This window comes from Pseudoxanthomonas sp. J35, assembly GCF_000513995.1.
Lineage (GTDB): Bacteria > Pseudomonadota > Gammaproteobacteria > Xanthomonadales > Xanthomonadaceae > Pseudoxanthomonas.
In genome coordinates this window covers 112,301-154,821 of record NZ_AZVB01000009.1, presented here as the reverse complement: position 1 = coordinate 154,821, position 42,521 = coordinate 112,301, and the positions used below count along the sequence as shown (strand labels likewise).

The 42,521-nt window shown below is 71.8% G+C and carries 43 protein-coding genes, 4 tRNA genes and 2 pseudogenes (1 of these 49 cut by a window edge); 22 read left to right on the top strand and 27 right to left on the bottom strand.

All coding sequences use genetic code 11. The features are described from left to right. The 12 genes and pseudogenes from tuf to PSEJ35_RS15735 all read right to left on the bottom strand — a co-directional run. The coding region (gene tuf, locus PSEJ35_RS0107730) for an elongation factor Tu (protein WP_028917284.1) at positions 1-1,083 on the bottom strand (1,083 nt) is incomplete at its 3' end. A gap of 102 nt (positions 1,084-1,185) precedes the next feature. Continuing rightward, positions 1,186-1,261, bottom strand: a tRNA-Thr gene (locus tag PSEJ35_RS0107725). Positions 1,262-1,302: 41 nt separating this feature from the next. Then, positions 1,303-1,376: transfer RNA gene (locus tag PSEJ35_RS0107720), tRNA-Gly, on the bottom strand. A gap of 75 nt (positions 1,377-1,451) precedes the next feature. Further along, a tRNA-Tyr gene (locus PSEJ35_RS0107715) sits at positions 1,452-1,537 on the bottom strand. A 106-nt stretch (positions 1,538-1,643) separates the two neighbouring features. Further along, on the bottom strand, positions 1,644-2,735 hold the full coding sequence (gene ychF / locus PSEJ35_RS0107710) for a redox-regulated ATPase YchF (protein WP_028917283.1): 1,092 nt from the start codon (positions 2,733-2,735) through the stop codon (positions 1,644-1,646). An 84-nt stretch (positions 2,736-2,819) separates the two neighbouring features. Then, a complete protein-coding gene (gene pth, locus PSEJ35_RS0107705; RefSeq protein WP_028917282.1) occupies positions 2,820-3,401 on the bottom strand; it encodes an aminoacyl-tRNA hydrolase in 582 nt (193 codons plus the stop codon). Between the two features lie 54 nt (positions 3,402-3,455). Continuing rightward, positions 3,456-4,073 (bottom strand): 50S ribosomal protein L25/general stress protein Ctc, encoded by a 618-nt coding sequence (locus PSEJ35_RS0107700; RefSeq protein WP_028917281.1) that lies wholly within the window; start codon positions 4,071-4,073, stop codon positions 3,456-3,458. A 155-nt stretch (positions 4,074-4,228) separates the two neighbouring features. After that, the gene (locus PSEJ35_RS0107695) at positions 4,229-5,188 is read right to left on the bottom strand and encodes a ribose-phosphate diphosphokinase (RefSeq protein ID WP_028917280.1); all 960 of its coding nucleotides are present in this window, start codon (positions 5,186-5,188) and stop codon (positions 4,229-4,231) included. 99 nt (positions 5,189-5,287) lie between these two features. Next, positions 5,288-5,364, bottom strand: a tRNA-Gln gene (locus PSEJ35_RS0107690). Positions 5,365-5,367: 3 nt separating this feature from the next. Further along, positions 5,368-6,243 (bottom strand): 4-(cytidine 5'-diphospho)-2-C-methyl-D-erythritol kinase, encoded by an 876-nt coding sequence (gene ispE / locus PSEJ35_RS0107685; RefSeq protein WP_028917279.1) that lies wholly within the window; start codon positions 6,241-6,243, stop codon positions 5,368-5,370. Beyond that, the gene (gene lolB, locus PSEJ35_RS0107680; RefSeq protein ID WP_028917278.1) at positions 6,228-6,848 is read right to left on the bottom strand and encodes a lipoprotein insertase outer membrane protein LolB; all 621 of its coding nucleotides are present in this window, start codon (positions 6,846-6,848) and stop codon (positions 6,228-6,230) included. The genes ispE and lolB overlap by 16 nt, the downstream gene beginning before the upstream one ends. A 152-nt stretch (positions 6,849-7,000) precedes the next feature. Further along, positions 7,001-8,713 (bottom strand): annotated as a pseudogene (locus PSEJ35_RS15735) (tetratricopeptide repeat protein); the annotation flags it as partial. A gap of 63 nt (positions 8,714-8,776) precedes the next feature. Between PSEJ35_RS15735 and hemA the strand changes: the two are divergent. The 3 genes from hemA (at position 8,777) to moaB (ending at position 12,161) form a co-directional block, all read left to right on the top strand. Beyond that, the gene (gene hemA, locus PSEJ35_RS0107670) at positions 8,777-10,084 is read left to right on the top strand and encodes a glutamyl-tRNA reductase (RefSeq protein ID WP_028917277.1); all 1,308 of its coding nucleotides are present in this window, start codon (positions 8,777-8,779) and stop codon (positions 10,082-10,084) included. Then, positions 10,056-11,138, top strand: a complete 1,083-nt coding sequence (gene prfA / locus PSEJ35_RS0107665; protein WP_028917276.1) for a peptide chain release factor 1 — start codon at positions 10,056-10,058, stop codon at positions 11,136-11,138. Before hemA ends, prfA begins: the two co-directional genes overlap by 29 nt. A gap of 504 nt (positions 11,139-11,642) precedes the next feature. Beyond that, positions 11,643-12,161, top strand: coding sequence for a molybdenum cofactor biosynthesis protein B (moaB, locus tag PSEJ35_RS0107660; protein WP_028917275.1), 519 nt, complete (start codon positions 11,643-11,645; stop codon positions 12,159-12,161). 22 nt (positions 12,162-12,183) lie between these two features. On the opposite strand, the gene PSEJ35_RS0107655 is transcribed toward moaB, so the two are convergent. The 3 genes from PSEJ35_RS0107655 to PSEJ35_RS0107645 are packed head-to-tail and all read right to left on the bottom strand — an operon-like array spanning position 12,184 to position 14,353. After that, the gene (locus PSEJ35_RS0107655; protein WP_028917274.1) at positions 12,184-12,468 is read right to left on the bottom strand and encodes an acylphosphatase; all 285 of its coding nucleotides are present in this window, start codon (positions 12,466-12,468) and stop codon (positions 12,184-12,186) included. Then, positions 12,465-13,058 (bottom strand): TlpA disulfide reductase family protein, encoded by a 594-nt coding sequence (locus PSEJ35_RS0107650; protein ID WP_156924761.1) that lies wholly within the window; start codon positions 13,056-13,058, stop codon positions 12,465-12,467. Before PSEJ35_RS0107650 ends, PSEJ35_RS0107655 begins: the two co-directional genes overlap by 4 nt. 2 nt (positions 13,059-13,060) lie before the next feature. Further along, positions 13,061-14,353 carry a YihY family inner membrane protein gene (locus PSEJ35_RS0107645; RefSeq protein WP_051412578.1) on the bottom strand — a complete coding sequence of 431 codons (1,293 nt, stop codon included), beginning with the start codon at positions 14,351-14,353 and terminating at the stop codon, positions 13,061-13,063. Between the two features lie 85 nt (positions 14,354-14,438). Between PSEJ35_RS0107645 and wrbA the strand changes: the two genes are divergently transcribed. From wrbA to ybaK, 4 genes are all read left to right on the top strand, one after another. Next, a complete protein-coding gene (gene wrbA, locus PSEJ35_RS0107640) occupies positions 14,439-15,032 on the top strand; it encodes an NAD(P)H:quinone oxidoreductase (RefSeq protein ID WP_028917271.1) in 594 nt (197 codons plus the stop codon). Further along, positions 15,032-15,373, top strand: coding sequence for a DUF2069 domain-containing protein (locus PSEJ35_RS0107635; RefSeq protein ID WP_028917270.1), 342 nt, complete (start codon positions 15,032-15,034; stop codon positions 15,371-15,373). The genes wrbA and PSEJ35_RS0107635 overlap by 1 nt, the downstream gene beginning before the upstream one ends. A gap of 157 nt (positions 15,374-15,530) precedes the next feature. After that, positions 15,531-16,016: an asparaginase domain-containing protein gene (locus PSEJ35_RS0107630; RefSeq protein WP_028917269.1), complete on the top strand. Its 486-nt coding sequence runs from the start codon at positions 15,531-15,533 to the stop codon at positions 16,014-16,016. Positions 16,017-16,026: 10 nt separating this feature from the next. Continuing rightward, positions 16,027-16,515 (top strand): Cys-tRNA(Pro) deacylase, encoded by a 489-nt coding sequence (gene ybaK / locus PSEJ35_RS0107625; RefSeq protein ID WP_028917268.1) that lies wholly within the window; start codon positions 16,027-16,029, stop codon positions 16,513-16,515. 197 nt (positions 16,516-16,712) lie between these two features. Here the strand turns inward: ybaK and sufT are convergent, their stop codons facing one another. Continuing rightward, complete coding sequence (gene sufT, locus PSEJ35_RS0107620; protein ID WP_028917267.1) at positions 16,713-17,264, bottom strand: putative Fe-S cluster assembly protein SufT; 552 nt, start codon at positions 17,262-17,264, stop codon at positions 16,713-16,715. Positions 17,265-17,469: 205 nt separating this feature from the next. Between sufT and PSEJ35_RS0107615 the strand changes: the two genes are divergently transcribed. The 3 genes from PSEJ35_RS0107615 (at position 17,470) to PSEJ35_RS0107605 (ending at position 18,624) form a co-directional block, all read left to right on the top strand. Continuing rightward, complete coding sequence (locus PSEJ35_RS0107615) at positions 17,470-17,838, top strand: hypothetical protein (RefSeq protein WP_232207601.1); 369 nt, start codon at positions 17,470-17,472, stop codon at positions 17,836-17,838. A gap of 182 nt (positions 17,839-18,020) precedes the next feature. Continuing rightward, positions 18,021-18,380, top strand: coding sequence for a hypothetical protein (locus tag PSEJ35_RS0107610; RefSeq protein ID WP_028917265.1), 360 nt, complete (start codon positions 18,021-18,023; stop codon positions 18,378-18,380). A 10-nt stretch (positions 18,381-18,390) separates the two neighbouring features. Continuing rightward, a complete protein-coding gene (locus PSEJ35_RS0107605; RefSeq protein ID WP_028917264.1) occupies positions 18,391-18,624 on the top strand; it encodes a TonB-dependent receptor in 234 nt (77 codons plus the stop codon). Positions 18,625-18,888: 264 nt separating this feature from the next. Here PSEJ35_RS0107605 and PSEJ35_RS0107600 read toward each other — a convergent pair whose 3' ends face one another. Genes PSEJ35_RS0107600 through PSEJ35_RS0107590 form a run of 3 tightly spaced genes read right to left on the bottom strand, consistent with a single transcriptional unit; the run spans position 18,889 to position 21,106 of the window. Beyond that, positions 18,889-20,313: an NAD(P)(+) transhydrogenase (Re/Si-specific) subunit beta gene (locus PSEJ35_RS0107600; protein ID WP_028917263.1), complete on the bottom strand. Its 1,425-nt coding sequence runs from the start codon at positions 20,311-20,313 to the stop codon at positions 18,889-18,891. After that, on the bottom strand, positions 20,310-20,801 hold the full coding sequence (locus PSEJ35_RS15730) for a hypothetical protein (RefSeq protein ID WP_051412577.1): 492 nt from the start codon (positions 20,799-20,801) through the stop codon (positions 20,310-20,312). Before PSEJ35_RS15730 ends, PSEJ35_RS0107600 begins: the two co-directional genes overlap by 4 nt. Further along, on the bottom strand, positions 20,798-21,106 hold the full coding sequence (locus PSEJ35_RS0107590) for an NAD(P) transhydrogenase subunit alpha (RefSeq protein WP_028917262.1): 309 nt from the start codon (positions 21,104-21,106) through the stop codon (positions 20,798-20,800). The genes PSEJ35_RS15730 and PSEJ35_RS0107590 overlap by 4 nt, the downstream gene beginning before the upstream one ends. A 199-nt stretch (positions 21,107-21,305) precedes the next feature. Here PSEJ35_RS0107590 and PSEJ35_RS0107585 point away from each other — a divergent pair, with 199 nt between their 5' ends. Genes PSEJ35_RS0107585 through PSEJ35_RS0107575 form a run of 3 tightly spaced genes read left to right on the top strand, consistent with a single transcriptional unit; the run spans position 21,306 to position 22,721 of the window. Then, entirely contained in the window at positions 21,306-21,869 is a 564-nt protein-coding gene (locus tag PSEJ35_RS0107585; protein ID WP_232207600.1) for an RNA polymerase sigma factor, read from the top strand. Further along, on the top strand, positions 21,866-22,249 hold the full coding sequence (locus PSEJ35_RS0107580; RefSeq protein WP_037060712.1) for a hypothetical protein: 384 nt from the start codon (positions 21,866-21,868) through the stop codon (positions 22,247-22,249). The genes PSEJ35_RS0107585 and PSEJ35_RS0107580 overlap by 4 nt, the downstream gene beginning before the upstream one ends. Before the next feature lie 4 nt (positions 22,250-22,253). After that, entirely contained in the window at positions 22,254-22,721 is a 468-nt protein-coding gene (locus PSEJ35_RS0107575) for a DUF3106 domain-containing protein (protein WP_028917259.1), read from the top strand. A gap of 34 nt (positions 22,722-22,755) precedes the next feature. Here PSEJ35_RS0107575 and PSEJ35_RS0107570 read toward each other — a convergent pair whose 3' ends face one another. Both PSEJ35_RS0107570 and PSEJ35_RS0107565 read right to left on the bottom strand, forming a co-directional pair. After that, positions 22,756-23,886, bottom strand: coding sequence for an NAD(P) transhydrogenase subunit alpha (locus tag PSEJ35_RS0107570; RefSeq protein WP_028917258.1), 1,131 nt, complete (start codon positions 23,884-23,886; stop codon positions 22,756-22,758). Positions 23,887-24,090: 204 nt separating this feature from the next. Next, the gene (locus PSEJ35_RS0107565; RefSeq protein WP_028917257.1) at positions 24,091-26,445 is read right to left on the bottom strand and encodes a DUF1631 domain-containing protein; all 2,355 of its coding nucleotides are present in this window, start codon (positions 26,443-26,445) and stop codon (positions 24,091-24,093) included. A 323-nt stretch (positions 26,446-26,768) separates the two neighbouring features. Between PSEJ35_RS0107565 and PSEJ35_RS0107560 the strand changes: the two genes are divergently transcribed. The 5 genes from PSEJ35_RS0107560 to PSEJ35_RS15725 all read left to right on the top strand — a co-directional run bounded on the left by PSEJ35_RS0107560 (position 26,769) and on the right by PSEJ35_RS15725 (position 30,517). Further along, positions 26,769-27,344, top strand: a complete 576-nt coding sequence (locus tag PSEJ35_RS0107560) for a nitroreductase (protein ID WP_028917256.1) — start codon at positions 26,769-26,771, stop codon at positions 27,342-27,344. Continuing rightward, the gene (locus tag PSEJ35_RS0107555; protein ID WP_343122513.1) at positions 27,341-28,306 is read left to right on the top strand and encodes a 5'-3' exonuclease H3TH domain-containing protein; all 966 of its coding nucleotides are present in this window, start codon (positions 27,341-27,343) and stop codon (positions 28,304-28,306) included. Before PSEJ35_RS0107560 ends, PSEJ35_RS0107555 begins: the two co-directional genes overlap by 4 nt. Positions 28,307-28,315: 9 nt before the next feature. Further along, a complete protein-coding gene (locus PSEJ35_RS0107550) occupies positions 28,316-28,885 on the top strand; it encodes an NUDIX hydrolase (protein WP_037082720.1) in 570 nt (189 codons plus the stop codon). Beyond that, entirely contained in the window at positions 28,872-29,684 is an 813-nt protein-coding gene (locus PSEJ35_RS0107545) for an N-formylglutamate amidohydrolase (protein WP_037082718.1), read from the top strand. Before PSEJ35_RS0107550 ends, PSEJ35_RS0107545 begins: the two co-directional genes overlap by 14 nt. Positions 29,685-29,803: 119 nt before the next feature. Beyond that, positions 29,804-30,517, top strand: coding sequence for a DUF2242 domain-containing protein (locus tag PSEJ35_RS15725; protein WP_051412576.1), 714 nt, complete (start codon positions 29,804-29,806; stop codon positions 30,515-30,517). Positions 30,518-30,572: 55 nt separating this feature from the next. Here PSEJ35_RS15725 and pip read toward each other — a convergent pair whose 3' ends face one another. Together pip and prmC are read right to left on the bottom strand one after the other, a co-directional pair. Then, positions 30,573-31,514: a prolyl aminopeptidase gene (pip, locus tag PSEJ35_RS0107535; RefSeq protein ID WP_028917252.1), complete on the bottom strand. Its 942-nt coding sequence runs from the start codon at positions 31,512-31,514 to the stop codon at positions 30,573-30,575. 126 nt (positions 31,515-31,640) lie between these two features. Further along, the gene (prmC, locus tag PSEJ35_RS0107530) at positions 31,641-32,495 is read right to left on the bottom strand and encodes a peptide chain release factor N(5)-glutamine methyltransferase (RefSeq protein ID WP_156924759.1); all 855 of its coding nucleotides are present in this window, start codon (positions 32,493-32,495) and stop codon (positions 31,641-31,643) included. Between the two features lie 181 nt (positions 32,496-32,676). On the opposite strand from prmC, the gene ahpC reads away from it, so the two are divergent. The 4 genes from ahpC to rnk all read left to right on the top strand — a co-directional run bounded on the left by ahpC (position 32,677) and on the right by rnk (position 36,684). After that, complete coding sequence (gene ahpC, locus PSEJ35_RS0107525; RefSeq protein ID WP_028917250.1) at positions 32,677-33,240, top strand: alkyl hydroperoxide reductase subunit C; 564 nt, start codon at positions 32,677-32,679, stop codon at positions 33,238-33,240. 241 nt (positions 33,241-33,481) lie between these two features. Next, a complete protein-coding gene (gene ahpF / locus PSEJ35_RS0107520; RefSeq protein WP_028917249.1) occupies positions 33,482-35,080 on the top strand; it encodes an alkyl hydroperoxide reductase subunit F in 1,599 nt (532 codons plus the stop codon). A 62-nt stretch (positions 35,081-35,142) separates the two neighbouring features. Continuing rightward, on the top strand, positions 35,143-36,111 hold the full coding sequence (gene oxyR, locus PSEJ35_RS0107515) for a DNA-binding transcriptional regulator OxyR (protein WP_028917248.1): 969 nt from the start codon (positions 35,143-35,145) through the stop codon (positions 36,109-36,111). 141 nt (positions 36,112-36,252) lie between these two features. Further along, positions 36,253-36,684 (top strand): nucleoside diphosphate kinase regulator, encoded by a 432-nt coding sequence (rnk, locus tag PSEJ35_RS0107510; RefSeq protein WP_024869464.1) that lies wholly within the window; start codon positions 36,253-36,255, stop codon positions 36,682-36,684. A gap of 123 nt (positions 36,685-36,807) precedes the next feature. Here the strand turns inward: rnk and PSEJ35_RS0107505 are convergent, their stop codons facing one another. From PSEJ35_RS0107505 to gap, 4 genes and pseudogenes are all read right to left on the bottom strand, one after another. Next, positions 36,808-37,998 carry a phosphoglycerate kinase gene (locus PSEJ35_RS0107505; protein ID WP_028917247.1) on the bottom strand — a complete coding sequence of 397 codons (1,191 nt, stop codon included), beginning with the start codon at positions 37,996-37,998 and terminating at the stop codon, positions 36,808-36,810. Between the two features lie 132 nt (positions 37,999-38,130). Next, positions 38,131-39,516: pseudogene (locus PSEJ35_RS15720) on the bottom strand (DUF3999 domain-containing protein). Next, entirely contained in the window at positions 39,513-42,281 is a 2,769-nt protein-coding gene (locus PSEJ35_RS0107495) for a DUF2339 domain-containing protein (RefSeq protein WP_198014168.1), read from the bottom strand. Before PSEJ35_RS0107495 ends, PSEJ35_RS15720 begins: the two are co-directional and overlap by 4 nt. 156 nt (positions 42,282-42,437) lie before the next feature. Further along, positions 42,438-42,521, bottom strand: partial view of a type I glyceraldehyde-3-phosphate dehydrogenase gene (gap, locus tag PSEJ35_RS0107490; RefSeq protein WP_028917245.1) — the end only. The gene runs 921 nt beyond the window's last position; 84 of the gene's 1,005 nt are visible here — the last part of the coding sequence; its start codon lies beyond the right edge, outside the window; its stop codon occupies positions 42,438-42,440.

The following is a 42,521-nucleotide window of genomic DNA, read 5'->3' as shown; positions in this document are numbered from 1 at the left end:
CATCTTCACGTTGTCGCCCGGCATCACCATCTCCACGCCCTCCGGCAGCTGGACGGCGCCAGTGATGTCGGTGGTGCGGAAGTAGAACTGCGGACGGTANCCCTTGAAGAACGGGGTGTGNCGGCCGCCNTCGTCCTTCGACAGCACGTACACCTCGGCCTCGAAGTCGGTGTGCGGGGTGATCGTGCCCGGCTTGGCCAGCACCTGGCCACGCTCGACCTCGTCACGCTTGGTGCCGCGCAGCAGCAGGCCCGCGTTGTCGCCCGCCTGGCCCTGGTCCAGCAGCTTGCGGAACATCTCCACGCCGGTCACGGTGGTCTTCTGGGTCGGACGGATGCCGACGATCTCCACTTCGTCGCCCACCTTGATCACGCCGCGCTCGATACGGCCGGTCACCACGGTGCCGCGGCCCGAGATCGAGAACACGTCTTCCACCGGCATCAGGAACGGCTTGTCGACGTCACGCTCCGGGGTCGGGATGTAGCTGTCCAGCGCGTCCACCAGCCGGATGATCGCCGGCACGCCGATCTCCGACTGGTCGCCTTCCAGCGCCTTCAGCGCCGAACCCTTGATGATCGGGGTGTCGTCGCCCGGGAAATCGTACTTGCTCAGCAGCTCGCGGACTTCCATCTCCACCAGCTCCAGCAGCTCGGCGTCGTCCACCATGTCCGCCTTGTTCAGGAAGACCACGATGTACGGCACGCCCACCTGGCGGGCCAGCAGGATGTGCTCGCGGGTCTGCGGCATCGGGCCGTCAGCCGCCGACACCACCAGGATCGCGCCGTCCATCTGCGCGGCACCGGTGATCATGTTCTTNACGTAGTCGGCGTGNCCNGGGCAGTCCACGTGCGCGTAGTGNCGGGTCGGCGANTCGTACTCNACGTGCGCNGTCGAGATCGTGATGCCGCGAGCCTTCTCTTCCGGCGCCGCGTCGATCGCGTCGTACGCCTTGAACTCGCCACCGAAACGCTCCGCACCGATCTTCGTCAGCGCCGCCGTCAGCGTCGTCTTGCCGTGGTCAACGTGACCGATGGTGCCCACGTTCACGTGGGGCTTGGTGCGCTCGAACTTACCCTTGGCCATGGCTGCCTATCTCGCTGACGGTTGTAGGTGGAGTACTGCTTGTGGTGGTGGAAAACCCGGCCCATGAAGGGCCGGGTCCTGCGGGCCTGGACCCGCCGAATATGGTGCTCACGAATGGAATCGAACCATCGACCTCCTCCTTACCAAGGAGGTGCTCTACCGACTGAGCTACGTGAGCCTGGAAACCTGGTTTTGCGTGCGGCCGGACCTGCAGTGCAATGGAGCGGGAGACGGGAATCGAACCCGCACCATCAGCTTGGAAGGCTGAGGTTCTACCATTGAACTACTCCCGCGAGGGGGACCAGCTTCCCGGCTTGCCGCCCCGGGATTTTGCCTCGTTTTGTTCCTTGCCGCTACCCGAAAAAAACTGGTGGAGGGAGGTGGATTCGAACCACCGAAGGCGTAAGCCAGCAGATTTACAGTCTGCCCCCGTTGGCCGCTTGGGTATCCCTCCTGACCTTCCACCGCGGCCATTTACGACCGGGGTGAAACAGCCCGCTATTCTGGCGATGCCGGAGGTTTCTGTCAACGCATCCGGCATCTTTTTTTCACTTTTTTGCTCAGACGTTGAACCGGAAGTGCAGGATGTCGCCCTCCTGCACCCGGTACTCCTTGCCCTCCAGGCGCATGCGCCCGGCCTCGCGCGCCCCGGCCTCGCCCCGGTACCGGATGAAGTCGTCGAAGGCGATGGTCTCGGCGCGGATGAAGCCCTTCTCGAAGTCGGTATGGATCACCGCTGCCGCCTGCGGCGCGGTGGCCCCGGCCTTGACCGTCCAGGCGCGGACCTCCTTCACCCCGGCGGTGAAGTAGGTCTGCAGGCCCAGCAGCCTGTAGGCGGCGCGGATCACCCGGTTCAGGCCCGGCTCCTCCAGGCCGAGGTCGGCCAGGAAGGTGTCCCGGTCCTCGTCCTCCAGCTGGGCCAGCTCCTCCTCGATGGCGGCCGAGACCGGCACCACCTCGGCGCCCTCGGCGGCGGCGCGCGCACGCACGGCATCCAGCAGCGGGTTGTCGTGGAAGCCGTCCTCCAGGACGTTGGCCACGTACATGACCGGCTTGAGGGTCAGCAGGAACAGGTCGCGGACCAGGGCCCGCTCCTCCTCGTCCAGGCCCAGCGCCCGGCCAGGCTTGCCCTCGCTCAGGCCGGCGTGCAGCTTCTGCAGCACCGGCTTGCGCGCGATCGCGTCCTTTTCGCCGGCCTTGGCCGAGCGTTCGGCGCGGTTGAGCGCCTTTTCCACGCTGTCCAGGTCGGCCAGGGCCAGCTCGGTGTCGATCGTCTCGATGTCCGACACCGGGTCGACCTTGCCGGCCACGTGGACGATGTCCGGGTGCTCGAAGCAGCGGACCACGTGGGCGATGGCGTCGACCTCGCGGATGTGGGCCAGGAACTTGTTGCCCAGGCCCTCGCCGCTGGCGGCGCCGGCGACCAGGCCGGCGATGTCGACGAACTCGACCGCCGTCGGCACCACCCGCTCCGGCTTGACGATCTCGGCCAGCTGGCCCAGGCGCGGGTCCGGCACCGGCACCACGCCCACGTTCGGCTCGATCGTGCAGAACGGGAAGTTGGCCGCAGCGATGCCGGCCTTGGTCAGCGCGTTGAAGAGGGTCGACTTGCCGACGTTAGGCAGGCCGACGATGCCGCATTTGATGCCCATTGGAAATCCGGGATTCGTGATTCGTGATTGGTGATTCGGAACAGCCAAAGCGGCCTTTGCGAATCACCAATCACCAATGACCAATTACGGTTTACTGGTATGCAGCCGCTTCATCGCCTCGCTGAAGTCGCCGGCCACCGCCAGCGGCAGCACCTCGATGGCCTCGTCGATGGCGCGGTCGATCAGGACCTGGTCGTCCTTGCCGGCCCGCCCCAGCACCCAGCCGGTCACCCGGTCCTTGTGCCCGGGATGGCCGATGCCGATGCGCAGCCGGTGGAACTTCCCGTGGCCCAGGTGCTGGATGGTGTCGCGCAGGCCGTTCTGGCCGCCGTGGCCGCCGTCGAACTTCAGCCGCGCCGTGCCCGGCGGCAGGTCGAGCTCGTCGTGGACCAGCAGCGCCTCCTCCGGCGCGATCTTCCAGTAGCGCAGCGCCGCGGCCACCGACTTGCCGGACAGGTTCATGTAGGTCGCCGGCTTCAGCAGCCACACGTTGCGGCCACCGATGTCGACCTTGGCCGTCTCGCCGAACAGCTTCGATTCCAGGCCGAAACGCACGCCGGCCCGTTCGGCCAGCGCGTCGACCAAACGAAACCCGGCGTTGTGCCGGGTGTTCGCGTGTTCGGGACCGGGGTTGCCCAGCCCGACGATGAGTCGCAGTTCCGCCATCGTGATGACGCAGCCACGGTTCCCGCCCGGCATGCCGGGCGGGAACGCAGGGGCTTACTTCTGCTCTTCGCCTTCGGCCGGAGCCTCTTCCTCGCCACGGGCCTGCTTGGCGACGACCACGGCCACGTCGTGGTCCGCACCCAGCTTCAGCTCCGGCAGCTCGACGCCGGCCGGCAGCTTCAGGTCGGACAGATGGACGACGGCGCCGACGGCCAGCTCGGCCAGGTCGACCTCGATCGAGGCCGGCAGGTCCTTCGGCAGGCAGGCCACGGTGACTTCGGTCAGCTCGTGCATGATCACCACGCCGGCGGTCTTGCCGGCCGGGGACTTCTCCTGGTTGACGAAATGCAGCGGCACGGCGGCGCGCAGGATCTCGTTGTCGCTGATGCGCTGGAAGTCCAGGTGGATCAGCTGCTGCTTGTACGGGTGGCGCTGGATGTCGCGCAGCAGGACCTTCTGCACGTCGCCGTTGAGGCTCAGGTCCAGGATCGAGGAGTAGAACCACTCGTTCTGCTGGGCCAGCCACAGCTTCTCGTGGTCCAGCTGGATCTTGACCGGGGCCAGGTCGCCACCGTAGACGATCGCCGGGACCTTGCCGTCGCGACGCAGGCGGCGGCTCGCACCCTTGCCCTCGTCCTCGCGACGTTCGACGTTGATCACATGAGTTGCCATTGTTTTAACTACCTAGGTTGATGAACCGCCTCGCGGCGGCTTGGGTGGCTTCCCCGCGACCAGGGAGGCCAGTGAGAGCCGGGATTCGTGACTCGGGATTCGTGATTGGGAAAAGCTCTTGCGAATCCCCAATCCCGAACCCCCAATCCCGGCCTTTAATCCACGTACAGCGAACTGACCGACTCGCCGAAGGCGATGCGGCGGATGGTCTCCGCCAGCAGCTCGGCCACGCTGACCTGGCGGATGCGCGGGCAGCTGCGCGCCGCCGGCGACAGCGGGATGGTGTCGGTCACCACCAGCTCGTCCAGCTGCGAATTGTTGAGGTTGTCCACCGCCGGCCCGGACAGGACGGCGTGGGTGCAGTACGCGGCGACCTTGGTCGCGCCGCGCGCCTTGAGGGCGGCAGCGGCGGCGCACAGGGTGCCGGCGGTGTCGACGATGTCGTCCACCATCACGCAGGTCTTGCCCTCGACGTCGCCGATGATGTTCATCACCGTCGACACGTTGGCGCGCGGGCGGCGCTTGTCGATGATCGCCAGGTCGGCGTCGTCCAGGCGCTTGGCCACCGCACGGGCGCGGACCACGCCGCCCACGTCCGGCGAGACCACGATCAGGTTCTCGGTGCCGTAGGCGCGCCAGATGTCGGCCAGCAGCAGCGGCGAGGCGTAGACGTTGTCGACCGGGATGTCGAAGAAGCCCTGGATCTGGTCGGCGTGCAGGTCCACGGTCAGCACCCGGTCGGTACCCACCGCGGTGAACATCTTTGCCGCGACCTTGGCCGTGATCGGCACGCGCGAGGAACGCAGGCGGCGGTCCTGGCGCGAGTAGCCGAAGTACGGCACCACCGCGGTGACCGAGGCGGCGCTGGCGCGCTTGAGCGCGTCGATGATCACCAGCAGCTCCATCAGGTTCTCCGCCACCGGCGCGCAGGTCGGCTGGATCACGAAGACTTCCTGGCGGCGGACGTTCTCCTCGATCTCGACCTGGACCTCGCCGTCGGAGAAGGTGGAGACCAGCGCCTTGCCCGGGCGCACGCCCAGCTCGCGGCAGATGCTCTCGGCCAGCGGCTTGTTGGCGTTGCCGCTGAACACCAGCAGATTGCGTTCGTCTTGGATCTTCGACATGCCGGCGTCGGCCTGGATCAGGTTGTAGGGGCTGGAAAACCGCATGGCGGACTTCCGTGTTTCCTTCCGGCGCCGCGGGCGGCGCCTGTGTGGCAGGGGCGGCAGGATTCGAACCTGCGGATGCCGGGATCAAAACCCGGTGCCTTGGACCTCTTGGCGACGCCCCTGGATCAATCCCGCCGCGTCCGCGCGAGCGCGGTGCGCAGCGGCGAATCCGAAACGCCGGCCGCGACCCAGGCATGCAACCGTCGCGACAATCGCGCCAGTGCTTCCTGCGCCGCGTCACGGTGGGCGAATTCGACGAAGCAACCGCTTCCGGTTCCGGTCAGGCGCGGCCTGCCGATCCGCGCCAGCTCGGCGAACACGGCCTCGACGGCCGGTTCGCGGCGGCGCAGGACCGGCTCGAACGCGTTCTCGAGCGCGGATCCGTCAGCGAAGTCCGATATTTTCGCGGGCGGGGAATCCCGCGTCAAATCGGGGGACTGGAACAGGGCGGCGGTCGGCACGTGGACCCCGGGGTCGACCAGCACGTACCAGGCCGGGGCCAGGTCCAGCGGGACCAGCCGCTCCCCCACCCCCTCGGCCCAGGCGCTGCGGCCGCGGACGAAGACCGGGACGTCGGCACCCAGGCGCAGGCCCAGCGCGGCCAGCCTGTCCTCGCCCAGGTCCAGGCCCCACAGCCGGTCCAGGGCGCACAGGACGGTGGCCGCATCGGACGAGCCGCCGCCGAACCCCCCGCCTGCAGGAATGCGCTTTTCGACGTGGATGTCGGCACCTTGCGCGCAGTTCGCGGCTTCCTGCAGCAGGACCGCGGCGCGGACCGCGAGGTCGGCGGCGTCCTCCACGCCCGGCAGGCGGTCGCCATGGCGGACGATCCGGCCGTCCGCGCGCGGGCGCAGGCGCACCGTATCGCCCCAGTCGAGCATCCGGAACACGGTCTGCAGCTCATGGTAGCCGTCGGCGCGACGGCCGGTGATGCGCAGGAACAGGTTCAGCTTGGCCGGGGCCGGCCACTCGCTCCAGCCTTCCGTCACGGAGTCCCCCACTGGTCGACGACCAGGCGCACGCGGACGCCCTCGCGCTGCGCCTGCAGGCGCCGCGGCATGTCCGGCCAGCCGTCGGTGGCAGCCGACCATTCCTGGTAGTCCACGGTCCAGCCACCGGCCAGCAGGCGGCGCGGGCGGCCGTCGGCGCCGAATTCCAGTTCCGCGCCCGGCGAGGCCAGGCCGCGGACCCACCAAGACAGCTCCTCGACCGGGATCGGCCAGCCGGTGGCTTCAAGCAGCAGCGCGCCGGCATCCGGGCCGTAACGGGTCCCGCCTTCCAGGCCTTCCAAGGTCGCCCCCGCCGCCCCGCCGCTCAGCCGCCAGCTCTGCCGGGTGACCGGGGCGCTGAGCGCCACCCGCCACTGCCCGCCGTCCTGCTGCCAGTCGAGGCGGCCGCTGCCGCCCTTGTCGCCGACGCTGACCGCCAGCCGGCCCTGCAGCGACCAGGCCGGCATGGCCTCCAGCTGCACGCGCCGCGCCTCCTGGTGCGCCCGCGCCCGGGCCGGGTCCACGGCCGGCGCGGTGTCGCGCACCGGCGCGGCGGTACAGCCGGCAAGCAGGAGCAGGGCCAGCCCGAGGCCGGCCGCATGCCAGGCGCGGCTCACGGCGTGGGCTCCGGCGCGGTCGCGGGGGCCGGGCTATCGGGCTCCGTGCCCGTCGCCCTTGCCGGCGCAGACGGCTGGCCCACGGCGTCACCGGCCGGCCCGGCGGGTTCGGCGGCGCCCTCATCCGGCGTTTCCGCCGGCGCCGGCAGCGGCAGGCCCAGCTTCTCCAGCGCGCGCCGCAGCGAGCGGTTGGACGGATCCAGCCGGTGCGACTCGTCGAAGTAGCGCTGCGCTTCCTCGCGCCGGCCCATGACCCACAGCACCTCGCCCAGGTGGGCACCGATCTCCGGATCCTTCTGCAGGCCCCAGGCGCGGCGCAGCTCCACCAGCGCCTCCTCGGTGCGTCCGAGCCGGTACAGCACCCAGCCGTAGCTGTCGACGATGGCGCCGCTGTCCGGTTCGGCCACGCGGGCGCGGTCGATCAGCTCCAGGGCTTCCTGGTAGCGCTGGGTGCGGTCGGCCAAGGTGTAGCCCAGCGCGTTGAGCGCGGCCACGTTCTCCGGGTCGGCCACCAGCACCTTGCGCAGGTCGGCCTCGGCGCGGTCGATGCGGTCCATCCGCTCCCAGGCCAGGGCGCGGGCGTAAAGCAGCGCCGGCTCGTCCGGATAGGCGGCCAGGCCGCGGCCGAGCGCGTCGATCTCGCCGTCGGCGTCGCCGGCGCGCTGGCGCAGCTCGGCCTCCAGCAGGTAGGCGTTGCGGCGGGCGTCGTCGTTGCTGGATGCGTCGTTCTGCAGGCTGCGGGCCTCTGCGTAGGCCTCCTCCGCGCGGCCCAGTTCGTACAGGGCCACGGCGATGCGGATCCGTGCCTCGGCCCGTTCCGGCCCGCCGGCGACGCCGCGGTACCAGTCCACGGCCTCGGCCGGACGCTTGAGGAATTCGGCGATCCGGCCCAGCAGCATGCGCCGCGACGGGTTCGGCTGGCCGCGGTCGGACTCGGACAGGTCGCGGTACAGCGCGGCCAGGCCCTCGCTGTCGTCGGCGCGGGCCAGCAGCGAGGCGCGCATGCCCCAGGTCCGCATGTCCTGGGGACCGGCTGCCACCACGCGCGCGGCGGCGCCGTAGTCGCCGAGGGTCTCGTAGGCCAGGGCGAGCATGCCGCGGATCTCCGGATCCTCGGCCGCGCGCGGCTCGACCAGGGCCAGCAGGGCCCGGGCCTGTTCCTTGTCGCCGACCTGGTTGAGCTGGCCGGCGCGCAGGATCGCGACCCGCGGCTCGCCCGGGAACCGGCGCACCATCTCGGCGACGATGCGCTGCGACAGCTTCGGCGCATCCAGGCGCAGCGACAGCCGGCCGAATTCCTGCCAGGCCACCAGCTCGTCCGGGATCGCGCCGGAACCGACCATCTGGTCCATGACCCTGGCCACCACCGACGGGTCGCGGCCGTCGCCCAGCGCCACCAGCGCATAGCGCCAGGCGCGCGGATCCGGCGTCTTCATCAGCGCCACCAGTTCGCGCCGCGCCTTGCGCGTCTCGCCCTTGCGCAGGGCCAGGGAGATGCCCGCCGCGCGCAGCGCCAGCGAGTCCGGCGCCCGCTGCCGCCACAGCGCCAGCGCCTGGCCGGTGCGGGCATCGTCGTTGGCCAGCATCGCGATGCGGGTGGCGCGTTCGGCCAGCAGCACGTCACCATCGGCGGCGCGGGCCGCCTCCAGGTACCAGCGCGCCGCGTCGGCCAGCTGCCCGACCTGGAAGGCGTACTCGCCGGCCAGCAGCGGTTCCAGCGGGATATCGCCCCCGGCCGGAGCCTGTTTGGCCTGCAGCGGAGCCGAGATGGCCGCCAGGACCAGCAGCAGCGCGCCCAGCCGGCGGCGATGGAGAGGCGGACGCGGGCGTCCAGTGTCGACAACGGAAAGCTCAGGTACGGGCATTGGCACCCACCGGGCCGTAAAATGGGACCCAAGAAGCCAGCAGATTATCGCAAGCCCCTGAACATGACGCTGTGGCTGATCGGCCTCAACCACCAGACCGCGCCGGTCGACCTGCGTGAACGGGTGGCCTTTGCCGGCGATGCGCTTGGCCAGGCGCTGGGTTCGCTGCGCGCCCTGCCCCGGGTATCGGAGGCGGCGCTGCTGTCGACCTGCAATCGTACCGAAATCTATGCGGTGGCCGAAGACGGCGACGTCCTCGCCAGCTGGCTCGACAGCCACGCCGAAGGCCTGTGCAATTACCTGTACCGGCACCGCGACGCCGACGCCGTACGCCATCTGTTCAGGGTGGCGACCGGGCTGGACTCGATGGTGCTGGGCGAACCACAGATCCTCGGCCAGGTGAAGGACGCCTGGGTGCTGGCGCGCGAGCACGGCGCGCTGGGCGGCAACCTGGACCGGCTGTTCCAGCAGACCTTCGCCGTGGCCAAGCGCGCGCGCACCGACACCCGGATCGGCGTGAACCCGGTCTCGGTAGCCTCCACCGCGGTGCGCCTGGCGCAGGACACCTTCGCCTCGCTGCCGGATTCGACGGTGCTGCTGATCGGCGCCGGCGAGACCATCGAGCTGGCTGCGCGCCACCTGGCCAAGGGCGGCGTCGGCCGCCTGCTGGTCGCCAACCGCACCCTCGCCCACGCCCAGGACCTGGCCACGCGCCACGGCGGCTATGCGCTGCCGCTGGCCGAGATCGACCGCCACCTGGCCGAGGCCGACGTGGTGTTCTCGGCCACCGCCAGCCGTGAGCCGGTGCTGCGCCAGGCCCAGGTCGAGGCCGCGCTGGCCGCGCGCCGGCGCAAGCCGGTGCTGCTGTTCGACCTGGCCGTGCCGCGCGACATCGAAGCCGGCGTGGCCGGGCTGTCCGACGCCTACCTGTACACCGTCGACGACCTCGAGCGGGCCGTCGAGGAGAACCGCCGCAGTCGCCACGAGGCGGCCGAGGCGGCCGAGGCGATCATCGACATGCAGGTTTCCCGCTTCATGGAAGCCCTGCGCGCCGGTGGCCGCCAGGATTCGCTGCGCCGCCTGCGTGCGCTCGGCGATGCCACCCGCGACGAACTGCTCGCCCGCGCCCGCCAGCAGCTGGCCTCCGGCCGCGATCCGGACGAGGTGCTGCAGCACCTGGCGCACAGCCTGACCAACCGCCTGCTGCACCCCCCGACCGCCGCGTTGCGCGAGGCCGCGCTCACCGGCGACACCGAACTGGCCCGCGCCGCCGACCGGCTGTTCCCGCTGCAGCCGCCCTATTCCCACCCGTCCATCCAGACCCCGACGCCGCGACTGCCCGATGACCCCGAGCCTGCGCCGAAAGCTTGAAGCGCTGGCCGAGCGCCGCGAAGAACTCGAACGCCTCCTCGCCGACCCCGCCGTGGTCGCCGACACCGCGCGCTTCCGCGACCTGTCGCGGGAGTTCGCGCAGCTGGAGCCGGTCGCCGCGGCGCTGGCCGCCGAGGCCCGGGCCAAGGCCGACCTGGCCGCGGCCGAAGCCATGCGCAACGACCCGGAACTGGCGGAGCTTGCCGAGGAGGAGATCGCCGGCGCGCGCCAGCGCCTGGAGGAACTGGACCGCGAGCTGGCCCTGCTGCTGGTGCCGAAGGACCCGCGCGACGACGGCAACCTGTTCCTGGAAGTGCGCGCCGGCACCGGCGGTGACGAGGCGGCGATCTTCGCCGGCGACCTGTTCCGCATGTACGCGCGCTACGCCGAGCGGCAGGGCTGGAAGGTCGAGGTCGAATCGGAGAACCCGGGCGAGCACGGCGGGCACAAGGAAATCGTGGCGCGCATCGTCGGCCGCGGCGCGTATTCGAAGCTGAAGTTCGAGTCGGGCACGCACCGCGTGCAGCGGGTGCCGGCGACCGAGTCGCAGGGACGCATCCACACGTCGGCGGCGACGGTGGCGATCATCCCGGAAGCCGACGAGATCGAGGAGATCACGATCAATCCGGCCGACCTGAAGATCGACACGTTCCGCTCCTCGGGCGCGGGCGGGCAGCACGTCAACAAGACCGATTCGGCGATCCGCATCACCCACCTGCCGACCGGGGTGGTGGTGGAAAGCCAGACCGAGCGCAGCCAGCACGCCAACCGCGACAAGGCGATGAAGCGGCTGAAGGCGCAACTGCTGGACGCCGAGCGCAGCAGACAGCAGGCAGCGCAGGCCGAAAGCCGGCGCCTGCAGGTCGGCAGCGGCGACCGCAGCCAGCGCATCCGCACCTACAACTTCCCGCAGGGCCGCATCACCGACCACCGCGTCGAAGGCCTGACCCTGTACGACCTGCCCAACATCCTCGAAGGCGACCTCGATCCGCTGGTCACCCGCCTGCAGCAGGAACACCAGGCCGACGAACTGGCGCGCCTGACGGCGGAGTAAGCCCGCTACCAACCACAACACACGCGACAAGGGCCCCGGACGGGCGCTGCGCCGAAGTCCACGACGACGCGAGGTGTACGTAGCCCGGATAAGGCCGAAGGCCGCATCCGGGGTACTGCCTGCCGCGTCCTCATCGGTTGCTCCAAGTTCACCGCACCCTGCCCGCGCCCTGAACGGCAAGAGCGAAAGCATCAGCGGGCTGTACGTAGCCCGGATAAGGCCGAAGGCCGCATCCGGGTGACTGCCTGCCGCGTCCCCATCGCCCCGAGTTCACCGCACCTCTGCTCGCGCCCTCAACGGCAGGAGTGGAAGCATCGGCAAGCACACCTGGTGGCAGCGCAGGCTCCGGACGGGGCCGCCGCCCCAAGGGGGTATGGCGCATCGCGTGGTTCCGCGTCCTGCTCCAACGCGCGACCGCAGCACATCCCTGTGCTGCTTGCGCCGCGCCGGGAATGAACTCGGGCGCTGGCCACGCAAAGGGGCCGGCGCGTATAGGCTATGCCCATGACCGCCAGCCCCGACTTCATTCCGCTCAACGTCTGCGTGCTGACCGTGTCGGACACGCGCACGCCGGACAACGACACCTCCGGGGACTGGCTCGCCGGCGCGCTCGCCGAGGCGGGACATCGCGTCCATGCCCGCGACCTGCTCCCGGACGACCGCTACCGCCTGCGCGCCGTCGTCTCGCAGTGGATCGCCGATCCGCAGGTCGACGGGATCCTGGTCACCGGCGGCACCGGCTTCACCGGGCGCGATTCCACCCCGGAAGCGCTGCTGCCCCTGCTCGACAAGGAAATGCCCGGCTTCGGCGAACTGTTCCGCGCCGCGAGCTTCGAGGAGATCGGCACCTCCTCGCTGCAGTCGCGCGCCTTCGCCGGACTGGCCAACGCCACCTTCCTGTTCGCCCTGCCCGGCTCGACCTCGGCCTGCCGCACCGCCTGGGAGCGGATCATCCGCCACCAGCTCGACTCGCGGACGCGGCCCTGCAACCTCGCCACGCTGCGCCCGCGCCTGCGCGAGTGACGCGACCGCGCTCGGCCGGCGATCAGCCGATCGCGAATCCCGCCGGCACCTGGCCGGCATCCGGCGCCTCCAGGCGCTCCAGCACCTCGACCCGCGCCGCCGGCGGACCGACCCGCAGCCACCGCTCCAGCTCGCCCAGGGCAACTTCCGGGCCTGCCGCCACGACTTCCACGCTGCCGTCGTCGAGGTTGACCGCGCTTCCGTCCAGCTCCAGCCGCAGCGCCTGCTCGCGGGTGGAGGCGCGGAAGTACACGCCCTGCACGCGGCCGCGCACCCGCCAGCGCCGGGCCTGGCGCGGCTCGTTCATGGCGCCCCGCCTCCGGAACCGATCGCGGTCTCGATGTCGTAGGCGGTGACCGGCCCGAGGAACTGGCGCGCGACCTTGCCGTCCGGCGACAGCAGGTAGGTCATCGGCAGCCCGCGCGGCGTGGCGAAATCCTGCGGCGGGCTCAGCGGATCGAGGATCACGATCGGGTACGAAACCGGGTGCTCGGCGAGGAAGGCGCGCATCTCCTCGACCGTGGCGTCCTCGTAGGCCAGGCCCACCACCTCGATGTTCTCGCGCATGGTGTGCAGCGCCGACAGCTCGGGCATTTCCTTCAGGCACGGCTTGCACCAGGTGGCCCAGAAGTTCACCACCACCCAGCGGCCGCGGTGCGCGGCCAGGTCGTACATCTTCCCGTCCACCGCCAGGGCCGAGAACCGCGGCTGCTCCGCGGTGCGCTCGACCACGCCCGGTGGCGGCGCTTCGGGTCCGGCAGGCGCAGCCGTCGCTTCGGGCGCGGCCGGAGCCGCGGAGGTCGAGTCGGGTTGCGCGGCGGGTGCCGGCGACTGCTGCGTGCAGGCGGCCAGCAGCAGCGGCAGCGCCAGCACGGCGAGCGGGAAGGGAAGACGCATGGTCAGGCTCCGGTCGGGTCCTGGGGGGACGGGAAGATGCCGCCGACGCGGCGCTTGAGCGCATCGCGCAACGGCAGGCGCAGGTCGTCGAACACCGCGTGCACGGCCTCGCCCAGCGGGTCGTCGCGGCAAGGCAGCCAGGCCTCGTCGATCGGGATGCGCAGCTGGCAGGCTTCGTAGAGCTCGGACAGGGTCAGGTCGTCGAGGTCGCGGGCCAGCAGCCACTCGCCCTGCTCGTCGCGGCGCACCAGGCGGATCGCATCGAGACGGGTGAGGAATTCCTGCAGCAACGAATCGGTGAGCATCGGCTCCAGCGCCAGCATCTGCTCGGTGTGCAGGCCCTCGCCCGCGCGCCGCGCCTGCTGGAAGCGGCCGACCAGGCGCAGCAGCGCATAGCCCTCGTAGCCTGGCGGCAACCGCATCGACGCCGGCTGGTAGCGGAACGCGGCCAGCGACGAGGCCAGCGAGGCGCCCAGCAGGATCGCCACCCAGCCCAGGAAGATCCACAGCATCAGCACCGGGATGAAGGCCATCGCGCCGTACAGCTTCTGGTAGCCCTCGAAGCTGCCCAGGTACAGGCCCAGCGCCGACTTGATCGCCTCCAGCAGCAGGACCGCCAGCACCGCGCCGGCGAAGGCGTGCCGCCACTTCACCGTGTGGTGCGGCACCACCCGGTAGGCGATCACCACCACCGCCAGTTCGATCAGCACCGGGGTCATGCCCAGGCTGAGGCTGGCCAGCCACTGGCCCTGCGGCGACTGGAACAGCTCCATCGAGAAGAACCGCGCCGACACCGACAGCGACGCGGCCGCCAGCAGCGCACCCAGGGTCAGCACGGTCCAGTACACCAGGTAGCGCGACAGCCGCGGACGCGCGCTGGCCACCCGCCAGATGCGGTTGAAGGTGGCCTCGACGCTGTTGAGCGTCACCAGCAGCGAGACCACCAGGGCGACGATGCCGGCGGCGGTGAGCTGGCCGGTCCGGTTGCGCAGCCCGGCGATGTGCTCGTTGATCGCCCGCGCCGCGCTGGGCACGAAGTTGGAGGTCACGTAGTCGACCAGCTCGCCGCTGAGGTCACGGAAAGCCGGGAACGCCGACAGCACGCCCAGCACCACCACCGCCAGCGGCACCAGGGCGAATGCGGTGGTGTAGGCCAGCGCGGCGGCGGCCTGGAACAGGTTGTCGTCGAGGAAGCGCCGCCACAGGAAGCGGGCGAAGGACACCGCGCGCGCACGGTCGCGCACGCGCTCGTGCACGCGCTGGCGCCAGCTTGCGAAGTCCGGACCGATGGCCATCGGCGCAAGCCTACCCGATGCACGGCGAAAGCCGCAGTGGCGGCGCTTCGTCGATAATGGCGGCCCCTTCCAGTGGATGGTCCCGATGGCGGAGATCCTGGTCCTGTACTACAGCCGCGGCGGCTCGGTCGCGCGCCTGGCGCGGCAGATCGCGCGCGGCGTCGAGGAAGTCCCGGGCATGCAGGCGCGCCTGCGCACGGTGCCGCCGGTGGCGGCGGTGACCCAGCAGGCGGCCCCGCCGGTGCCCGAGGACGGCGCGCCCTACGTGCAGGTCTCGGACCTGGCCGAATGCGCCGGCCTGGCGCTGGGCAGCCCGACCCGCTTCGGCAACATGGCCGCCCCGGTCAAGCACTTCCTCGACGGCCTCGGCGGCGAATGGGCCAGCGGCACGCTCGCCGGCAAGCCGGCGGCGGTGTTCACCTCCACCGCCACCCAGCACGGCGGCCAGGAATCGACCCTGCTGACCATGCACGTGCCGTTGCTGCACCACGGCTGCGTGATCGTCGGCATCCCGTACACCGAGGCGGCGCTCAACACCACCCGCGGCGGCGGCACGCCCTACGGCGCCAGCCATGTCGCCGGCCTGCAGGACGATCCGCAGCCGACCGAAGAGGAGGCGGTGCTGGCCCGCGCGCTGGGCCGGCGCCTGGCCGACATCGCCTCGCGGCTGGCGCGCTGATGGCAACGCCGACCTCCGCGCGCATCGCCGGCATCGCGCTGCTGGCGCTGGCCCTGCTCTATGCGGCCTGGTTCCATGCCGACCGCCATGCCGCCGCCGCGCTGCTGGTGTTCGCGCTGCCGCCGCTGCTGCTGGCCGTGCCGGCCTGGCGCGGCGGCCGCCGTTCGGCGTTCTGGGGCGGCGTGTTCGCGCTGGGCTGGTTCAGCCACGGGGTGATGGTCGCCTGGACCCGACCGGGCGAGGCGCTGTTCGCGTGGCCGGCGATCGTGCTGTCGCTGGTCGTGGTCGTCACGGTGAGCTGGCCGGGGCTGCAGGCGCGCTTCGGGCGGCGCCGCGGCTGAGGCTTCCACGCGTTGCGTGGCGCCGTTGGACGTTCCGGCATGCGACGCCTACGGCCTTCACCGGCTTTGGACCGATAATGGACGCACTTCGCGGCGCCGGCCTGCCGGCCCGCCCACCGATCATGTCCGGCGCCCGCGCCGGCGCCAGGGCAATGCAATGGAAGAACTGCTGATCGTCACCACCGGCGGCACCATCGACAAGATCTACTTCGACGACAAGTCCGACTACCAGATCGGCGAACCGCAGATCGGCACGATCCTGCGCGAGCTGGGCGTGAGCTTCCGCTTCAGCGTGATCCCGATCCTGCGCAAGGACTCGCTGCACATCACCGACGAGGACCGCGAGCTGGTCCGCGCCACGATCGCGGCCCAGCCGACCCGCCACGTGCTGGTCACCCACGGCACGGACAGCATGGTGCAGACCGGCAAGGTGCTGAAGACGATCCCCGGCAAGACCATCGTGATGACCGGCGCGCTGAGCCCGGCGCGCTTCCGCGGCTCGGACGCGGAATTCAACATCGGCTGCGCGATCGGCGCGGTGCAGTCGCTGCCGGAAGGCGTGTACATCGCCATGAACGGGCTGATCTGGGACCCCGACAAGGTCCGCAAGAACGTCGCCGCCAACCGCTTCGAGTCGATCTGAGGCCAGGCCCATGTCGATGGCGACCCGGGCCACGCGCGCGCTCGATGCGGCCGGGATCGCCTACCGGTTGCACCCGTACGACTACCACGCCGACGCCCAGGCCAGCGCGGGCGGCAAGGGCCTGCAGGCGGCCGCGGCGCTGGGCGTGCCACCCTCGCGGGTGCTGAAGACGCTGATGGCGTGGGTGGATTCGCGCGCGGTATGCGTGGTCCTGCCCAGCGACCGCCAGCTGCAGCCGAAGGCGTTGGCCGCGGCGGCCGGCGGCAAGGCGGCGCGGATGATGGAAGTGCCCGAGGCCGAGCGCCGCACGGGCTACAAGGTCGGCGGCATCAGTCCGTTCGGGCAGCAGCGACCGGCGCCGGTGTGGTTCGAGCAGGACGCGACGGCCGAAGCCAGCGTCTACATCAACGCCGGCCAGCGCGGCCTGCTGCTGGAACTGGCGCCGGCGGACGCGGTGCGCGTGCTGCGGGCGCAGGTGGCGCCGATCAGCCGGGCGTAACCGGAATGGACGGGGGCGCTGGCGACGTTGCGCGCGCCAGCCGCCTTGCAGCCTCGCCGGCGCCTTTGTAGAGCGGGGCTTGCCCCGCTGCTTTTCTCGGGGGGAATGGCGACATCATGCGGGGGAGTCGGGCAAGCCCGACTCTACGGGGGGCGGTCGCCTCCGCGGCAACGCCGCTGCTCCGATCGCTGGCGCGATCAGAACATCCCGGTTTCCAGGCGCGCGGCCTCGGACATCATGTGCCGGCCCCACGGCGGGTCGAAGACCAGCTCGACGTCGGCCTCGCTGATGGTCGGGATCTGCTCCAGCTTGCTGCGCACGTCGTCGACCAGGATCTCGCCCATGCCGCAGCCGGGCGCGGTCAGGGTCATCTTCACGTCGATCGCGCGGGTGCCGTCGTCGCGGTGGCGCAGGTTGGCCTCGTAGACCAGGCCCAGGTCGACGATGTTGAACGGGATTTCCGGGTCGAAGCAGGTGCGCAGCTGGCGCCAGACCATCGCCTCGACTTCCTCGTCGCCGGCGTCGGCAGGCAGTTCCAGCTCGGGCTCGGGCTCCTTCCCGATCGCGTCCGCGTCCTTGCCGGCGATCCGGAACAGGTTGCCTTCGACGAAGACGGTGTAGCTGCCGCCGAGGCCCTGGGTGATGTAGCCGACGCTGCCGGCGGGCAGGGTCACGGCTTCGCCCTGCGGCACCATGACGGCGGCGCAGTCGCGCTCGAAACGGACGGGTTCGCTGCTGCGGGAGTACATGGGACCGATATGGGGCTGCAGGCTCGCACCTGCAAGGCAGGCCCTGGCCGGCGTGGGGGGAGGCCGTCAATTCTAGCCGATGCCCCGCCTCACGCGGCCTGCGCGTATCCTTGACGGCCTCTTACCGGACCCCCCGTCGATGTCGCCCGCACCATCTCCCCGGCCATCCGCCCACCCGCCGCCCGCGCGCTGGCTGTGGCCGTTCATGCTCGTGCTGGGGACGGTGACCATGGTCGTGGCGTGGACGTCGCTGGCCCTGGCCACCGACCGCCAGCACGGCTGGGTGGCGCTGCTGGCGGGGCTGGAAGCGGCGTGGATGCTGCGCCTGGGCGGGATGGCGGCCGGCTGGCCGCGGCGCCTGCTGGCGGCCCTGGCCACCGTGGCGATGGTCGTGGCGGTGCAGTGGTTCGTCGCCGCCGGCCACATCGGCGGGCAGATGGGCCTGGCGCCATGGGAAGCGGCGCCGAAGATGGGCGCCTGGCACGTCTGGTTCCTGTCGCGGATGGCCAACACCGGCCTGGACCTGCTGTGCCTGGCCGCCGCGCCGCTGCTGGCGTGGCGCGCGGGACGCTGAGTTCCACGGGTCACGCCGCCGGCGTGGCGGACCTTCCCTCCATGTCGTCCAGGCAGCGCGCGAACAGCGCCACTGCCTCGCGGATCTCGGCAGTGCCGAGGCTGGCGAAGCCCAGCAGCAGGCCGGCGCGGTCGGGCGGCTCGAGGTAGTACGGCGCGATCGGATACAGCGCCAGCCCACGGGTGCGGGCATGGGCGATCAGCGCGTCGCCGTCGGCGGCGTCGTGCCCGCGCCCCCAGGCCGAGGGCTTCGACTTCGACCTCAGCTACCGGATGGACACGGACTTCGGCCGTTTCGCCCTGATGTGGCAAAGCACCTACACCGTCCGCGACGAAATCAAGACCGACACCAGCCCCGACACGCTGCCGCAGCAGCTGGTCGGCTGGGCGACCTCGCCCGGTTTCGTCGGCACCTTCCGCGTCCGCTCCAACGCCAGCCTCAGCTGGGAGCACGGGCCGTGGGGCGCGACCTGGGGCGCGCTACTACTCCTCGCAGAAGGAAACCTGCCTCTCGGCGGCGCTGTTCCCGGAGGAATGCTCTGACCCGGACTACGTGGCCGCCAACCCGGCGCAGACCCGCGCGATCCGGCGGGTCGGCGCCGACACCTTCCACGACCTGGAGCTGCGCTGGAACACGCCATGGCGGGGCACCGTGGCGGTCGGCGCCAAGAACGCGTTCGACCACGTCGGCCCGGTGCTGTACAGCCAGCCCAGCTCCAGCGTGTCCTACTCCGGCCAGTTCGACATCGGCCGCTTCGTGTACATGAAGTACCAGCAGCGCTTCTGAGCCGGCCGAAGCAGGGAAGCCACGGCACCACCTGGTGCCGTGGCTGGTCCGGTCACATGCACGTGGCGTGGCTGCCGGATCGCAACCTGCGTACATGCGGCTGATGCCAGCCGGCACACCGGATGCGGCGTGGACCGGCGATGCTGGACGGGGCCGCGACCTTCCCCTCCCAGGCGGGTGCGCCCGGCCCATGCGCATGCATGCGACCGTCGCCTCGCGGACCCGGCCCGGGCATCTGCCCGGGCCTTTTCATCGGGACCGGACTCAGTGCCCGCCGTCCAGCGCCTTCAGTTCGCTGACCAGCGCGCTGGCCATTTCCGCGCCGTCGCCGTAGAGCATGCGGGTGTTGTCGGCGTAGAACAGCGCATTCTCGATGCCGGCGAAGCCGGTGCCCTTCCCGCGCTTGATCACCACCACGTTCTTCGACTCGACCACGTCCAGGATCGGCATGCCGTAGATCGGGCTGGCCGGGTCGGTCCTGGCCACCGGGTTGACCACGTCGTTGGCGCCGATCACCAGCGACACGTCGGTGGTCGGGAACTCCGGGTTGATGTCGTCCATGTCCGCGATCAGGTCGTAGGGCACGCCGGCCTCGGCCAGCAGCACGTTCATGTGGCCAGGCATGCGCCCGGCCACCGGATGGATCGCGAACTTCACCTTGACCCCACGGTCGATCAGGCGCTGCGCCAGCTCCCAGATCTTGTGCTGGGCCTGGGCCACGGCCAGGCCGTAGCCGGGCACGATCACCACGCGCTCGGCGTAGGCCATCATCGCCGCCACGTCGCCGGCCTCGATCGGCTTCTGCGAGCCGCTGATCTCCTGCGCCTGCCCGCCGCCGCCGAAGCTGCCGAACAGCACGCCGGAGATCGGCCGGTTCATCGCCTTGGCCATCAGCCGGGTCAGCAGGATGCCGGCCGCGCCGACCATCATGCCGGCGATGATCAGCGCCTCGTTGCCGAGCACGTAGCCCTCGAACGACACCGCCAGGCCGGTGAAGGCGTTGTACAGCGAGATCACCACCGGCATGTCGGCGCCGCCGATCGGCAGGGTCATCAGCACGCCCAGCAGCAGCGCGACCAGGAAGAAGGCGACGATCGCCCACGGCTGCAACGTGGTGGCGGCGAGCACGCCCAGCACCACCATCGCCACCGCGACCAGCAGGTTGAGCGCCTGCTGCCCGGGAAACACCACCCGCTTGTCGAGGCGGCCGTCGAGCTTGGCCCAGGCGATGATCGAACCGGACAGCGACACCGCGCCGATCGCCGAGCCGAGTACCGCCAGGGTCAGCACCACCACGCCCGGTCCCGCGACGGCGACTTCGCCACCCCGCGCCAGCGCCGAGAAGCGCAGCAGCTCCACCGCGCCGATGGCCGCGGCCGAACCGCCGCCCATGCCGTTGTACAGCGCGACCATCTGCGGCATATCGGTGATCGCCACCTTCTTGCCGGAGATCCACGCGGCCACCGTGCCGATCACCAGCGCCACCACGATCAGCGGCAGGTTGTGCAGGCCCGGCAGCAGGAAGGTCGCCGCGGTGGCCAGCAGCATGCCCACGCCGGCCCAGTGGATGCCGCTGCGCGCCGTGGCCGGCGAGGCCATGCGCTGCAGGCCCAGCAGGAACAGCGTGGCCGCCACCAGGTAGCTGGCGCCGACCAGCCAGGTACGGATACCGAATTCGCCGCCACTCATGCCTCGTCCCCTTCGTTGCCCGTGTGCCCCGCGCGCGACGGGTTACGGTCCAGTCGATGGTGTTCGAACATCTCGATCGCCGTCTTGAGCAGGGCGAACAGGCCCAGGCCCAGTCCCACCAGGCCCATCGCCAGCTGCGACCAGCGCGCGCCGCCCAGGTACAGCCCGGCCAGGCCGCTGCCCAGGGCCAGCGCCACGGCGCCGACGATGACCCCGATCGCCAGGCCGCCCTTGCGCGGGTCTTCCCAGACCTTGCGCGAGACCTCGTTCTGGGTGGTGGTGGGGTCCTGCAGCGAGGAGAAGCCGATGCCGACGCCGGCATGCAGCAGGGCAAGGTTGAAGTCGGCGAAGATCGAGGCGAAGCCGGTGAAGTACGGGCGCATCACGTAGAACAGTGCCAGCAGCATGAACGGGTACTGCAGGTAGCTCGCCGCCTGGAACAGCCGGCGCGCCCCGGAACGGCCGTGCGCCGCGCCATGGGCGCTCACTTGCCACCTTCGCCGGTGGACGGCTTCCTGCTGCTCTTGAACATCTCCAGCATGCGCTCGGTGACCACGTAGCCACCGGCGGCATTGCCCGCGCCCAGGACCACGGCGACGAAGCCGATCGCCTTCTCCAGGGGGGTATCCGCATGGCCCAGCACCACCATCGCACCGATCAGGACGATGCCGTGGATGAAGTTGGACCCCGACATCAGCGGCGTGTGCAGGATCACCGGCACCCGCGAGATGATCACGTGGCCGGCGATGGCCGCCAGCATGAAGATGTACAGCGCAACGAAACCGTCGTTCATCCGCCACTCTCCCGGGCAGGGCGCCCGCTCCGGATGATAACCGCAGGATGAACAGCGCACAGCCGGTCAACCGGCGGCGCCCCCGAGCGTTTCCTGCTGCAGGCGACCCGAGCGGAGTTCCCATGACGCAGCACGGCCAGGCACGAGGCTTCCCGCCCCGGTGGCACGGCGCCCCCGCCGGCAGGGCTAAGCTGTGCTGGTGACGACGCCCCTCGACCCCGGCTGGGAAACGCAGGCCACGCCCACCTGGGCGTCGCTGGATGCGTTCCTGGCCGAGGTGGGCCCGCGCGCGTTCCGCTTCGCCGAGGCCGGACTGCGCAACCGCGACGATGCCCTCGACGCGGTGCAGGACGCGATGATGAAGATGCTCGCCTATCGCGAGCGTCCGGCCGGCGAATGGACGCCGCTGTTCTGGAGCATCCTGCGCCGGCGGATCATCGACCTGCAGCGCCGCGCCGGCTTCCGCCTGCGCTGGCTGCGCCCGGCCGGGGAGATGCCGGTGGGCGAGGACGAGGGCATCGACTGGGCCGCCCCGGGCGCCGGCCCGGCCCAGGCGCACGAGCAGCGCGAGACCTACGCGCGGCTGGTGGAGGCGCTGCGTGCCCTGCCGGCGCGGCAGCGCGAGGCCTTCACCCTGCGCGTGCTCGAGGAGCTGGACGTGGCCACCACCGCCAGGGTGATGGGCTGCTCGGAAGGCTCGGTCAAGACCCACCTGTCGCGCGCGCGGCAGGCCCTGCAATCGCAACTGGAGGACGTCCGATGACGACCGCAACCGAATCGTCCGGCGATTCCATCGACCGCCATGCCCGGCAGCTGCACCAGGCCGCCCTGGCGAATGTCTCGCCGGCCACCCTGGCGCGCCTGCGCCAGGCGCGCCATGCCGCGACCTCGGCCCCGCCCCGCCGCCGCCCCCTGCTGGCCTCGTGGCTGGCCGGCGGCGCGGTGGCGGCGACGCTCGCCGTCGCGGTGATGCTGCGCCCCGGCGCGCCCGCGCCCGACGCGCCGGCCAGCTACGCCGACGGAGGCGAGGTACCGGCCGACTTCCTCGCCCCCGCAACCGACCCGGCCGTGGCGCTGGAGAACGACCCCGGTTTCTACCTGTGGCTGGACTCGGTCGACGCCACGGCCCTGGCAATGGAGTAAGACCATGCAATCCCGACGCCTCCTCCCCGGCCTGCTGGCGCTGGCCCTGCTCCTGCCGGTGGCGGCCATCTCCGCGCCGGCCACCCCCGCCGCGCCCAAGCCGGCCGCCGCCAAGGTCCGCGGCGCCGAGCTGCCGGCATGGGAACAGCTCAACCCGGAGCAGCGCGAGCTGCTGATCGCGCCGCTGCGCGAACGCTGGAATTCCTCGCCGCAGGAACGGGTGCGGATGTACGAGCACGCGCAGCGCTGGAAGACCCTGCCGCCCGAGGAACGCGAACGCGCCCGCCGCGGCATGCGCCGCTTCGAGGACATGAGCCCGGCGCAGCGCGAGCAGGCGCGCGCGATCTTCCACTACACCCGCGACCTGCCGGCGGAGCAGCGCCAGGCCTTCCGCGAACGCTGGTCGAAGATGACCCCGGAACAGCGCCAGCAGTGGCTGCGCGAGCACCCGGCGCCGGCGAAGAAGGACTGAGCCGGTCGCGCCCGCGGGGAGCGGGCGCGCGCCGTCAGCCGGCCGCGTCCGCTCCGGCCGGCGCTTGCGCGGCGGCCGCCGGCGGCGGTTCCGGCCACGCCGTCTTCGCCAGCAGCTCGTCGTTCCAGTCGAACGCCAGCCCGCCGCCCTTCAGGAACAGCGCGACGAAGTTGTAGACGTTGCGCGCGTACATCTCGCTGGCGTGCACCGCGCCCATGCTGGGCAGGTTGAGCGGGCCGGCCACGGTGACGCCGCCCACCTCGATGGTCTCGCCCGGGCGGGTGGCCTCGCAGTTGCCGCCGGTCTCGGCGGCCAGGTCGACGATCACGCTGCCGGGCTTCATCCCGGCCACCATCGCCGCGCTGACGATCTTCGGCGCCGGGCGCCCCGGCACCGCCGCGGTGCAGACCACCACGTCGATGCCCTTGAGGTGGTCGGCCAGGCGCTGCTGCTGCAGCGCGCGCTCCTCGTCGGTCAGCGCGCGCGCATAACCGCCCTCGCCCGCCGCGCTCACCCCCAGGTCGAGGAACTTGCCGCCCAGCGATTCGATCTGCTCGCGCGTTTCCGGGCGCACGTCGAAGCCCTCCACCTGCGCGCCGAGCCGGCGCGCGGTGGCGATGGCCTGCAGGCCGGCCACGCCGGCGCCGACGATGAGCACCTTCGAGGGCCGGATCGTGCCGGCGGCGGTGGTCAGCATCGGGAAGAAGCGCGGCGCCAGCTGCGCGGCGATCAGCACCGCCTTGTAGCCGGCCATGCTGGCCTGCGAGCTCAGCACGTCCATCGCCTGCGCGCGGGTGGTGCGCGGCAGCCGCTCCAGCGGGAAGGCGCGGATGCCGCGCGCCTGCAACGCCTGCGCGCGGGCGGCGTCGGCCTGCGGATGCAGCACGCCCACCAGCACCGCGCCTTCGCGCAGGCCCGCGATCGCATCGGCCGGCGGCGCCTGCACGCACAGCACCACGTCGGCAGTCGCGCGCGCATCGGCCGCGGCCAGTTGCGCGCCTGCATCGAGGTAGGCCTGGTCGGTGATGCCCGCGCCCAGCCCGGCACCGGGCTCGACCCGCACCCGGGCCCCGGCGGCGACCAGCTTCTTCACCGTTTCCTGCGTGGCCGCCACGCGCTTCTCGCCCGCCGCGGTCTCCTTCAGCACCAGCACATCCACCGCCATGCGCCCCTCGCCTGCAAGTCAGCCGAGCCGCGATGCTAGCAAATGGCGGCCGAGGCCCGGGGACCGGCCGGCGCCGGGGTCGGCGCGGACAGGAATACGGCGGCCCGGCGTGGCAGCGGGCACGGCGCGCAGCCCACCCTGGCCGGCACGGCCAGCGGGAAGTACGCCAGTGGAATGCCGGGCGGCGTGGCGTCGCCCGACGGCTCAGTGCAGCGTCGCCGACTGCTGCGGAGCGACGGCGTCCAGGCGCTCGATCACGCCCTGCATGGCGTTGTCGAAGGCGTCGCCGTCGTCGGCCACGTGCATGCGCAGGCGGCCCATCCGCACCATCACCGCCAGTTCCTCGGGCGAGGCCACGCAGAAGCGCACGCCGCGCCGGTTGACGAACAGCAGGCGCGAGGAGATCGGGCTGACCCAGGTCAGCTTGCCGGGTTGCACGCGGCCGTCCTTGTCGATGAAGTCCAGCCAGGTGCCGATCGGCAGCGCGCGGATGCGCTCGGCATCGGCGTGGTCGAAGTCCAGCGTATCGGTGCCGGCGACCAGCTCGACCGGGTTGCGCTCGACCGGTGCGGCCTGCGGCAGGGCCACTTCCGGCAGTTCCGGCAGCGGCTTTTCCAGTTCCGGACGCGCGTCAGCCACCGCCTGCAGCGTGTCGTGCAGGGCGCCGATCGCCGCATCGGCGGCGTCGCCATGCAGGCCGACGCTGGCGAAGACCCGGCGCAGGCCGGGCTGCCAGTTCTGCAGCCACGGCTTGCCGACGATGTGGCGCTGCGCCTCGTCGACCTCCTCGAGGATGCCGTCGGCCAGTTCCAGCGCCTCGGTGAAGGTGTCGCCGACCTCGCCCTCGCGCAGCAGCGCCAGGGTGATATGGTGTTGCCACGGATTGCGCAGGAACTCGGCCACCGCCTGCGGCAGCGCGCGTTCCTCCAGCCGGCTGGCGACCTCGAACTCGGCGCGGCGGCGGGCCATCTCCAGCCGCTCCTGGCCGCGCTGGATCTCGGCGGCGCGGCGCTCGGTGACTTCGACGCGGCGGCGGTGCTGCTCGAGGAAATCGCGGAACTCCTCCTCCAGCGTCATGAAGATGGCCAGGTTCTCGTTGAACTCGGTCACCAGCCGCTCGATGATCTCCTCGACCTTGGCCAGCAGCGAGCGCTCGGCGGCGCTTTCGCCCTGGTTGCCCTCGCAGGCCTCGGCCAGCGCGTTGAGCAGGCGCCGCGCCGGATGGGTCTTCTGCACGAACATGCGCCGGTCCAGCAGCGCCACCTTCACGAACGGCACCACCAGGCGGCCGATCAGCTCGCGCGGGCGACCGGCCAGGTCGCGCTCGTCCAGCAGCACGTCGAACAGCATGCCGACCAAGTCGATCGCGTCCTCGTCCTTCGGGTCCAGGCGGGTACTGGACGGGTCGACGCCCAGCTGGCGCGCGTTGGCCAGCACCTCGCTCTTGAGCCGCTGCGACAGCGACTCCTGGTCGTCGGTGATCGCCGCGCTGAGGGTCGGGCTGGGCGTGGCCTGCAGCAGCGACAGCACCGAGAGCATCTCGCGGTGGCTCAGCGGACGCTGGTCTGCCTGTCCACCCGGGGCACCGCCGGCACCCTGCGCCGCGTCGCCGCGCGCACCGCGGCTCTGCTGCAGCAGCTGGTGCAGGGCGTCCAGCAGCGCGCCCGCGCCGCCCGGCGCCGCCGCTCCGCCGGCACCGCCGTCCAGGCCGTGCTGCATCGCCCCGCGGGTGTCCTGCCAGCGCTGCATGAAGCGCGCCGCCCAGGCCGGGGAATAGTCCTCCCCGCCGCCGGCCGGCTCTTCCCAGCCGCCGCCGTAGCTGCCCGCGTAACCGCCGGCCGCGGCCGCAGCCGCGCTTTCGGCCATGCGTTCCGGGCGCGGCGGCGGCGCCTGGCGCGGACCGGCCGGCGCGCCGGGCAGCACGCCCTCGCGTACCAGGCGCTGGTCCAGGCCCTCGTAGAGCTTGGCCACCGCCGGCGACAGGTCGCGCTCGCACAGCTTGATCAGGACCAGGCGCACTTCCGGCGCCAGGTCGCAGGTGGCGAAGGCCTCGTGCACGGCCACGCCGATGTGTTCGGGACCGATCGGGTTGCGGTCGGCGTCCAGCTGCAGCGCGCCGGCGATCCAGCCCAGGCGGCGGTCCAGCCGCGACAGCACGGCCTTGCAGTCGCGCAGCATCACGCTGGCCAGGTTGCGCACGGCCAGGCGCGATTCGAGTTCGTGTTCGGCGACCAGGCTCAGCCCGGTCGACTGGCTGGCCAGGGCCGCTTCCGCGGAGGGCGACTCGCCGGACTCCAGCGCCTGCCAGGCCCGGCCGAGCTGGGCGCGGAAGCGGGCGACGATCTCCTCGCGGCGGCGGCGCAGTTCGCGCATGCCGTCCAGGAACAGCAGCTGCGAACCGCCGGCGCGCTCGGCGCGGTCGAACAGGACGTCGTCGTAGCGGGCCACCGATGCGGCAAAGGCATCGCCCAGCGGCGGCAGGAAGGCGTCGCGCACCAGGGCGAGCAGCCTCGCGTCGCGGGCGGGGTGGTCGAGGGGGTCTTGCTGGGCGGGGGACATGCGAACAGCTCCGCGCTGGCCAGGGCGTCGGTCGGATACGGCTCCCCTTGTGCCGCCATGGCATCGTAAGGGCAGCGCGCATCCGCAACCGTGACCCAGTCAGCAATTCATATTCATGGTGCGATGACAATCGGGGTTTACCCCTATGCACGCGCGCAGCGGATGCACGCATCCGGCGTTTCACGCAGGCGTGAAGACGCTTCGCCGCGCCTCGTCGATCGCCGCCGGAGCGATGGCTGCGCGCGCTGTCCCGGGGGACAGGCGCGCGCCCGCCTATAATTGCCGCCTGCCGGCCGTAGGCCGGAGCGGAGCCTTCACACGCAATGCATACCCCTCCCGCGCTGCAACTGCTCGACGCGCGCCGCTCGGTTCCCTCGCTGGAACTGGGCGAACCCGGACCCGACGACGCCACCCTGCTGCGCATGCTGCAGTCGGCCGTGCGCGTGCCCGACCACGGCAAGCTGGTCCCGTTCCGGTTCGTGCGCATCACCGGCGATGCCCGCCATGCGCTGGGCGAGTTCCTCGCCGCGCGGGCGCTGCAACGCAACCCCGAGGCGCCGCCGGCGCTGGTCGAGAAGGACCGCAGCCGCTTCTCGCACGCGCCGATGATCATCGCCGTGGTCGCGCGGATCCAGGCCGGGCACAAGGTGCCAGAGCAGGAGCAGCTGCTGACCGCCGGCTGCGTCTGCTTCGCCCTGCTGCAGGCCGCGCAGGCGCTGGGCTTCGGCGCGCAGTGGCTGACCGCGTGGATGGCCTACGACCCGGAGGTGGCGAAGGTCCTCGGCCTGGGCGAAGGCGAGCGGATCGCTGGCTTCGTCCACATCGGCACCGCCAGCGTGGACGTGCCCGAGCGCGACCGCCCCGATCCGCGCGCCCTGCTGACGGACTGGACGCCGTGAACCCGGAGGGCACGCCGGCGCCGGGCGCGACTCGCGCGCCGCTGCACCTGGTCGACGCCAGCCTGTACGTGTTCCGCGCCTGGCATTCGATGCCGGACGAGTTCCGCGACGCCCACGGCTGGCCGACCAACGCCGTGCACGGCTTCGCGCGCTTCCTGCTGGAACTGCTCGAGCGCGAACGTCCGCGCCACATCGCCATCGCCTTCGACGAGGCGCTGGACAGCTGTTTCCGCAACCGCCTCTATCCGGCCTACAAGGCCAACCGCGATCCGGCCCCGGAGGAACTGCGCCGCCAGTTCGCCCACTGCAAGGCGCTGTGCGCCGCGCTCGGCCTGGCCGTGCTCGCCGACCACGACTACGAGGCCGACGACCTGATCGGCAGCGCGCTGCACCGCGCCCGCCCGGCCGGCTACCGCGGGATCATCGTCTCCGCCGACAAGGACCTGTCGCAGCTGCTGGGCGAGCACGACGAGCAGTGGGACTTCGCCCGCGGCCAGCGCTGGGGCGCGGCCGGGGTCAAGGCGCGCCACGGCGTCCACGCGCACCAGATCGCCGACTACCTGGCCCTGACCGGCGACGCGGTCGACAATATCCCCGGCATCGGCGGTGTCGGCGCCAAGACCGCGGCGGTGCTGCTGGCCCACTTCGGCAGCCTCGACGCGCTGCTGGAGCAGGTCGACGAGGTCGCCTTCCTGCGCCTGCGCGGCGCCGCCCAGGTCGCCGCGCGCCTGCGCGAGCAGCGCGAGCACGCACTGCTGTGGCGGCAGCTGACCACCATCGCCTGCGACGTGCCGCTGCCCTACGACGGCCCGGCCGCGACCCGCGCCGAGGCCGATCCGGAGATGCTCGAGGCGCTGGCCGATACCCTGCGCTTCGGCCCGATGACCCGGCGCCGCCTGCGCACCGCGGCCGGCCTGGACAGCGGCGCCGGCGAGGCGCCACCGGTTCCCCTTCCCGCTTAGCATTGGCGCATGGCCGACGATTCCCGTTCCCCCGACAACACCCCCCGCGTGGTCTACGAAGGGCGCTGGCAGCGCATGGTCGTGCGCGGCACCTGGGAATATTCCGAGCGCACCCACCCCGGCGGCCTGGCCGCGATCATCATCGCGGTCACCCCGGAGGACCGGGTGCTGTTCGTCGAGCAGTTCCGAGTGCCGCTGCAGGCGCGCACGATCGAGATGCCGGCCGGCCTGGTCGGCGACATCCATGCCGGCGAGTCGATCGAGCAGTCGGCGATCCGGGAGCTCGAGGAAGAGACCGGCTGGACCGCCGAGCGCGCCGAAGTACTGATGACCGGCCCGACCTCCTCCGGCGCCAGCAGCGAGAAGATCGCCTTCGTCCGCGCCACCGGCCTGCGCAAGGTCGGCGCCGGCGGCGGCGACGGCAGCGAGGACATCACCGTGCACGAGGTCCCGCGCACCCAGGCCGCGGCCTGGCTGGCGGGCAAGCTGCGCGAAGGCTACGAGCTGGACGCCAAGCTCTGGGCCGGCCTGTGGATGATCGACCACAACCTGGACGGCACGCCGCGTGAGCCCCGATAGCGCCCCCGTGCGCCTGCTGCAGCCCGGCGATCCGCCGCCGTTCGAGGTGCTGCGGCCGGACGGCGCCTCGCCGTGGCTGTTCACCGCCGACCACGCCGGCCAGGCGATCCCACGCGCGCTCGGCGACTTGGGCCTGCCGCCGGGCGAGATCGACCGCCACATCGGCTGGGACATCGGCATCGCCGGCGTCGCCCGCGAGCTGGCGGCGCTGCTGGACGCCTGGACCATCGTGCAGGCGTATTCGCGGCTGGTGGTCGACTGCAACCGGCCGCTCGATTCGCCGACCCTGATCGTCGAGCGCAGCGACGGCACCGAAGTCCCCGGCAACCATGGCCTCGACGCCGACGCCCGGCAGGCGCGCCTGGCGGAGATCTTCCTGCCCTACCACGCGCGCATCGGCGAGACCCTGGACCGGCGCCGCGACCAGGGCCGCGCCACCCTGCTGGTGACTCTGCACAGCTTCACCCCCGCCATGGGCGGCGTGGCCCGTCCCTGGCACTGCGGCGTGCTCTACAACCGCGACACGCGCCTGGCCCACGCCCTGCGCGATGCGCTGCAGGCCGAGGGCGACCTCGTCGTCGGCGACAACCAGCCGTACTCGGTGAGCGACAGCAGCGACTACGCCATCCCCGTGCATGGCGAACGCCGCGGCCTGCCGCATGTGGAACTGGAGATCCGCCAGGACCTCATCGCCGACGCCGCCGGCCAGGTCGCCTGGGCGCAGCGCCTGGCCCGGCTGCTGCGCGGACTGGAAGCGGCGTTCGTCGCCGGCCAGGTGCCGTCCGCCCCGGCAGGCTGAGCCGTGAATGAATCCGTGACCGTTGCCGCTGTAAACGGTACCAGCCGGGGAGGTCCACCTGCCCCGCGATCCGGCATACTCGGGAGGTTGTCCCCTCCTTCACGCCTGCACACCGCACGATGCCCTCGCCGCGACCGCTCCTCCTGCCGCTGCTGCTGGCCACCCTGCTGGGCGGCTGCTCCATGGGCGGACTGACCAAGTCCTCCGAACCGCCCGCCACCGAAGCATTCGACTCGGCCAACACCTACTCGCGCAGTTTCGACCACTCGCCGGCGCAGGCCTGCGAGGCCGCGCGCCGCGCCCTGCTCAGCCAGGGCTTCGTGGTCGGCCGCGCCGAGGCCGACGTGGTCGAGGCGCGCAAGTACTTCCAGCAGAACGAGAGCCACGAGCAGGTCGAGTTCCGCGCGGTGTGCATGCCGCAGTACCGCGGCGCGCAGCAGACCGTGGTGTTCGTCAACGCGGTGCAGGACCGCTACGCGCTGCGCAAGAGCAACAGCAACGCCAGCCTCGGCGTGAGCGCGCTGGGTTCGCTGTCGGTGCCGATCGGCTCCAGCGAGGATTCGCTGGTCAAGGTGGCCAGCGCCACCCTGCAGGACCCGAACTTCTACAAGCGCTTCTTCGCCGTGCTCGAACGCTTCCTGCCGGAGGAGATCGAGCGCCCGGCCAAGCCGGCGGCCACGACGCAGGCGCAGCCGAGCCTGTTCGCGGTGCCGCAGTACCAGGCGCCGGAGCCGGCGGCCGAGCTGCCGCGCGAGGAACCGTTGCCGGAGCCGCCGCCGGTGATGGTCAATCCGCTGCCGACCCAGCCCGCCCAGCCGCCGTCCGGCGGCTGAGCGCGGTACCTGCGGACCGGCATCACCCGGCCCGCAAGTGTTCGACGGGCCTCCGTCAGGCGAACGCGTCGGTCGCGCGCACCAGCGCGTCGACGTTTTCCGGCTCGAACGCCGAATGCCCCGAGGCCGGGGTGATCTCCAGCTTCGCCTTCGGCCAGGCCTTGTGCAGCTCCCAGGCGTTCTGCAGCGGGCAGACCACGTCGTAGCGGCCGTGCACGATCACGCCGGGGATGCCGGCGATGCGGTGCGCGTCGCGCAGCAGCTGGTCCTCGACCTCGAAGAAGCCGCCGTTGACGAAGTAGTGGTTCTCGATGCGGGCGAAGGCCAGGGCGAACTGCGGGTCCTGGTGACTGCTGACGAAGTCCTCGTCCACGTGCAGGAAGCTGGTGGCGCCTTCCCACACGCTCCACGCCTTCGCGGCGGCCAGGCGGGTGGCCTCGTCCTCGCTGGTCAGGCGGCGGTGGAAGGCCGAGATCAGGTCGTGGCGCTCCACCGGCGGGATCGCGGCGATGTAGTGCTCCCACGCGTCCGGGAACAGGCGGTTGGCGCCTTCCTGGTAAAACCACTCCAGCTCCCAGCGGCGCAGCATGAAGATGCCGCGCAGGACCAGCTCGGTGACCCGCTGCGGATGGGTCTCGGCGTAGGCCAGCGCCAGGGTCGAGCCCCAGCTGCCGCCGAACACCTGCCAGCGCTCGATGCCCAGCAGCTCGCGCAGCTTCTCGATGTCGGCGACCAGGTCCCAGGTGGTGTTGTCGACCAGGTCCGCGTGCGGGGTCGAGCGGCCGGCGCCGCGCTGGTCGAACAGCACGATGCGGTACTTCGCCGGGTCGTGGAAGCGGCGCATCTTCGGGCTGCAACCGCCGCCGGGACCGCCGTGCAGCAGCACCACCGGCTTGCCCTCGGGATTGCCGCACTGTTCGTAGTACAGCTCGTGGCGGCCGTCGACCTTGAGGGTGCCGGACTGGAACGGTTCGATCTCGGGATAGAGGGTGCGCATGCACGGATCCTGCGACGGAAAACCCGCATTGTATCGACCGCGCGCGGACGGTTCGCGGCGCGGTGCGGCCATCGCGCCGGCGCCGGGTGACGCGATGGCGCCCCACGGCCACCGGCGGAACAGGCGCTAGCCGGGCAGGCGCCCCAGGGTGACGCGGTCGCGCTGCTCCAGGTCGCGCGCGGTCTCCACATCCACGAACCCGGCCTGCTCCAGCAGGGCGCGCACCGCCGCGCCCTGGTCGAGCCCGTGCTCGAGCAGCAGCCAGCCGCCGGGCACCAGGTGCCGCGGCGCCGCAGCGACGATGGTGCGGATCGCATCCAGGCCGTCCGGGCCGGAAGACAGCGCGCGTGGCGGCTCGTGGCGGAGGTCGCCCTGGGACAGGTGGGCATCGCCCTCGGCGATATACGGCGGGTTGCTGGCGACAAGGTCGAAGCGGTCGCGGCCCAGCGCCTCCTCCCAGTCGCCGCGGCGGAACCAGACGTTGTCCAGCGCATGGGCGCGGGCGTTGCGCACGGCCACGGCCAGGGTCGCCTTGTCGATGTCGGTGGCGACCACCACGGCCGCCGGCCGTTCGCGGGCCAGGGCCAGGGCGATCGCGCCGCTGCCGGTGCCCAGGTCGGCGATCCGCGCCGGCTGCTTGGGGCCGATCCGGGCCAGGGCCAGCTCGACCAGCAACTCGGTCTCCGGGCGCGGGATCAGGGTGTCCGGGGTGACTTCCAGGTCCAGGGTCCAGAAGCCGCGCCGGCCGGTCAGGTAGGCCACCGGCTCGCCGGCGGCCCGGCGCTCGACCAGGGCGCGATAGCGGACCGCCTCGTCCGCCGGCACCGGGTCGCTGGCGTGGGCGAACAGCCAGGCCCGGTCCACGCCCAGGGCGTGGACCAGCAGCGGCTCGGCGTCCTCGCGGCCGATGCGGGCGGCGGCCTCGCGCAGCAGGGCGTCCAGGCGGACGGGGTCGGGCGGGTTCAGGGGGGCGGATTCCATGCGGGGACGATGGACGAGCGGCGTCCGGAAGCCAAGCTTTCGCGGCGCAGCAAAGACGGCTTATAGGCTTCCGATAGACACAGTCTATCTATCTAATCCTTTTAATCGATTTGCTATACCTATCGAACCACCCTAGGATGGCGATCACCAAGTTTCACCCACCCCTCAGAGGAACCATCGAATGTCCCTGATCAACACCACGGTCAAGCCGTTCAAGGCCACCGCCTTCCAGAATGGCGAGTTCATCGAAGTCACCGACGCCAGCCTGAAGGGCAAGTGGTCGGTCCTGATCTTCATGCCGGCCGCCTTCACCTTCAACTGCCCGACCGAGGTCGAGGACGCCGCCGAGCACTATGCCGAGTTCCAGAAGGCCGGCGCCGAGGTCTACGTCGTGACCACCGACACCCACTTCTCGCACAAGGTGTGGCACGAGACCTCCCCGGCGGTGGGCAAGGCCCAGTTCCCGCTGGTCGGCGACCCGACCCACCAGCTGACCCGCGCCTTCGGCGTGCACATCGAGGAAGAAGGCCTGGCCCTGCGCGGCACCTTCATCATCAACCCGGAAGGCGTGATCAAGACCCTGGAAATCCACGACAACGCGATCGCCCGCGACGTCTCGGAGACCCTGCGCAAGCTGAAGGCTGCCCAGTTCGTCGCCGCCAACCCGGGCCAGGTCTGCCCGGCCAAGTGGAAGGAAGGCGCCAAGACCATCGCGCCGTCGCTGGACCTGGTCGGCAAGATCTAAGCGGTACCCGCCGCTCCCGCCTGCCGGGAGCGGCATCCCTCCTTCGTCGGTACATCGACGAGGGAGTGGACCGGAGCCCTCGCTCCCACGCAGCCACCGCTGCCGCGCGGCGCGCCACGCAGGCCGGCGTGGGTTCCGGTCCACTTCCCCGCATTCCCGGTGGCCTGCAACGCAGGTCCGCCCCGCGGAGCGTTTGCCCGACGCCCGCCCTGCCCCCTTTTTCTCCCTTCGGAGTCGATCGATGTTGGATGAAGCCCTCAAGACCCAACTGCAGGCCTACCTGGAGCGCCTGACCCGTCCGGTCCACCTGGTCGCCTCGCTCGACGACAGCGATGCCTCGGCCGGGATGCTGGAGCTGCTCAACGACATCGAAGGCCTGTCGCCGCAGGTGAGCCTGGAGGTGCGCCGCCACGACGCCGAGCGCAAGCCGTCCTTCGCCATCACCAGCCCCGGCCAGGACATCAGCCTGCGCTTCGCCGGCCTGCCGATGGGCCACGAGTTCACCTCGCTGGTGCTGGCGCTGCTGCAGGTGGGTGGACACCCGTCCAAGGCCGCGGCCGACGTCATCGAGCAGGTGAAGTCGCTGCAAGGCGAGTTCCGCTTCGAAACCTATTTCTCGCTGTCCTGCCAGAACTGCCCGGACGTGGTCCAGGCGCTGAACCTGATGGCGGTGCTCAACCCCAACATCAGGCACGTGGCCATCGACGGCGCCCTGTTCCAGGACGAGGTCGAGTCGCGCCAGGTGATGTCGGTGCCGGCGGTGTTCCTCAACGGCGAGCTGTTCGCCTACGGCCGCATGGGCCTGGAGGAGATCGTCGCCAGGCTCGACACCGGCGCCGAAGCGCGCGAGGCGGCGAAGATCGCGCAGAAGGCCGCGTTCGACGTGCTGGTGGTCGGCGGCGGCCCGGCCGGCGCTGCGGCGGCGATCTACGCCGCGCGCAAGGGCATCCGCACCGGCGTGGCGGCCGAGCGCTTCGGCGGCCAGGTGCTGGACACCATGGCGATCGAGAACTTCATCTCGGTGCCGCACACCGAAGGCCCGAAGCTGGCCGCGGCGCTGGAGCAGCACGTGCGTGAGTACGAGGTCGACGTGATGAACCTGCAGCGCGCGCAGGCCCTGGTCCCGGCCGGCGCCGACGGCCTGGTCGAAGTGAAGCTGGCCAACGGCGCCTCGCTGAAGTCCAAGACCGTGATCCTGTCCACCGGCGCGCGCTGGCGGCAGATGAACGTGCCCGGCGAGGACGAGTACCGCAACAAGGGCGTGGCCTACTGCCCGCACTGCGACGGCCCGCTGTTCAAGGGCAAGCGCGTGGCGGTGATCGGCGGCGGCAACTCCGGCGTGGAGGCGGCGATCGACCTGGCCGGCATTGTTTCCCACGTCACCCTGGTCGAGTTCGATTCGAAGCTGCGCGCCGACGAGGTCCTGCAGCGCAAGCTGCGCAGCCTGCCCAACGTCACCATCATCACCAGCGCGCAGACCACCGAGGTGCTGGGTGACGGGCAGAAGGTCGTGGGCCTGGTCTACAAGGACCGCGTCGGCGGCGACAGCCACCGGGTCGACCTGGAAGGCGTGTTCGTGCAGATCGGCCTGCTGCCCAATACCGAATGGCTCAAGGGCACGGTGGAACTGAGTCCGCGCGGCGAGATCGTGGTCGACGAGCGCGGCCAGACCTCGGTGCCGGGCGTGTTCGCCGCCGGCGACTGCACCACCGTGCCGTACAAGCAGATCGTCATCGCCATGGGCGAAGGCGCCAAGGCTTCGCTGGCGGCGTTCGACCACCTGGTCCGCACCTCGGCGCCCAGGGAAACGGTGCCGGTCGAGGTCGAAACGGCGATCTGACGCACCGCGGCGGGCCCCGCGCCCGCCCGGTGCTACAGTCCGGAAACGGGAGGGATGCTGCAATGAACCTGCGCGACCTCAAATACCTGGTGGCCCTGGCCGACCACAAGCACTTCGGCCGGGCCGCCGCGGCCTGCTACGTCAGCCAGCCCACCCTCTCCACCCAGATCCGCAAACTGGAAGACGAACTGGGCGTGCCGCTGGTGGAGCGTGCCCCGCGCAAGGTGATGCTGACCCCAGCCGGCCGCGAGGCCGCCGAGCGCGCGCGCCGGATCGTGGCCGAGGTCGAGCAGATGAAGGAGGCCGCGCGCCGCAGCCAGGATCCCGAGGCCGGTGCGGTGCGCCTGGGCATCTTCCCGACGCTGGCGCCGTACCTGCTGCCGCACGTGGTGCCGCGCGTGCGCGCGCGCTTCCCGCAGCTGGAGCTGCTGCTGGTCGAGGAGAAGAGCGACGAGCTGTTCGCGCGCCTGCGCGAGGGCAAGCTGGACGCGGCGATCCTGGCCCTGCCGGTGCACGACGAACAGCTGCACACCGAATTCCTGTTCGAAGAACCCTTCGTGCTCGCGGTGCCGGAAACCCACCCGCTGTCGAAGCGCCGGACCCTGACCCTCGACGAGCTGGGCGAACAGCGCCTGCTGCTGCTCGAGGATGGCCACTGCCTGCGCGAACAGGCGCTGGACGTGTGCAGGCTGTCCGGCGCGCTGGAGAAGACCGAATTCCGCGCCACCAGCCTGGAGACGCTGCGGCAGATGGTCGCCGCCAACGTCGGCGTGACCCTGCTGCCGACCCTGGCGGTGAAGCCGCCGGTGGCGCGTTCGGACAACATCCACCTGCTGAGCTTCTCCGACTCCCACCCCAGCCGCAGCATCGCGATGGCCTGGCGCCGCAGCTCGGCGATGGCCGGCTTCCTGGAGCGGCTGGCGCAGGTGTTCCGCGACCTGCCGCCGGGCCTGCTGTCGCCGGTGGAGGAGCCCCCGACGCCGCGCAGCGTGGTTCCGGCGGCGCCCCCGCCGCGTAGCGACTGGGCCTGAATGCGGCCCGCGCGCGCGGTTGAATCCGCGCCGCTTCCGGGCTAGCTTAGCCCGACAACCAGATGACCCCGGGCGGTGCGGAAACGCGCCGCCTTTTCTTCATACGTGCGCGCCTGCCGCGCATTGCAACGAGGAGTATCCATGACCAACGTTCCCGCCAGCGGCCTGCCGCCTTCCCTGATCATTTCCAGTCGCGACCTGGCGCGGCTCGAGGCCCTGCTCGATTCCCCGGTGCTGAGCCGCCATCCGGCCGCGATCGCGCTGATGGACGAGCTCAACCGCGCGGAAGTGCTGCCGCCGGAACAGATCCCCGCCGACGTGGTCACCATGCATTCGCAGGTCGAATGCGAGGACATGGCCAGCGGCGAGACCCACATGCTGACCCTGGTGTACCCGAACGAGGCCGACGTCGAACGCGGCCGGGTGTCGGTGCTGGCGCCGGTCGGCAGCGCCCTGCTCGGCCTGTCGGTCGGCCAGCAGATCGACTGGGACGCACCGGGCGGCCGTCGCCTGAAGCTGCGCGTGAAGTCGGTGCGCTACCAGCCCGAGGCGGCCGGCGACTTCCATCGCTGAGCCGCGGTCGGCCCGCCGCCGGCGCGTATCGCCCAGCGCGGCGGGCCTCCCGCCCGGGGCACGGCCCCGCTTCCATTGCCTGCGCTGACGACCGGACCCGGTGGCGGGCCCGGTCGCGCCGTCTTACGCGCCGCGTGCGTCCAGCGCCGCCACCGCCGGCAGGGTCTTGCCCTCGAGGAACTCGAGGAAGGCGCCGCCGCCGGTGGAGATGTAGCTGACGTCGTCGGCAATGCCGTACTTGTCGACCGCGGCCAGGGTGTCGCCGCCGCCGGCGATCGAGAACGCCTTCGATTCGGCGATGGCACGGGCCAGGGTCTCGGTGCCCTTGCCGAAGGCGTCGAACTCGAACACGCCGACCGGGCCGTTCCACACCACGGTGCCGGCGGCCTTGATCAGTCCTGCGTACTGCGCCGCGGTCTGCGGGCCGATGTCGAGGATCATGTCGTCGGCGCCCACCTGGTCGACCGGCTTGACCGTGGCCGGGGCGTCGGCGGCGAACGCCGGCGCCACCACCACGTCGACCGGCAGCGGGATCTGCACGCCGCGCGCCCTGGCGTCGGCGTCGATCTTCTTCGCGGTCTCGATCAGGTCGGCCTCGTACAGCGACTTGCCCACCGGATAACCGGCCGCGGCGATGAAGGTGTTGGCGATGCCGCCGCCGACGATCAGCTGGTCGACCTTGCCGACCAGGTTGCTGAGCAGTTCCAGCTTGGTCGAGACCTTGCTGCCGGCGACGATGGCCAGCAGCGGGCGCGCCGGCTTGGCCAGCGCCTTGTCCAGCGCGTCCAGTTCGGCCATCAGCAGCGGGCCGCCGGCAGCGACCGGGGCGAAACGGATCACGCCGTGGGTCGAGGCCTGGGCGCGGTGCGCGGTGCCGAAGGCGTCCATCACGAACACGTCGCACAGCGCGGCGTACTTCCTCGCCAGCGCCTCGTCGTCCTTGCCCTCGCCGACGTTCATGCGGCAGTTCTCCAGCAGCACGATCTGGCCCGGCTTGACGTCGACGCCGTCGACCCAGTCCTTCACCAGCGGCACCTCGACGCCCAGCAGCTCGGACAGGCGCGCGGCCACCGGCGCCAGCGAGTCGGCCTCGCTCCACTGGCCTTCCTTCGGGCGACCCAGGTGCGAGGTGACCATCACCGCCGCGCCCTTCTCCAGGGCCAGCTTCAGGGTCGGCACCGAGGCGGTGATGCGCTGCTCGGAGGTGATGCGGCCCGGCTGTCCGTCAACGTGTTCGATCGGCACGTTGAGGTCCTGCCGGATCAGCACGCGCTTGCCGGCAAGGTCGAGGTCGGTCATCCGCAGGATCGTCATCGTTCGGGCTCTCGCTGGGTGGGGAGTGTTCGGGGTGGCGGCGCGGCCGCTGCAACGCGGCCACGAACGGCGGCAGCAGGCGCGCCGGGGAGCGGCATTGTCCCGCCCCCGCGCCGCGATGCGCAAACCGGCTCAGCCCTGGGCGGGCGGGCGGCGCAGCAGGCTCAGGCCGAGCGTGGCCACCAGCACCGCGCCGGCGACCAGCAGGCCCCACAGCAGCAGCGATTTCCAGTCGACCTGCCGCTGCCGGCGCAGCGCGCTGTCGCCAGCCAGTTCCTCCGGGGTCTCGGCCAGGTAGGCCGGCGCGGGCTGCCAGCCGGCGCCGCGCTGCCTGCGCAGCGCCTCGAGCAGGCCGGGGATCGGGGCCTCGGTGCGTCGTGCGTTCGCGCTGCCGGCGGCCACCGCGAACGGCGGCTCGCCCTGCGCCAGGAACACCAGCACCTCGGGCCGGTAGCCCAGGCGCAGCACCGGCTCGGCATCGCCGACCGGCGTGCCCGGCGACAGCCGCCAGTGGCGGTCGCGCACCGCCCGCGGCAGCGGCTTCGGCTCGGACTGGCTGGCGCCTTCCGCGCCGCCGACCTGGAACGCCATCCACGGCCCGGCGCGCCACAGCCACGAACCGTCGTCGCGCTCGCGGCTGTACAGGCTCCACTGCACGGCGTTGTTGCCCGGCAGGCGCACGTCGGCACGCTCCATCGGGAAGCGCCCGGGCAGGACGAAATCGAAGTGCTCCTGGCCGCCTTCGCTGCGCCGTTTGCCGCGGATCTCCAGCCATTCCTAGCGGGTCTCCGGCGGCGGCGGGGACAGCTCGGCGACCACCCCGGTCAGCACCGGCACCGGTCCCGGGCCCACCGGCAGCAGGCGCAGGTAGCGCGCCTGGCGGTCCAGGGTGATGCGGCCCTGGCGCAGGCGTTCGCCGCCGCGTTCCAGGTCCAGCAGGGTGGTGCCGCCGTTGAGCGTGCGCCACTGGCGCAGGTCGTTGCTGCCTTCGACGCGGTAGCGCGCCTGCAGCGACTGTTGTGGCTGTTCCCATTCCAGCAGCAGCGCGCGCACCGGTTCGCGCAGGCGGCTGGCATCGACCAGCCACTGCCCGGGCGCATGCGCTTCGCCGTCGCGCGCGACCACCCCGGCCTCGATGCGGACGATGCCGCCCTCGCCGTCGCGTTCGGCCACCAGGCGCAGGTCGCCGCCGCCGACGGCGGGGTCCTGCGCCGGCAGCGGGAACCACGGCAGGACCAGCGTGCGCGGCGCCTGCGCCAGCGGCTGTTCCGGCGACAGCAGCGCGGCCGGCAGCGGCCGGCCGGCGGCGTTGAACACCTCCAGGTCGCCCAGCGCCGGGTCGATGGTGCTGCGGTAGACCGCCTCGTCCAGCACCACGCGGTAGGCGCCGCTTTCCTCCTGGCCCAGCGCCAGCGGCCATTGCCGTGCGTACTGCCCGCGCTCACCGGCGGCGGCGAGCAGCGGCAGCAGCGCGAACAGCGCGAGCGCGCCCCGTGCGATGGCCCTGGTTGCGGTCATGCGTTCGCTTCTCCCTCTGCAGCCTGCGCGGGGCGCGGCGGGGCCGGCGCCAGGTAACCGACGATAGTGCACAGCACGCCGTAGGCGATGAACGAGACGATGCCCAGCATCCCGCCCAGGTGCTGGCGGTCGACCAGCAGCAGCTTGGCCAGGACCACGCCCATCAGCAACGCACCGGCCAGCCACAGGCCGCGCCGGCCGCGGCGCGAACCGGCGATCCAGCCGATCACCCCGAGCACGCTCCAGACCACGGTGAGGCTGGTCTGCGCCAGGCTGGTCGACAGCAGGCCCTCGACCCAGGGGTGGCCACCCCAGTGGTGCACCGTGCGCAGCGTGCTGGCGCTGGCCAGCAGGAAGCCGCCCAGGGCAAGGATCCCGCTGCGCCAGCGGGCCAGGCCGGCCGGCGCATGTTCCGACCACAGCCAGGCGCCCACCAGGCCCAGCGCGACCAGCTGCGCCAGCTCGGCCGGGTTGAGCAGCGGCAGCCACGGCAGCGGCGCGGACGGCATCGGCAGGACCAGTGCCTGCAGCCAGCCCACCGCGACCACGGCCACGGCCGCGCCCAGCACTACCACGTGCAGCCCGTCACCGGCCTCCGCCTCGCGCGGGAACGCCAGCCAGCCCCAGCGCCACAGCGCCACGGCCAGGAGCGCCAGCCACGGCAGCGCGCACGTCGCCTGCGCCCAGCCCTGGGCCAGCCCGGCGCCGACCGCGACGCTGTCCAGCCACAGCGACAGCGCGAGCGGCCACAGCATCCACCAGGCGAAGCGGGCGACATCCGCCGCGCCGGCCTCCTCGCGCAGGCACCACAGCGCGCGCAGCGCCAGCAGCGTCGTCGCCAGCCACGCCGCCGCACCCCAGCTGCCGCCGAAAGGATGGACGTGGTCCGTGTCCTGCCACAGCGCCAGCAGCGGCATCGCCACGAACGCCGCGGCAACGGTCCAGGCCAGCAGGCGCGCCGGGCGCAGGCGCCAGGCTTCGGCCGCCAGCCAGGCAGTGAGTCCGGCGAACGCCAGCAGCGCGTCGCCGCGGCTGTCCGGGGCCACGAAACGGTCGACCTCGTGCACGCCGTTGCCGCACCACCAGGCCAGGCCCCACAGGTAGAACAGCCGCGCGTACCCGGTCTCGCCCGCCGCGCGCATGGCATGCGCGCTGGCGAAGCCGGCCAGGGCAATCAGCAGCGCGCCCATCGCGGTGGGATTGGCAAGGAAGCGCAGGTCTTCTCCGGCATGGTCGGCCACGCCGATCGCCAGCGCGCCGGCGGCCAGCAACTGCAGCGCCGCGCCGGAGAACTGCGGCAGCACGCGTCCCTGGCGCAGGCCCAGCCACACCAGGCCGGCGCCTTCCAGCGCGAACACGCTGGCGGTGGCGCGCGCCGACAGCGCCAGCGGCACCGCCAGGGTGGCGAAGCCCACCGCGAGGATCGCGTGCGACTGGCCCAGCACCGCGTAGCCGCCACGCCGCAGCAGCGCCCACGCCAGGCCGGCGTAGAGCAGGCCCAGGCCGAGCGCGCACAGCGCCAGCGGCATGCGGCTGCCGTCCGGCTGGATGCTGTCCAGCAACCCCGCCTGCATGGCGAAGGCCACCAGCGGCGTGCCGAACACCAGGCAGCCGTCGAGCAGGTCGCGGCGGCCTTCCGGCTGGCGCCGCGCGAACAGCACCGGCACCGCCAGGTAGAACAGGAAGAACAGCACCAGGAACGGCTGCGTGCTGGCGTACAGCTCCGGGTGGTAGCGATCCGCCGCCCACACTGCGCCGATGCCGAAAGTGAAGGCGAAGCCGAGCAGGTTGAGGATGCGCCACGAGCGGAACCAGGCGATCGCCACGATCGCCGTGTTGAGCAGCGCGTAGTAGGAGAACAGCGCGACGTGGCTGCCGCCGCCGGTGGACAGCCACACCGGCGCGAGGAAGCCGGCCAGCAGCGCGAACACCGCCAGCGCCTTCGCGTCCTGCAGCACCGCCAGCAGCCCCATGCCGGCCACCAGCAGCACGCTCAGCGCGAACGCGGCGGCTGGCGGCAGCAGCTCGTACAGCCGCGCGGCCGCGTACACGGTCAGCAGCAGCACGCCGATGGCGCCGCCCTGCAGGCTCAGCGCGAACACGCGGTTGCTTTCGCGCCGCCGCCAGGCGAAGCCCAGCGCCGCCAGCGCGGCGGCGGCCACGGCGGCCAGGCGCAGCTCCAGCGGCAGGGTGAACAGGCCACGGTCGCTGGCGTACTTCAGCAGCGCGGCCACGCCGGCCAGCAGCACCAGCATGCCGATCTTCACCGGCACGTTGCCCACCGTGAACCAGCGCCGCACCGCGCGCAGGACCGGGTTTTCCGCGGGCGCCGGCGGCGCGGCGCGGGGCGTGGCCGGGCGCGGCGGCGCCGTGGGCGGCAACGGCGGCGGCGCTGCCGCGGCGGCGTCCGCTCCGGCAGCCGGCCCGGCGGCGCGCGCGCCGGCCGCGGGCGCGGGCGCAGGCTCCGCGGCCGCTGCGCCCGGCGTGGGAGCCGGCGCGGGCTGTGCCGCACCCGCCTGGTGACGCATCAGCTCGGCCAGCGTCGGCGCCTCGCCGGACGCCGCGGCCGGTGGCGGCGCCGGGGTGCGCGCCGCCGCGGCGGCGGACTCCGGCGTCCGGGCGCCGCCCGCCGCGCGCATCCCAGCAAGTTCACGCTCCAGTCCGGCCACCCGCGCCTTCAGCGAGGACAGCGAGACCAGCACGACCACCAGCAGCACGGGCGCGGCAAGCAATGCCAGGCCCAGGAGCACCAGGAACCCCACCAGTCCGTCCATCCGTCCCCCGTCGGTATCGGCGATCGCGCGGCGCCGGCAGCGTCGGCGATGCGCGACGGTAACGCAAGCCGGCGCGGCTCCCGTAAGCGGGCCGTTGAAAGAAAAGGGCGCCCGAAGGCGCCCTTTCCGATGCAATCATCGCCAGGCTTACTTGCCGGCGACGACGCGGACCATCTCCAGGCACTTGTTGGAGTAGCCCCACTCGTTGTCGTACCAGGCCACCAGCTTGAC

Coding starts and splice junctions, on each gene's coding strand:
- PSEJ35_RS0107645 (WP_051412578.1), bottom strand. CDS start 14,353: ATGGCCATCGGTCCGGACTTCGCAAGCTGGCGCCAGCGCGTGCACGAG.
- PSEJ35_RS0107575 (WP_028917259.1), top strand. CDS start 22,254: ATGCAATCCCGACGCCTCCTCCCCGGCCTGCTGGCGCTGGCCCTGCTC.
- ahpC (WP_028917250.1), top strand. CDS start 32,677: ATGTCCCTGATCAACACCACGGTCAAGCCGTTCAAGGCCACCGCCTTC.
- PSEJ35_RS0107590 (WP_028917262.1), bottom strand. CDS start 21,106: ATGAACGACGGTTTCGTTGCGCTGTACATCTTCATGCTGGCGGCCATC.
- PSEJ35_RS0107580 (WP_037060712.1), top strand. CDS start 21,866: ATGACGACCGCAACCGAATCGTCCGGCGATTCCATCGACCGCCATGCC.
- PSEJ35_RS0107560 (WP_028917256.1), top strand. CDS start 26,769: ATGCATACCCCTCCCGCGCTGCAACTGCTCGACGCGCGCCGCTCGGTT.
- wrbA (WP_028917271.1), top strand. CDS start 14,439: ATGGCGGAGATCCTGGTCCTGTACTACAGCCGCGGCGGCTCGGTCGCG.
- PSEJ35_RS0107630 (WP_028917269.1), top strand. CDS start 15,531: ATGGAAGAACTGCTGATCGTCACCACCGGCGGCACCATCGACAAGATC.
- pip (WP_028917252.1), bottom strand. CDS start 31,514: ATGCGCACCCTCTATCCCGAGATCGAACCGTTCCAGTCCGGCACCCTC.
- pth (WP_028917282.1), bottom strand. CDS start 3,401: ATGGCGGAACTGCGACTCATCGTCGGGCTGGGCAACCCCGGTCCCGAA.
- sufT (WP_028917267.1), bottom strand. CDS start 17,264: ATGTACTCCCGCAGCAGCGAACCCGTCCGTTTCGAGCGCGACTGCGCC.
- PSEJ35_RS0107570 (WP_028917258.1), bottom strand. CDS start 23,886: ATGGCGGTGGATGTGCTGGTGCTGAAGGAGACCGCGGCGGGCGAGAAG.
- PSEJ35_RS0107655 (WP_028917274.1), bottom strand. CDS start 12,468: ATGAACGAGCCGCGCCAGGCCCGGCGCTGGCGGGTGCGCGGCCGCGTG.
- moaB (WP_028917275.1), top strand. CDS start 11,643: ATGACCGCCAGCCCCGACTTCATTCCGCTCAACGTCTGCGTGCTGACC.
- prmC (WP_156924759.1), bottom strand. CDS start 32,495: ATGGAATCCGCCCCCCTGAACCCGCCCGACCCCGTCCGCCTGGACGCC.
- oxyR (WP_028917248.1), top strand. CDS start 35,143: ATGAACCTGCGCGACCTCAAATACCTGGTGGCCCTGGCCGACCACAAG.
- PSEJ35_RS0107565 (WP_028917257.1), bottom strand. CDS start 26,445: ATGTCCCCCGCCCAGCAAGACCCCCTCGACCACCCCGCCCGCGACGCG.
- PSEJ35_RS0107615 (WP_232207601.1), top strand. CDS start 17,470: ATGCTCGTGCTGGGGACGGTGACCATGGTCGTGGCGTGGACGTCGCTG.
- hemA (WP_028917277.1), top strand. CDS start 8,777: ATGACGCTGTGGCTGATCGGCCTCAACCACCAGACCGCGCCGGTCGAC.
- ychF (WP_028917283.1), bottom strand. CDS start 2,735: ATGGGCATCAAATGCGGCATCGTCGGCCTGCCTAACGTCGGCAAGTCG.
- ahpF (WP_028917249.1), top strand. CDS start 33,482: ATGTTGGATGAAGCCCTCAAGACCCAACTGCAGGCCTACCTGGAGCGC.
- ybaK (WP_028917268.1), top strand. CDS start 16,027: ATGTCGATGGCGACCCGGGCCACGCGCGCGCTCGATGCGGCCGGGATC.
- PSEJ35_RS0107505 (WP_028917247.1), bottom strand. CDS start 37,998: ATGACGATCCTGCGGATGACCGACCTCGACCTTGCCGGCAAGCGCGTG.
- PSEJ35_RS15725 (WP_051412576.1), top strand. CDS start 29,804: ATGCCCTCGCCGCGACCGCTCCTCCTGCCGCTGCTGCTGGCCACCCTG.
- PSEJ35_RS0107600 (WP_028917263.1), bottom strand. CDS start 20,313: ATGAGTGGCGGCGAATTCGGTATCCGTACCTGGCTGGTCGGCGCCAGC.
- PSEJ35_RS0107635 (WP_028917270.1), top strand. CDS start 15,032: ATGGCAACGCCGACCTCCGCGCGCATCGCCGGCATCGCGCTGCTGGCG.
- PSEJ35_RS0107700 (WP_028917281.1), bottom strand. CDS start 4,073: ATGGCAACTCATGTGATCAACGTCGAACGTCGCGAGGACGAGGGCAAG.
- prfA (WP_028917276.1), top strand. CDS start 10,056: ATGACCCCGAGCCTGCGCCGAAAGCTTGAAGCGCTGGCCGAGCGCCGC.
- rnk (WP_024869464.1), top strand. CDS start 36,253: ATGACCAACGTTCCCGCCAGCGGCCTGCCGCCTTCCCTGATCATTTCC.
- PSEJ35_RS0107650 (WP_156924761.1), bottom strand. CDS start 13,058: ATGCGTCTTCCCTTCCCGCTCGCCGTGCTGGCGCTGCCGCTGCTGCTG.
- PSEJ35_RS0107550 (WP_037082720.1), top strand. CDS start 28,316: ATGGCCGACGATTCCCGTTCCCCCGACAACACCCCCCGCGTGGTCTAC.